This is a genomic window from Agrilactobacillus yilanensis, from assembly GCF_003946725.1.
Classification (GTDB): domain Bacteria; phylum Bacillota; class Bacilli; order Lactobacillales; family Lactobacillaceae; genus Agrilactobacillus; species Agrilactobacillus yilanensis.
In genome coordinates this window covers 57,672-115,342 of record NZ_RHOY01000004.1, presented here as the reverse complement: position 1 = coordinate 115,342, position 57,671 = coordinate 57,672, and the positions used below count along the sequence as shown (strand labels likewise).

Sequence of the window (57,671 nt, the reverse complement as noted above, 5' to 3'; positions counted from 1 at the left end):
ATCCGGGCTTTTCGTCGGGACACTTTTGAACAAGATCGTTTTGATCAAGCGAATACAAATTATACTAATAATGCTTTAAGAGTATTTTCCATTCTAGCAGTAATGTTCCCAATGATGACTTTAATTATGTCAGGTACCAACGTGGGTATTACATGGATGGGGGCTAATTTGATTGCGGATCAAGCCACACAAACGGGTAATATGATCGCGTTTATGACCTATGCGATGCAAATTTTGATGAGCTTCTTGATGCTATCAATGGTTTTTGTATTTGTACCAAGAGCCCAAGCAGCAGCAGTACGAATCAATGAAGTTTTGGCTTTAAAAACAAAGATTGTGGATCCTAAAAAACCAGAAGCTTTAGCGACTGAAACAACAAGTCTTAAACTGGACCATGTGAACTATCGCTATCGACAAGCTGAAAATTTAGCTTTAACAGATATTAATGTTTCAGTTAAAGGCGGTGAAACATTAGCCATCATTGGTGGGACGGGTTCTGGTAAAACCACATTAGTGAATCTTATTCCGAGATTTTATGATGTGGAAACTGGAGAAGTCAGCATCAACGGCGTCAATATTAAAGCCATTAACAAAGAAACTTTACGGGATCAAGTGGCACTAGTACCGCAAAAAGCGCTGTTATTCAAGGGTACTTTGCGTGAAAACATGAAGTATGGTAACGAAACAGCCACGGATGATGCGATTTGGCATGCGTTAGATATTGCGCAAGCGAGCGATTTCATTAAAGAAACTGGGAAAGGGTTAGATACCACCGTTGAACAAGGTGGTAACAACTTCTCCGGTGGTCAAAAGCAACGTTTGGCGATTGCTCGGGCATTAGTTAAAGAAGCGTCGATTTACGTCTTTGATGATTCTTTTTCAGCTTTGGACTTTAAAACCGATGCCAATTTACGCCAACAATTAAAAGATGATCCATTTATGAAAGATAAAGTAACCGTTATTGTCGGCCAACGGGTATCCACAGTTGCTTCTGCAGATGCTATTTTGGTTTTAGATAATGGTAAAATGGCTGGTTATGGCACACATGAAGCCTTAAAACAGAACAGTCCTGTTTATCAAGACATCGTGGCCTCACAAATTAGAGAGGGCGGTGCTGCAAATGCCTAAAGAAGCACCTAAAGCAAATCACGGCGGATTCGGCGGTGGCCGTGCAGGGTTATCCGGAAGCAAGCCGAATAATTTTTGGAAAACGACATTACGGTTGTTCAGTTATATGCGCCGTTACTATGTAGGTTTAGCAGTTGTCCTAGTTTTTGCAATTGCGTCACAAATTTTCCAAATTAGAACACCTAAAATTTTAGGGGAAGCAACAACCGAAATTTTTAAAGGGGTTATGACCGGAACTGCCCAGCAAAAAGCAGGTTTGACAGTAGATCGTTACCCCATTGATTTTGATAAGATCAAGCATATTATTTTAATTGTCATTTTGTTGTATGTCTTATCTGCCGTGCTTAGTTTTATTCAGCAATTTATTATGACCCGAATCTCACAACGGACCGTTTATTATTTGCGTAAAGATTTGAAGCAAAAAATGCGGCAGTTACCGATTAGTTATTATGATACCCATGAAAATGGGGATATTATGTCCCGGGCAATAAATGACATGGATAACATCGCCAACACCTTGCAGCAAAATATTACACAGCTGATTACGAGTACCGTCACTTTAATTGGTACGATTTGGATGATGCTTACAATTAGCTGGAAATTGACCTTATTAGCTTTGTTAATTGTACCGTTGAGCTTGGTCGTTGTTGGGGTAGTGGCCCCACGATCACAGAAATACTTTGCCGCTCAGCAAAAATCATTAGGTCTATTGAATAATAAAGTTGAAGAAACTTATGCCGGTCACATTGAAACAAAGAGTTTTAATCATGAACATAAAGATATCTCAGAATTTAAGGCTGAAAATGACCGCTTGTATACGGCTTCTTGGAAAGCTCAGATGGTTTCCGGTATTATCATGCCTTTAATGATGTTTGTGAACAACTTAGGCTATATTCTGATAGCTATTGTTGGTGGGACCGCCGTAACGAACGGTACGATTACCTTAGGGAATATCCAAGCCTTCTTACAATATACGCAACAGTTCTCCCAGCCGATTTCACAGCTGGCCAACTTGGCGAATACCATCCAAGCAACGATCGCCTCTGCAGAAAGAATTTTTGAAGTCTTAGACGAACCAGATATGCCGAAGACAAAAGTAGATATTCCAGATGTCACCGATGACCAACGTAAAATTGCCATGTCACATGTGCAATTTGGTTATGACGGACAAGACTTATTAATGGAAGATTATAATCTAGATGTTAATCCTGGTGAAATGGTGGCTATCGTTGGCCCAACCGGTGCTGGGAAAACAACCATTATTAATTTGTTAGAACGTTTTTATGATATTAAAGGCGGCTCAATCAAATTAGATGGGGTAGATACTAGAAATCTTCAGCGGGAAGAACTGCGGCAGCAATTTGCCATGGTTTTACAGGATACTTGGCTGTTTACAGGCTCAATTTATGATAATTTGAAGTACGGCCGTGAAGATGCAACCCATGATGAAATCATTGCAGCCGCTAAAGCTGCCCACGTGGATGAATTTGTTCGGCAGCTGCCAGACGGTTATGATACGATCCTAAACGAAGAAGCTTCCAATATCTCTCAAGGCCAGCGACAATTAATTACTATTGCCCGCGCTTTTGTAGCCGATCCTGAGATTTTGATCTTAGATGAAGCCACAAGTTCTGTGGATACACGGACAGAACTACAAATTCAACATGCCATGAGTAAGTTATTGAAGGGACGGACCAGCTTTGTAGTGGCCCATCGACTCTCTACAATACAAGACGCGGATAACATTATTGTGATGAATCACGGGAGCATTGTGGAAACCGGAACGCATCAGCAATTACTAGACAAAAAAGGCTTTTACGCAGATCTATATAATAGTCAGTTTACCGGCAGCTTAGCAATTTAAGTTTAATTGAAAACTTTAAGCATTAAAGAACTTTACAAATATTTGTTTGTAAGGTTCTTTTTTTGTGCATTAATACATTAATAATGCATAAATATTCTGGTATTAAGCATAAAATGTAGAATAAATACAGAAATGTGTGAAAAAAGGTTGATTTATTTTTAAAAGGCGTGTATTGTAATAAACATCGAAAATAAATATTCATTTATATGAATAAAGAGGCGAAACATATGAATATTGCATTGGTGGGTGTAACCGGTTATAGCGGTCAGTGCCTATATCAACTATTACAGCAACATCCCCACGTAGATCAAATAGATTTATATGGGCATGGGACTGACAATACCTACGACCTTAAAGAAAATTGGCCGTTATATATGAATATTAATACGAAAATAAAACCGTTTGATGTCGCTGAAATATTAGCGCAGGACCAACTTATTTTCTTTGCCACACCTTCTGGGGTAACGGCTAAATTAGCACTGCCATTCGTTGAAGCAGATTTTCCAGTGATTGACTTATCGGGAGATTATCGCTTAGCCACACCAACGCAATATGAAGCTTGGTATCACAAAGACAGCGCCCCGCAATGGGCTTTAGCCAAAGCAGATTATGGGTTAGCCGAATTTAATGACCCAACCACAGCCTATATCGCTAATCCAGGCTGTTACGCAACGGCTACTTTGCTAGGTTTAGCACCGCTAGTTCAACAAAATCTAATTGATTTAGACACAATTATTGTAGATGCCAAGTCCGGCGCCACTGGTTCTGGGAAACAAGCAAGTGCCGGTACACATTTTGTGCATGTAAATGAGAACTTGCAGCTGTATAAAATTAATCAGCACCAGCATATTCCAGAGATTGTCCGAACTTTAAAAAAATGGAATTCGGCCGTTACAACGATTCAATTCAATACAACCTTACTACCAATTGATCGCGGCATCTTAACGACAATTTATGCCACCCCAAAACAATCCATCACCACCCAGACATTATTGCAGGATTATCAGCAAACTTATCAAGACCGACCTTTTGTAAATGTTTATCCAAATGGTGTGCCGGCTTTGAAAGATGTGATTGGGACTAATAATTGTAATATTGGGGTCACTTATAACGAAGCAACAAATAAAATTATGATTGTAACGGTAATTGATAATTTGTTGAAAGGGGCTGCCGGACAGGCAATTCAAAACTTCAATAAATACTTTGATTTTCCAGAAACAACCGCCTTACCGCAGACGACATTGACTTTTTAGGAGGTCACGACTATGAAAGTAATTAATCAAACAGCAGCAGATTTTAAAATTATTGATTTCACCTGGCCAGCTGGTTTTTACGCTGATGGGATTCATGCAGGATTACGGAAACAAAAATTAGATATGGGTTGGTTGTATTCCAGTGTTCCCGCAACAGCAGCGGGGGTTTATACAACAAATCAATTCCAAGCAGCGCCCACGCAAGTTACGAAAAAAATGATCCAAACGCATCATCAATTACAAGCGCTTGTTTTAAATAGCGCAATTGCGAATTCGTGTACAGGCGCCTTAGGACTGAAAAATGCCCAGACGACTCAGCAATTAGCCGCAGATGTTTTAGAAATTGACCCAGAACTAGTTGGGGTTGCTTCAACGGGGTTGATTGGGGCTCAATTACCAATGCCTAAAATTGCAGCGGGTTTACAAAAATTACAGCTCACTAAAAACGATAAATTACCAGAAGCAATTTTAACTACTGATACAAAAGCAAAAACCATTAGTGTGGCCCTTAAATTAAACGGTCAAGTAGTGACGATCAGTGGTTTTTGTAAAGGTTCCGGGATGATTCATCCTAATATGTGCACGATGCTGGGCTTCATTACCACGGATGCCAATATTGAAGCTGAGGCATTACAGACGTTATTAAGTGAAGATACTGAATCTACTTTTAATCAGATCACCGTTGATGGCGATACGTCCACTAATGATATGGTGGTGGCTTTGGCCAATGGTTTAGCGGATAATACGATGATTGAAACCGACACAAAAGATTATCAAAAATTCGGCGCCGCTTTTCACTATATTATGGCTTATTTGGCCAAACACATTGCAGCGGATGGCGAAGGGGCTACAAAATTAATTGAAGTTAATGTCAATCACAGCGCCAGTACCGAAGAAGCACAGGCCGTTGCTAAAACAATCGTAGGTTCTAACTTAGTAAAATCAGCGATCTTTGGGCATGATCCAAACTGGGGCCGGATTATTGCAGCTATTGGGCAAACAAAGGCTGTTGTTGATGTGGCCCATGTCAGTGTTTGGCTCAATGGGCTGCCATTGATTGTGGATAGTGTTGCGGCGGATACTGAAGTGGCTGTTTTAGAAAAAGCAATGGACACCAATCAGATTCAGATTGATGTTGATTTGAATGCTGGACCGGCAAAAGGCCAAGCTTGGGGCTGCGATTTGACTTATAATTATGTCAAAATTAATGCAAGCTATCATACTTAAAATAAAAACGATTATTAATATTAATTAAAAAGGAGCGCTATCCATGTGTGAAACAATTGTAATCAAAATTGGCGGCAATGCTTTAGCTGAAATGAACGAAACTTTCTTTAAAATGTTACGTCAACTGCAACAACAGGCTGTGCAGATTGTGATTGTCCATGGTGGCGGTCCGATGATTTCTAAAGCCTGTACTGAAATGGGACTAAAAGTTATTAAAAAGTCAGGCATTCGGGTGACGGATCAAATGACGATGGCTGTGACACAGCAAGTGATTACAGAAACGATTCAGCCAAAGTTATTGCAAGTGCTAAAGCAGCAAGGCATTTCTGCCGTAGCAATGAATACTCAAGATAAGATGGTTCAAGGCGATTATTTGAACCAAAGTGACTATGGCTATGTGGGCTTGCCGGCACAATTACCTGCGCACACAAAAACTTATTTAGCCCAGGGTAACGTTGTAATTTTTGGCCCGTTATGCCAAACAGAAGATCAAACTTGGTTGAATGTTAATGCGGATACAATGGCTGCTTTTGTGGCAAAAGCATTAAAGGCGGATCGCCTGGTCTTAATGACTGATGTACCTGGCGTTTTGTATAACGGCCATGTAATGCCTAATGTTCACTACCAGCAAGTTCAGCGTTTAATTGCCAGCGGTATTTTAAAGCGGGGCATGGTGCCTAAAGTTGCGGCTGCTTACAAAGCCTTAGAAGCGGGTGTCAGCCAAGTGGAAATTTTAGGTGATTTGAGCAAGCACGGCACGTTAGTTTTACCATAAAAAGGAGTTTTTAAATGAAGTACACTTATCCGACGTATCAACGTTATCCCATTGAACCAGTGACGGGAACTGGTAGTTATTTAACTGATCGGGATCAGAAAACTTATTTAGATTTTACAAGTGGGATTGCGGTTTGCAATTTAGGGTATCAAAATGAATTATTGCAACAGCAAATGCATCAACAAGTGGATCAGCTTTGGCATATTTCTAATCTTTATGAAAATCAGTTACAAGATGAAGTGGCCCATTTATTAGTTCAAGAAACTGAAAAAATGGTGTTCTTCTGTAATTCCGGGACGGAGGCTAATGAGGCTGCGATCAAGTTAGCCAGACGGGTTACTGGTCGGACGCAAATTCTAGCTTGTACAAATAGTTTCCATGGGCGTACATATGGGGCGTTATCTGCGACAGATAATGCGGCGATTAAGACTGGTTTTGGGCCATTTGTGCCAGAAGTTGCTTTTATGCCTTATAACGAAGCTGCGGCTTTAGATCAAATTACCGATGCGGTTGCCGGAGTGTTATTAGAAGTTATCCAAGGTGAAGGTGGCGTTATTTTAGGGGATGCAGCCTGGTTGCAAGCCGTTCAAGCGAAATGTCACGAAACGGGTACCTTGTTAATCATTGATGAAGTACAGACTGGCATGGGGCGTACTGGGCAATTATTTGCTTATCAGCATTATCAATTGGCGCCCGATGTGGTGACGGTAGCTAAGGCGTTAGGCAACGGTTTGCCAATTGGCGCAGTGATTGGACGACAAGCTTATCAAACGGCTTTTGGACCAGGCAGTCACGGGTCTACATTCGGTGGGAATTTGTTAGCAATGACGGCGGCTAAAGCCGTTTTACAGCAAATAACACCGGAATTTTTAACAACAGTAGCAGCTAAAGGGCAACACTTTATAACGGCTTTAAGCCAACAGTTAGGACCATTACCTGCCGTTAAAGCAGTGCGGGGACTGGGCCTTATGGCAGGCATTGAGTTAGTTGATGCTGTTTCTGCCGGACAAATTGTAACGCAGCTGCAGAAAAAAGGCCTACTGACGCTAACAGCGAAACATAACACGCTACGTTTATTACCACCATTAATTACAAAAACAGCCGATTTAGAAAAAGGCATTGCACTGATCACAACGGTTTTACAGGAGGTTAACGATGAATCAATTTCAAGGTAAGAGTTTTTTAAAAGAATTAGATTTTACAGGGGCAGAGTTAGAATTTTTAATTGATTTTGCCCAACATTTGGATGACTTAAAAGCTAAAAATATTCCCCACGAATATTTAAAAGGGCAAAACATTGCCTTATTGTTTGAAAAAACTTCTACGCGGACACGTTCTGCATTCACCGTGGCGGCTAACGATTTAGGAGCGCATCCAGAATTTTTAGGCAAAAATGATATTCAGTTTGGCAATAAAGAATCCGTTGCAGATACAGCGATTGTATTAGGCTCAATGTTTGATGGCATTGAATTTAGAGGGTTTGCCCAAAGTACAGTGGAAACTTTAGCACAGTACAGCGGTGTTCCGGTTTGGAATGGGTTAACCGATGAATGGCATCCAACGCAAATGATTGCTGACTTCATGACGTTAAAGAAACATTTTGGCGTGTTAAAAGGGACAACATTGACTTATTTAGGGGATGCTAAAAATAACGTTGCCCATTCGTTATTGATCACTGGGGCAATGTTAGGCGTTAATATTCATATCGGCGCACCGGCAACACGGCAGCCAGAAGCCGCTGTATTAGAGAAAGCAACGGCAATTGCCCAAACAACAGGCAGTCAGATTTTGGTAACAGAAGATGCAAAATTAGCCGTAAAAGATGCAGATGCCCTTTATACAGATGTCTGGGTTTCGATGGGGGAAGACGTAGATTATGGGGAACGTATCAAATTATTATTGCCTTATCAAATTAACATGGGGCTATTAAAAGCAACGGGTAAGGCTGAAACGATTGTCATGCACTGCCTGCCAGCTTTTCACGATCACCAAACAACAATTGGCAAAGAAATTGGCGAGAAATATGGGCTGGATGCTTTAGAAATAACCGATGATGTTTTCCAATCACAGCAGTCTGTCGTTTTTGAAGAAGCACATAATCGAATGCCAGCAATCAAAGCAATTATGGCGGCAACAAGCGGACATTTGTTTTTTTAAAATCTAGACCAATTACAGTCCTTTGTTCCCTTGGTGGGTCTTTGTTATAATAGAACAAATCAAGAGAAGAAAGCGGGTTGGTTTTATGAAGAGTATCGCGGTGTATTGTGGTGCCGCTACAGGCAACAGTGAAATTTATCAACAAGCAGCTGAAAATTTAGGTGGCTGGTTAGCGCAGCATAAAATAGATTTGATTTATGGCGGCGGTCGTTTTGGCTTGATGGGCATTGTCGCTAAAGCCGCATTAACAAAAGGCGGCCGAGTACACGGTATTATTACTCAGGAACTAGCCGAACGTGGTGCCGCTTATAAAGACATTACACAATTAGATATTGTACCGAATATGTCTATTCGTAAAACAAAAATGCTAACTTTATCGGATGGCTGTATTGCCTTACCAGGCGGGCCCGGTACATTGGAAGAAATTGCTGAAGCCTTTTCTTGGGCACGCTTAGGGGATAATAGCAACCCTTGCGTTTTTTATAATGTAGACGGCTATTATGAACCGTTGAAAGCAATGTTTGATCAAATGACTGAAAAAGAGTTTTTGACAAAAGTTGACCGTGAAAAACTGTTATTTTCTGATGATCTAGCAGAAATTTTTGACTTTATGGCCCATTATTTACCACCAGAAATTAGACGTTATAACCAAAACGTCGGATAGAAACAGAGCGCGAGGAAGTACGGGTGTCTTTGAATATAACCTAGACCAGCGCTGTAAGTGGATTTTACTTACAAGCTGGGCGTAGTTATATTCAAAGACAGTACTTCCGAGCGCGTTTCAGCACACCAGTAAAAGTTCGATCGATATAAGCCCGAACTTGGCTTGTGAGTAAGGCGTAGTTACGTGCACTGTCAGTAACTTCCGAGCGCGTTTCAGCACACCCAAAACACAAAACTAAAAATGCAAAATAAGAGAGGTTGATCAAAAAATAATTTTGATCGGCCTCTCTATTCGTTTACAGCAACTGAAATAAGATAGGCCAATTTTCTTAATAAAAATTAAAAAAATAGCGTTAAACTATAGTTACACTAAAAAGCGTTATTTCAAAGGAGATTTGCCAAGATGGCATTTGAACAAACACAACAATTGATCCAGCAACTCGTTTCAAATCGAGTTGTGCCAGGCGTCAGTTATGGGTTAATCCAGGGGACTAATGTGTGGACCAATTATAGCGGAGATCAGCAATGGGTACCGATAGTTAAGCCATTGCAACCAGACCAATACTATGATTTAGCATCGTTAACCAAAGTGATGACGACCACAGTGATGATTTTAAAAATGATTGAAGCAAACCAGCTGACCTTAACAACACCAGTGCAGCAAATATTGCCTGACTTTCAAAATTCAGAAGTTCAAATCAGACATTTGTTGACGCATACATCTGGTATTACCGGCTACATCCCCCATCGCAATGAATTGGCAGCACCGGCTTTAAAAAAGGCGTTGCTCGGCTTACAAGTGGGCCCAGGGTTTGAAAAAGAGGTGAAGTATACGGACATCGGATTAATCTATTTAGGGTATATCATTGAAGCTTTTTATCCCGGACCGGTGCAACGAACATTAACCAGGGAAGTTTTACAACCGCTAGATTTAAATGAAAGTACGTTTCAACCTAAAAAGGCGTTATGTGTGCCAACAACCTATTTGAACGGTCAGCTTTGCCAAGGGGTTGTTCATGATCCAAAAGCGCAAATATTAGCAGAACATTGTGCCTCAGCTGGACTCTTTAGTACATTGCCAGATGTGTTAAAGTTTGCTAAGTTTATATTAGGCCAGTTTCAACCAGCAAACGCACCGATTACCCAAAAACAAATTGAAGCGTTATATCAAAATTATACGCAGTTAGTGGCTCAGCCCCGTTCGTTAGGCTGGGATTTGCGTCGTCAAAATCAAGACCATCACTTTATTTTGTATCATACAGGGTTCACCGGAACATTTATGTTGATTGATCGGCAGTGTCAAACGGCATTGGCTGTTTTAACAAATCGAATTCATCCTACTGGACAAAATGATGTTTTTTTAAGGGAACGCGAAAAAATTGTCCAAGCTTTTTGTGATGAATCAAAGGGAGAAAATTAAATATGGATGAAGTTTTATTTTTAAACCCAGTTTTTAAAGAAAAAATTTGGGGCGGACAAGAGCTCAAAAAGTTTGATTATGATCTACCGAAAGGTGACATTGGAGAATGCTGGGCTATCTCTGGCCACGCGCATGGCACAAATACTGTGGCTAATGGTACTTTTGTGGGTCAAACAGTGGCACAGTTGTGGGCAACACAACGGTCATTATTTGACGATATGCCAGGGGATCGTTTCCCATTGTTAACAAAAATTCTAGATGCTGAAGCCAGCCTCTCTGTGCAAGTTCATCCAGGGGATGCCTATGCTGCTGAACACGCCAATGACCTAGGCAAGACAGAATGTTGGTATATCATTGACGCCAAGCCCGGTGCCTATTTAATCTTTGGCCATCACGCTAAAACAAAAGCTGAATTTGAAACAATGGTTCAAAATGGCCAATGGGATGCATTATTAAGAAAACAGTCGGTTAAAAAGGGCGACTTTGTTTACGTTCCTAGTGGCACCGTTCACGCATTAAATGCCGGTATTATTGCTTTAGAGAGCCAGCAGAGTAGTGATACAACTTATCGTTTGTATGATTACGATCGGGTAGATGCAACTACGGGTAAAAAACGTGAGCTACATTTACAAGATGCCTATAATGTGACACAAATTCCATTTGCACCGGTGGCTGCTAATACGACAACCCAAAAAGCAGGGGCGTCCACCTTGATTACTTTAGTCAGTGAGCCAGTATCTGAATATTTTAACGTTTACCATTGGCTAATCAAAGATAAAGTTGACTTTAATAAACAATATCCGTTTACCTTAGTTTCTGTGCTAGATGGACAGGGCACCTTGACCATTGATCAGCAAACTTATCCATTGCATAAGGGACAGCATTTTATTTTGACAGCCTATGCAAAACATTGGACATTAGATGGTGATTTGGATTGTATCGCTTCGGTGCCAGGTAAAGCTTAATAAATAAAAAAAGATCGGTATGTCGTCAAATAAACGGCATATCGATCTTTTAGGATACTTATATAATTGTAATTACTTGCTTAATTTACTAGCAGCTGCTTCATCTAAGATGATCGTAACATCTTCCTTATTTTGAAGTACAGAAGCTGGCACATCAGTCGTAATTGGGCCTTCAATAGTTTCTTTGATGATATCAGCTTTGGCTTCACCAAAAGCTAATAAGATAATTTTTTTACTCTTCATGATTGAACCGATACCCATGGAGTAAGCAAATTTTGGTACATCAGATTCTTTTTCAAAGAAACGGGCATTGGCATCAATCGTTGATTGTGTTAAAGCAACTTTGCTTGTTTGACCTTCAAATGATGAACCAGGTTCGTTAAAACCAATGTGTCCATTTAAGCCAATCCCTAAAATCTGAACGTCAATTGGATTGTCTTCAATAACTTTATCGTAACGTTTTGTTTCAGCTTCAGCATCTGTTGCTAAGCCATCAGGGACGTAAGTTTTTGCAAAAGGTTTCTTGTTGAATAGATGTTCTTGCATGAAATAGCGGTAACTTTGGTCATTGTCAGGTGCTAAACCAACGTATTCATCTAAGTTAATAGAAGTCATTTTAGAAAAGTCTACATCACTATCGATCATAGTATTATATAAAGCGATTGGCGTACTACCTGTTGCTAATCCTAAAACTTCTGCACCATTGTCCATGGCAGATTTGATAAGTTCAAATGCTTTTTGACTACCTTCGATATTGTTTTTTGCTACGATAACTTTCATTAAAGTTACTCCTTTCAAGATCACCTTTTTGGTATAGTCCAATTATAATTTAATGAATGGTTCCTTGTCAAGGAAAGTAAAATTAGAAATTAATAAGAAAAATAAAAAGCGGCCGATGAATTTTTTAATTTCGTCGGCCGCTTAAATTTATGGCTGTATTGTATTTGATTGTGAGCCAAGATCGGGTTTATTTTGTAAGGCTAGGTTATGTGCTCGAGGCTTTCCCGCGCTAGTTCGCGCTCTGATTCTAAAACGCGTTCCAAGCTACTGACAATTTACATAACTACGCCTTACTCACAAGCCAAGTTCGGGCTTATGTCGTAAGTCTAGGTTATGCGCATTGTCAAAACCGTAGCTTGTCACGCTCTGATTAAACGCGCTCCCAAAGACTGATTTTTGCGCTTAGCTACGTCTAACTTGTAAGCGAGACCCGCTCACGGCGTTAGCCTAGGCTATGCTCAAAATCAACCCGTCTTTGGTCACGCTCTGATTCCAAAACGCGCTCACCAACATTGATTTCTACATATAACTACGCCTTGTTGTCAGTCGCAGGCGACTACCTGCCAAGTCTAGGTTATACTGCGAAATCAACCCGTGTTGGTTCGCGCTCTGATTTAAAATCCGGTTTTTATCAGTTTTTCATTAGCCATGATTTTGCGTAACTGGAGCATGGCGGTGTAGGTGGCTAAGATATAAACTTGTTTTGTAGGCATTTTTTTGATTTCAGGTAGGACGTCTGACATGCCTTGAACGTGGGTGAGGTCGGTTTCTGGGACATTAGCAACTTTTAATCGGAAGTCAATATCATCAGATCGTTCTCCGCCGGCAAGGTAGGCTTTGATTTTTGCTTTAGGTAGATTTTCAAAGTCACCATCCCAAATCCAACTGGTATCAATACCATCTGCGTAATTGGCATTAAGCAAGACACCTAAAGAGAAGTCGTTTTGTTCTGTGTGCAGCAAGTCCAGGACTTGGTTTAGGCCCACGGGATTTTTGACTAGAATTAAGGTGACTGCTTTATCACCAACTTGAATGGCTTCTTGGCGGCCAAAGACTTGTTCATTTTGAGTGAACGCTTTGGCGATTTCGGCAGGTTGAATATCATAGAATCGGCCGACAGTATAAGCGGTTAAGGCGTTATAAATATTATAAGTACCACCAATATTCAAACTGAATGTTTGATTGTCAATTGTAAAACTAGAACTAACCGGTGTTTGGCGATTAATTTGCCGAATTTTTTGAGTTAACTCAGGCCGTTTGAAGCCGCAATTTGGACAGAAATAGTTGCCTAAATTTGCATAGGTCAATTCATGATAGTGTAAAATGTGATTACATTTTGGACATAAAACACCATCCGTATTAACACTGGCTTTAAAATCTCGATGGCCGTCAGTTGTTTCAAAACCATAATAAATTTTAGGATTAGGGATATCTTTGGAAGCAAAAATAGCAGCGTCCCCATTCATAATGACGGTGGCTTCTGGTGCAAGTTTGATGCCGGCCAAAATTTTATCATAGGTCGTATAGATTTCACCGTAACGATCCATTTGATCCCGAAAAATATTAGTTAGAACAAAGGCTTTAGGGGTGATATAACGACAAACCGGTGCAACGTTGGCTTCATCAACTTCTAAAATGGCTAGCTTTTTGTTGTGGCGATGATGATGATGGGCTAAAAAGGCGGTGACAATACCTTGTGTCATATTGGAACCCGTGGGATTTGTCAAAATTTCATCGTATTTTTGGCTCAAGACTTTAACAATCAATGCTGTAGTTAAAGTTTTACCATTTGTGCCAGTAACAATGATGACTTCATAGCCTTTTGACAAGCTTTTTAAAATATCTGGATCGATTCTTTCAGCAGTTTTACCTGGAAAAGAACTACCACCTTTTAAAACATTATGCAAAAACCAATAACTTGATTTACCAGTGACTGTGGCTAAAGCAGACTTTATACTCATAATAGCCGCCTTTCTATTTCGAAAACATTTTTAACTTATCTAATAATAGCAAAAAGATTTGTGATTGAGTAGCAAATTTCGTAATTCATAATGAATTTTAAAAACTAAGCGAGTATACTTAAGGGTTGTGAGTATTTACGAAGGGAATGCATTCTAGTGGCCCAATTATTTTTTCGTTACGGCGCAATGAATAGTGGTAAAACGATCGAAATTTTGAAGGTAGCACATAATTATGAAGAGCAAGGCAAAGCGGTCATTATTATGACAAGCGGTGTAGATACCCGAAATGGTGTGGGCATGGTTGCTAGTCGAATTGGACTAGAAAGAGAAGCGATTGCGGTTTATGATGAAACCAATATTTATAATTTGGTCAAAAAGTTGAACGCTAATGCTGCTTGTGTTTTAATCGATGAGGCACAATTTTTGAAGAAACATCATATTTTGGAAGCTTCCCAAATTGTGGACACTCTAAAAATACCAGTTATGGCTTTTGGGTTAAAAAATGATTTTAAAAATGAATTGTTTGAAGGCTCGAAGTATTTATTGCTGTATGCTGATAAAATAGAAGAAATGAAAACGATTTGCTGGTTTTGTAAAAAGAAGGCTGTCATGAATCTTCGTGTTCAAAATGGGCAGCCTGTCTACCAAGGTCAGCAATTACAAATTGGCGGAAATGAGTCTTATTATCCGGTGTGTCGGCGTCATTATTTTCATCCTAAATTATAAAACTTAAGGAGTTGTCGTATGGACAAGATATTTGAACAATTAGACGGTTTATTAGGCCGTTACAGTGAATTGCAAGAATTAATGTCAGACCCTGAAGTCATTAATGATACAAAACGTTATATGGCCCTTTCTAAAGAAGAAGGCAGTGTGCGTGAAGTCGTTTCTGAATATAAACGCTATAAAGCGGTGGAATCTGATATTAAAGAAAGCGAAGAAGTTTTAAGAGAGTCCCATGATGCGGAACTAGAAGAATTAGCAAAAGAAGATTTGCGGGAATTACAGGCTGAAAAAGCAACTTTAGAAGAACAGATTAAGATTTTAATGCTGCCTAAAGATCCTAATGATGACAAAAATATCATTATGGAAATCCGTGGCGCTGCCGGTGGTGACGAAGCGAGTTTGTTTGCCGGTGATTTATTGGGCATGTATCAAAAATATGCTGAACGACAAAATTGGCATTTTGAAATTATCGATGAGAATCGGACTGAAGTTGGCGGCTTCAAAGAAGTTTCAATTTTAATTACAGGGAGTAGCGTTTTCTCAAAATTAAAATATGAAAACGGCGCCCATCGAGTTCAGCGGGTACCACAAACAGAATCTCAAGGTCGTGTACACACATCAACAGCAACGGTTGCAGTGATGCCTGAGTATGATGAAGTAGATGTGGATATTGATCCAAAAGATATTCGGGTGGATGTTTATCGTTCATCTGGTGCCGGGGGTCAGCATATCAATAAAACCTCTTCAGCGGTGCGGATGACGCATTTACCAACAGGGATTGTTGTTGCCATGCAAGATCAACGGTCACAACAACAAAATCGGGAAAAAGCCATGCAGATTTTGCGGTCCCGGGTTTATGATTATTATGAAAGTGAAAATCAAAGTGAATATGATGCTAGCCGGAAATCAGCAGTAGGTTCTGGCGATCGTTCTGAACGGATTCGGACGTATAATTACCCACAAAACCGGGTGACTGACCACCGAATCGGATTAACTTTAAATAAATTAGATCGAATTATGGGCGGCGATTTAGGCGAAGTAATTGATGCCTTGATTGTTTATGATCAAGCACAAAAGATGGAGCAAATTCAAAATGGCGAATCTGACCTATTTTAAGGGTCTTCAAGCAGCCAAAGCACAGTTTGAAGCGGCTGGCAAGAATTTTGAAGATTTAATGTATGTCTTTTTGACACGGCAGCATTGGACTCAGACGGATTATTTAGTGAACCAACAGCAGGTGATGCCATCGACGGTACAAACACAGTTGAAGGCAGATAGTCAACAACTTTTGGCGGATGTGCCACCGCAATATATTGTGCATGAAGCTTGGTTTTATAATCGAGCCTTTTATGTTGATGAAAATGTTTTAATTCCGCAGTTTGATACGGAAACATTAGTGGCTTGGGTATTGGCAGATTACCCAGCTGATCAGCCGTTGAACGTTTTAGATATTGGTACAGGTAGTGGTATTTTAGCCATTACTTTAAAATTGGCACGGCCAAATTGGCAAATAACCGCAACTGATATTTCAGAAGCCGCTTTAAAAGTGGCTGCAAAGAATGCAAAAAAATTAGATGCAGCATTGACCTTTAAACAAGGCGATTTGTGGGCAGCTGTGGCCGATCAGAAATTTGATCTAATCCTCTCCAACCCACCTTATATCAGTCGTTCAGAAATTGGTGTGATGGACAAAAGTGTGTGGCGCTATGAACCGGAGATTGCCCTATTTGCTGCTGAAAATGGCTTGGCGTTTTATCAGCGGTTTGCTGAAGCGGTATCGGCGCATTTGACAGCTTCTGGACAGTTTTATTTAGAATTTGGTTATCAGCAAAAACAAGCCTTGGCAAAACTTTTTCAAGAGGGTTTGCCACAGGTTTCTTTGGCGTTTAAACAAGATTTAGCCGCACAAGATCGAATTTTACGTGGCAAATTGAGTTAGGAAGTAGGTATAAAAGTGACAAAACGTTTGAATACAACAGAAATCGCTGAAGCAGCAGCTTTTATTAAACAAGGCCAACTGGTGGCTTTTCCCACAGAAACCGTTTACGGTTTAGGGGCAGATGCCACCAATCCTACAGCTGTTAAACAAGTCTATCAGGCTAAAGGGCGGCCTAGTGATAATCCTTTAATTGTCCATGTGTGCTCTTTTGAACAAGTGCAGCAATATGCCATTTTACCCAGCGCAGCGGTTTCAGAATTAGTTGCTAAATTTTGGCCAGGGCCATTAACAATTATTTTACCGATTCGAAATGGTGCTTTGGATCCTTGTGTTACGGGTGGCTTAAAGACGGCGGCTTTTAGAATGCCAGATAATGCGGCGACGTTGGCTCTGATTAAAGCGGCCGGTGTGCCGATTGTAGGGCCCTCTGCCAACACTTCCGGCAAACCTAGCCCGACAACAGCCGACCACGTGCTACACGACCTAGGCGGCAAAATTGCGGCAGTTTTGGACGATGGGCCGACAACAGTTGGTGTTGAATCAACGGTGATTGATCTTTCAGTAGTTCCCGCCGTCATTTTAAGACCAGGTGCGGTAACACGCCAAGCGTTATTGACGGTTTTGCCTGAAGTTTTGGATAATCAGCATCATGTGGCTAAAGATGAAATTCCTAAGGCGCCGGGAATGAAATATCGCCACTATGCACCAGAGGCAGCGGTGATTATTGTAAAGCAGGCGGCCGATTTTCCAAAAGCCATTAAGTGGGCACTAGCACAAGACGTTGCGGTAGGCTTATTAGCTACGGACACTGTTTTAACGGCGCAAAGTGAGATTCGTTTTAAGTCGCAGTTTAGCTTAGGCAATTCGGTAACTACAGCCAGCCGGCATTTATTTGATGGGCTACGTTATTTTGATTTACAGCCTGAAATAAAGATTATTTTAGCAGAAGGCTTTGAAGCCACGGGGCTAGGTACAGCGTATATGAATCGCCTGGAAAAAGCAGCTGGGGCTCATTATTTTGAGCGTGAAAATCAAGAAAATTAATTTTGGAAACAAACCAGTTTTATAAAAAATACCCGTCATGGCTTATTAAGTAAGCCAGTGTTATGGGGAAGGTCAGCAGTGAAAACTGGTGGCTATTTTTTTGCAAAAATCACGTTATTTTTATATTGAGTAATGATTCACAATTGTTTTTTATCCAGTCGTACAGTCTAGCCAAGCAAAAATCGAGCGATCATTAATATATCAGTTTTAAAATGTAATTGTAAAGAATTATTAAAATTTATAGGAGATTGAAAAAATGTTATTTATTATTGCGCTTACATGTTATTATATAGGGGCAACAAATATAATTGTTATTGGAGGAAGGACTTATGATTAATTGGCTTCGTAATAGTAAGATTGCAATGTGGCTGCTAACGGTGATGCGGCTTTATCTAGGTTATCAGTGGACAATAGATGGCTTTGGTAAAGTAACAAAAGGGTTTGATGCCCAGGGCTTCATCATGAATGCGATTAACAATCCAGTTTTAACCCCTGAAAAAGCAACAGCATATCCCCATTATGTCGGTTTCTTGAAATCATTTGCACAACCTAATATTGCCTTTTTTAATTTCGCGGTATCATGGGGTGAATTATTAGTTGGTTTAGGCCTATTGTTTGGCACGTTAACAACTTTAGCAGCCTTTTTCGGGATGGTTATGAACTTTGCTTACTTATTCGCAGGCACAATTTCGGTTAATCCGCTATTTATTATTTTAGAAATATTCTTTTTGATGGCTGGCTTAAATGCTGGTAAGATTGGATTAGATCGCTGGGTTATTCCGTTCTTCAGAAAGAGATTACCTTTTTTGAAGGGTGACCCTAATCCAGATGTTTCATTAAAATAGTAAGATACCGGAGGCTTTTTTGTGGCTTTGACAAATAAGACACCTAGTACAAAGGTGCAGCATGTTTTTGATAATATTGCCGATCATTACGATTCGATGAACAATGTCATCAGTTTGGGATTGCACAATCATTGGCGGCAACAGGTGGATGCAAATTTGGCCCTTCAAAAAGGGGATCAAGTGTTGGATCTTTGCTGTGGGACGGGTGTTTGGACTTTTATACTTGCGGATTTAGTAGGCCCTACAGGTAATGTTGTTGGCTTGGATTTCAGTACGGGTATGTTAGAAGTTGCTGAACACAAACAAGCTCAAGAAAATATTAAAAATATTCAATTTCTACAAGGTGATGCGCAAGAATTGCCTTTTGCAGCGAATACTTTTGATAAAGTCACCATCGGTTTTGGATTACGTAATGTGCCGGATGCCAGTCGGGTACTGGAAGAAATGTATCGGGTTGTTAAACCTGGCGGCCATGTGGTTTGTTTGGAAACCTCGCAGCCACAGCAGCCAGTTATTCGGCTAGGTTGGGAACTTTATTTTGGGAAATTATTGCCTTTAGTAGGCGGCTTAATTCATCGTTATGATGAATATAATTATTTACAAAGTTCCACCCACAAATTTGTTTCACCAGAAATTTTAGAAGCTTTATTTATCCAAGCTGGTTTTAAAGCAGTACATTATGATACTTTTGTTGCAGGTGCTGCAGCTGCCCATTATGGTCAAAAAAGTTAATCATCCGTAAGATAATGCCCTGGACGTCAATTTTGATTTTCAGGGTATTTTTTGTGCACGCGTTCCAGAAGCCAAAAATCATAAAAAACGAACTGTCGGTAGGTTAGACTTTCCTATTTTATGTTTTCTGTGTATAATTTTCATATTAACTACTATTAGGAGGCGCTTTATTTGAATAATTTCGAACAACAAGACCCAGAATTATTTGCTGCGATTCATAACGAAGAGGACCGTCAAAATAAAACAATTGAATTAATTGCTTCAGAAAATATTGTTTCTAAGGCTGTCCGTGCTGCACAAGGTAGTGTTTTAACGAATAAGTATGCTGAAGGGTATCCAGGTCATCGTTATTATGGTGGCTGCGAATTTGTAGATGTGGCTGAAACGTTGGCAATTGACCGGGCTAAAACACTTTTTGGTGCAGAATACGCTAATGTACAGCCCCATTCTGGTTCTTCAGCAAATATGGCGGCTTACCGAGCTTTCTTAAATGATGGTGATCGGGTCATGGGTTGGGGGCTTCAAGATGGGGGCCATTTAACCCACGGTGCGAAAGTTAGTTTTAGTGGTCAGGAATATAATTTTCAAGAATATGGTTTAAATCCAGAAACAGAACGCTTAGATTATGATCAAATTTTAGAACAAGCTAAAGTATTCAAACCTAAAATGATTGTTACGGGGGCTTCTGCTTATAGTCGGGAAATCGACTTCAAGAAGTTCCGTGAAATTTGTGATGAAGTTGGCGCTTACTTAATGGTAGACATGGCCCATATTGCTGGGTTGGTCGCTGCTGGCGTACATCAAAGCCCAGTGCCTTATGCAGATGTTGTTACAACAACAACGCATAAAACATTAAGAGGTCCTAGAGGTGGCTTAATTTTAGCTAAAGCAGAATATGGTAAAGCGATCAATTCTGCTATTTTCCCAGGAATCCAAGGCGGCCCATTGGAGCATGTTATTGCAGCTAAAGCGGTCTGCTTGAAAGAAGCAATGCAACCAGAATTCACAGAGTATGCAAAACAAATTGTTAAAAATGCCCAAGCCATGGCTGAAGTATTTGCCCAAAGTGATGATGTTCGCTTGATTTCTGGCGGTACAGATAACCATGTGATGCTATTAGATGTTACAAAACTCGGGATGTACGGCCGAGATGTTCAAGATTTATTGGATACGGTACACATCACGCTAAACAAAAATACAATTCCAAATGAACAAAACGGGCCATTTAAGACCAGCGGGATTCGGGTAGGTACCCCAGCTATTACAACCCGCGGCTTTAAAGAAGCAGAGGCAAAAGAAGTTGCCCAATTAATTTTAGAAACTTGTCGGCATAAAGATGATGCCCAAGCTCTTGAAAAGATTGAAGCAAGCGTCGCTGCATTAACTTCTAAATTTCCAATTACAGATTAATTCGTAATTGCCTATTGGTTTTTTCATGTCTATACGCTAGAATAGTATGAGATTAAAACGAAGGTGGCTCTTAAATTGGGAAAATTTACAGTACTAAATCATCCATTGATTCAACACAAATTAACGATTATTCGTAACAAAGAAACAGGTACGCGCGTCTTCCGGGAAGTTGCTAACGAAATTGCAGAATTGATGGTCTATGAAATTACTCGTGATTTACCATTGAAAGATGTAGAAGTTCAAACGCCAATGGCAACCGTAACTGAAAAGACATTAGCTGGTAAAAAATTGGCAGTCATTCCAATTTTACGTGCAGGTTTAGGCATGGTAGACGGCGTTTTGGAATTGATTCCGGCAGCCAAAGTTGGACATGTTGGTATGTATCGTGATGAAAAAACGCTAAAACCTCACGAATATTTTGTTAAAATGCCTGCCGATATTGATCAACGGGATTTATTCATTGTTGATCCAATGTTAGCAACGGGTGGTTCTGCGATCATGGCCATTGATGCTTTGAAGAAGCGGGGCGCATCATCTATGCGGTTAGTAGTACTTGTAGCTGCGCCAGAAGGTGTTAAGGCAGTCCAAGAAAAACATCCAGATGTGGATATTTATGCAGCTGCTTTAGACGAAAGATTAAACGAAAATGGCTACATCATCCCTGGTTTAGGCGATGCTGGTGACCGACTTTTCGGGACTAAATAAGCGATAAGTTAGAAAAAAGGTTGACACAAGACCAATGTTTTGTGTTGGCCTTTTTGCGTGATTAAATTGGGAAAAGCGTCGTTAATTTTCAGCAAACCAAATATATAAATATTAGTAATCAATCTTTATAATGATAAAGCACTAAGAAAATAATTAAATGTGATATAAAAGGCTACCTTACTAGCATCATATCAATGGTTTAACATTTTATATTTATGAATATTGTTAATATTTTAGTCGTGGGGCTTTGTCTTTTATGCTATTTGGTGGTATTATTTCACTTGTATTTTGACACAACTCAGTTCGTCAAAATGCTTATAAGAGTTTTGCTGAATTGTGTTGATCGCCTCTGCCAGACAAGGGATCTACATAAGGCGTACATTAATGATGAAGGGAGGAAGGAAAATTTGGATGAGAAGTTGCCAATTGTGAACTTCGGGGGCTTAAGCTTCAATTTAGCCAATGATATTTCTGGCTTACTTGCATGCTTAATAGTTATTGGTCTTGTGCTTTATCTTTCAAGAAAACCATCTTTGCGGCCGGGTAAACGGCAAAATGTATTAGAATGGCTGATTGACTTTGTCCATGGTATTGTCAAACAATCAATGCCTGGTGAAGAAGGTCGGAAATTTTATGGCTTTGCATTTGTTTTATTTATGTTTATCTTTATGGCCAACCAGTTAGGATTAATCCTGGAAATCAATGTTGGAGATTATAATTTTGTTAAATCACCAACGAGTGATCCAGTGGTTACAATGACTTTAGCCGCATTAGTTCTATTAATGTCCCATTATTTCGGTATAAAAAAATGGGGCTTTGGGACGTACTTGAAGAACTATACAAGACCTATTGCCCTCTTAACGCCGATTAACATTTTAGAGGAATTTACGAATTTCTTGACACTGTCTTTGCGGTTGTACGGTAATATTTATGCCGGTGAAATCTTATTGAAGCTAATTGCTCAATTTATGGGTAGTTTCGGTGTTGTTAGTTTCATTCCTGGCGCATTACTAGAAATGGTCTGGCAAGCATTTTCCGTCTTTATCGGAAGCATCCAGGCATATGTATTTGTAACATTATCTATGGTTTACATGTCCAAAAAGCTCGAACAAGAGTAACTTGTTAAATTATCTAGGAGGTATTTTTTTATGAAAACAATCGGTGCTGGTATTGCTGCAGGGCTAGCTGCCTTAGCTGCATCTTATGGTAACGGGCACGTTATTGCTAAGACAATTGAAAGTATGGCTCGCCAACCAGAACTATCTGGTCAATTGCGTGGGACAATGTTCATCGGTGTAGGTTTAATCGAAGCCGTGCCAATTATTGCCATCGTCATCTCATTCTTGATTCTTTTCTTATAATCGAGTTATGCAATTTAAATTCGTTTAGAGAGGAAGTGCAATAGAGATGGACAAACTTGTTTTTGGTGCTGCACTTCAAACGGGTGACATGTTAATTTATTTGATTTTATTCGTAATCATGTTTGCGATCGTAATTAAATTTGCTTATGCACCTGTGGCCAAAATAATGGCAAAACGGGAAGATAAGATCAATGGCGATCTAGATTATGCTGAAGACACTCGGAAAAAAGCAGACGATTTAGCCGCAAAACGCAATAGTGAATTGAAAAATACACGTGCTGAAGCAACACAAATCGTTCAAAATGCGCAAAAGAGTGGCGAAACACAGCGCGATCAAATTGTTTCACAAGCCCAAAGTGAAGCTCAACAACTGAAGTCAAATGCGCAAAAAGATGCTGAACAAGCACGCGTCGATGCTTTAGCTAGTGCAAGAGATGATGTTGCACAATTATCGATTCAAATAGCTTCTAAATTAATTAGTAAAGAATTAAATGCTGATGATCAAAAAGCATTGATCGATTCTTACATTGAAGGGTTAGGCGATACCAATGGCTCTAGATAAATACACTATTGGTAGACGTTATGGTAAAGCATTATTTGAGTTGGCTGAAGAAAACGATACCTTAGAAAGCACTTTTGAAGAACTAATGGCTTTACGCCATGTGTTTGAAGATAATGCAGAATTAGGTGATATCTTAACGGATACCCGTTTAAATTTAACCGAAAAAAAACCTATTATTGATGGCTTGAAAGCAAATTTCAGCCCATCTATTCAGGCTTTTTTACAGATGGTGTTTGAATACAAACGAATGAGTGACATTTTATTCATCGTTGACCACTTTGAAGCATTATATGATGAAAAGAAAAAAATCATTTTGGCAGAAGTAACCACAGCCATTGCATTAACGGATGCCCAGCAAGAAAAGTTAAGCCAACAAATCGCTAAGCGTTTTGAGGCTAATGAAGTCAAAATTGACAGTGTTGTGGATCCAGCAATTATTGGCGGGGTTATTGTCAAAACTGCGGATAAAGTAGTCGATGGTAGTTTACGGACAAAATTAGCAAATATTGAATCCTTACTACTGAATAAATGATCAAAAATGAGAGGTGAATTGAATGAGCATCAAAGCTGAAGAAATTAGTGCTTTGATTAAACAACAACTTGAACATTATGATGATCAGCTTGTCGTTGACGAAGTCGGTACTGTGACATATGTTGGTGATGGTATTGCCCGTGCTCATGGATTGAACAACGTTATGGCTAACGAATTGTTATCATTTTCTAACGGTTCTTATGGCGTTGCCCAAAACTTAGAGACAAACGATGTTGGTATTATCATTTTTGGTCGATTTGATGACATTCGTGAAGGCGACACTGTTAAACGAACAGGTCGTATCCTCGAAGTTCCAGTTGGCGAAGATATGATTGGTCGGGTTGTGAATCCTTTAGGTCAACCAATTGATGGTTTAGGTGAAATCAAAACAACAAAGACAAGACCAATTGAATTTAAAGCGCCTGGCGTTATGCAACGTCAGTCTGTAAATGAACCCTTACAAACAGGGTTGAAGGCCATTGATGCCTTAGTTCCAATCGGCCGTGGCCAACGTGAGTTAGTCATCGGTGACCGTAAAACAGGTAAGACCTCTGTAGCGATTGATACAATTATTAATCAAAAAGGTCAAAATATGATCTGTATTTATGTTGCCATTGGTCAAAAGGAATCAACGGTTAAAAACCAAATTGAAACTTTACGTAAATATGGTGCCATGGATTACACAATTGTTGTAACCGCTGGCCCTTCTGAACCTGCCCCATTATTGTATATTGCCCCTTATTCAGGCAGTGCCATGGGTGAAGAGTTCATGTATAACGGCAAGCACGTTTTGATTGTTTTTGATGATTTGTCAAAACAAGCTGCGGCTTATCGTGAAATTTCCTTGCTGTTGAGAAGACCACCAGGCCGTGAAGCTTATCCTGGGGATGTTTTCTACTTGCATTCACGTCTGCTAGAACGTTCTGCGAAGTTAAGTGATGCATTGGGCGGTGGCTCAATGACCGCTTTACCGTTTATTGAAACACAAGCCGATGATTTATCTGCTTATATTCCAACAAACGTTATCTCTATCACCGACGGACAAATCTTCTTGAAGAGTGATTTGTTCTATTCAGGGACACGGCCAGCAATTGATGCCGGTGCTTCTGTTTCTCGGGTTGGTGGTTCTGCGCAGATCAAGGCGATGAAGAAAGTTGCCGGGACTTTACGTGTGGATTTGGCGTCTTATCGTGAATTGGAATCATTTGCCCAATTTGGTTCTGATTTAGATGCGGCAACACAAGCCAAATTAAACCGTGGTCGTCGGACAGTAGAAGTTTTGAAACAACCAATTCATAAACCATTACCTGTTGAAAAACAAGTATTGATTTTGTACGCTTTAACTCATGGTTATATTGATGCGATTCCAGTTGATCAAATTGGCCGTTATCAAGATGAATTATTTGCTTTCTTTGATTCTAATCACAAGGATATCTTGGATGGTATTCACGAAACTGGGAATTTACCAGATGAAAAAGAATTCAATCAAGCAATTGAATCATTTATGGCTGGTTTTGACACTGGTGAGGCGTCTGTTGTTGGTGACGATGCAGACGATGACCAAAGTCAAGCAAACTAATTGATCATGAACGTTAAGGTGGTGCGACAAGTTGGCTGAATCTTTAATTGATATTAAACGTCGAATTAGTTCGACAAAGAGTACACAACAAATCACAAAAGCCATGCAAATGGTTTCAGCCTCAAAATTGTCTCAAGTAACACAGCGCGCAAAAAACTATCAAGTTTATACGCAAAAGGTTCGTGATATTGTTGTACATCTTGCGGCTTCCCAAGTTTTAAATGGTGTTTCGATTAGTAACGATGATGGTTCTAGTAATTTAAGACACATCTCAACCAGTAGTTTATTAATTCAACGGCCAATCAAGAAAACGGCTTATTTGGTTATTACCAGTGATCGTGGCCTTGTAGGCAGTTATAATAGCACAATTTTAAAGAATATCATGTCGATCATTTCTAAGAAAGATCCTAGTGAATACTCTTTAATTGCCATTGGTGGGATGGGTGCTGACTTTTTCAAAGCAAGAAACTTAAATGTCTCTTATGAGTATCGGGGTGTCAGTGATATTCCGACATTTGATGAAGTCCGTGAAATTGTTACAACCGTTGTTTCTATGTATGATGCCAGTGTTTTTGATGAATTGTTTGTTTGTTACAATCATTTTGTTAACTCATTGAGTTCCGCATTCCGTGTAGAAAAAATGTTACCGATCGTTGATTTAGATACTTCTGAAGTCAATGAAAAAATTGATTATATTTCTGATTCAACGCCGGAAGAAGCGTTAGATGTTATTTTGCCGCAGTATGCTGAAAGCTTAATTTATGGTGCGATCATTGATGCCAAAACGGCAGAACATGCCAGCTCCACAACGGCAATGAGCAGTGCTTCGGATAACGCAGATGATTTGATTAGCAAATTATCAATCAGATATAATCGGGCCCGTCAGGCTAAAATTACAACTGAAATCACCGAAATTGTCGGTGGTGCAGCAGCATTAGAATAAATTTAGAAGGGAGAGTGGATATATGAGTCGTCAAGGAGAAATTGTCCAAGTTATTGGACCTGTTGTTGACGTGCAATTTCCATTAGATGGAAGTTTGCCTGAAATCAACAATGCCTTGAGAGTAAAGAGTAATACGGGCAATACGGTTGTCTTAGAAGTTGCTCTTGAATTAGGTGATGGTGTTTTAAGAACAATTGCCATGGACTCCACAGACGGTCTTCAACGGGGCACTATCGTTGAAAATACGGGTAGTTCCATCTCCGTACCAGTTGGTGAAGAAACTTTAGGACGGGTGTTTAACGTCTTAGGTGAACCAATTGATGGCGGGGAAGACTTCCCAGAAGATTTCCGTCGGGACAATATTCATAAAGAAGCACCTAAGTTTGAAGATTTAAACCCAAGTTCTGAAGTGCTTGAAACTGGGATTAAGGTCATCGATTTATTAGAACCCTACCTTCGTGGTGGGAAAGTCGGACTATTCGGTGGTGCCGGTGTCGGCAAAACCGTTTTAATCCAAGAATTAATCCACAATATCGCCCAAGAACACGGTGGTATTTCTGTATTTACCGGTGTCGGCGAACGTACCCGTGAAGGTAATGATTTATACTTTGAAATGAAAGAATCAGGTGTCTTGGAAAAGACAGCCATGGTCTTTGGTCAAATGAATGAACCCCCTGGTGCCCGGATGCGGGTAGCTTTGACTGGTTTGACAATTGCGGAATATTTCCGTGATGTTCAAGGGCAAGACGTTTTGTTATTTATTGATAACATCTTCCGTTTCACCCAAGCCGGTTCAGAAGTATCTGCCTTGTTGGGACGTATGCCATCAGCCGTTGGTTACCAGCCAACATTGGCTACTGAAATGGGTCAATTGCAAGAACGGATTACTTCAACTAAGAAGGGGTCTGTTACTTCAATTCAAGCCGTTTATGTACCTGCCGATGACTATACGGATCCGGCACCTGCAACGACTTTCGCCCATTTGGATGCAACGACTAACTTGGAACGTAGCTTAACGGAACAAGGGATCTATCCAGCCGTTGATCCATTGGAATCTTCTTCTAGTGCCCTTGACCCAGAAATCGTTGGGGAAGAACACTATGCTGTTGCCACAGGGGTTCAGCACGTGCTACAACGTTATCATGAATTGCAAGATATCATCTCTATTTTAGGGATGGATGAATTATCTGACGATGAAAAGATGATTGTTGCCCGGGCACGGAAGATTCAATTCTTCTTATCACAAAACTTTAGTGTTGCCGAACAATTTACCGGGGTACCTGGTTCTTATGTACCAGTTGCTGAAACGGTTAGAGGCTTTAGAGAAATCTTGGATGGTAAGTATGATGACTTACCAGAAGATGCTTTCCGTGGCGTCGGTGCCATTGAAGAAGTTGTCGAAAAGGCCAAAAAAATGGGCTTTGGGAATTCTCAAGAATCTGATGAAGATGCTTCTGATGCACCTAAAGCTGCTAATGCCTAAGGGGGTTAGCGAATATGGCCGATAACGAAAAAGAACAAATTTTGACGGTTAGCATTGTAACCCCAGATGGCGTTGTTTATCAGCATCATGCACGGATGTTGGTTGTTAAAGCGTTGGACGGGGATTTGGGGATCATGGCTAATCATGAACCTATTATTGCGCCGGTTAAAATTTCAGAAGTCCGGGTTTATCGTTTAGACGAAAACCATCTAGACACAGTTGCTGTGAATGGTGGCTTTTTAGAAGTCAGCGATAATCATGCATCAATTGTTGCGGATTCAGCTGAACGGGCACGCGATATTGATTTGCGTCGGGCTCAAAAAGCCAAAGCACGGGCTGAAAAGAAAATCGAAACTGCTAAAACACAACATGACAGCGATGAGATGCTTAGAGCACAAGTTGCTTTAAGACGTGCAGTGAATCGGATTTCCGTTTCAAATCATCAAAGTAATAATTAGTTTTCAGTGCGATTTAGAGATTGGGATAAGACTTGAGTCTTATGGCCAATCTCTTTTTTTATGTTATATTAAAAGTAGTGAATAAAAAAGGAGTAAAGAAGTTTGAAAATTGTAGGCTTACAAGCGGTTTATACAGCGTTCAGCCATATATTTTTCATTGTGCTGACCTTTTGGGCCATCCGTTCATTGCGTTTTGACGCTTTAATTAAACGGGATCATGTGCCGCAAGCACAACTAATTTTAGTTTTTCTAGCGATTGCCATTGGTTACAATGTCAGTTCTTTTTTCTTGAGCTTAGTAGAGCAAGCTCATAATTTTATTTATTTACTCCATTAATTCTGTTCATTGTAAAGTGCATAGGAGTATAATAAATAATTAAGGCGTAAATTGCCTTATTTTAAGATAGTTTGTTATATGATATAATCAATCAACGTAATTAACGAGAGGGGAACAGACATGGCAAAAGGTATCGGCATTGATTTAGGAACGGCTAATGTTTTGATCAATGTTCAGGGCAAAGGTATCGTATTAAATGAGCCATCTGTAGTGGCCATTAATATGTCTGACGGGAAGGTTTTAGCCGTCGGTTCTGATGCGTATAAAATGGTTGGGCGTACACCTGGTAATATTCGGGCAATTCGGCCTTTAAAAGATGGTGTTATCGCTGACTTTGACATAACCGAAGAAATGCTTTCTTATTTCATCAATAAATTAAATGTAAAAAGCGCATTATCTAAATTAGATATTTTAATCTGCGCACCAACAAACACAACATCCATTGAACAAAAAGCAATTATTGAGGCTGCAGAAGCTTCAGGCGGCAAAAATGTTTATCTTGAATTTGAACCAAAAGTTGCCGCTGTCGGCGCTGGCTTAGATATTTTTAAACCACAAGGTAATATGGTGATTGATATTGGCGGCGGGACTAGCGACATTGCAATTTTGTCCATGGGCGAAGTGGTTACCAGCCAATCCTTGCGTTTAGCAGGAGATAAGATGGATCAAAATGTGTCCGCTTATGTGAAACAAAAACATGGCTTGTTAATCGGGGACCATACGGCTGAAATGATCAAAAAAGAAATTGGCTATGCTTTTGAACCAGATCCAGAAGCAAAACTAGCCGTTCGTGGCCGGGATATGGCTACTGGCTTGCCTAAAGAAGTAGAAGTCACGGCAATTGAAGTTGAAGAGGCTTTGCATGATACTTTAGCCACTATTATTGAAGCTGCTAAGAGTGTCTTGGAACAAACACCACCAGAATTATCAGCAGATATTATTGATCATGGTATTATGATCACCGGCGGGGGCGCTTTATTACGCGGGATCGATCGCTTATTCGCAGAGCATTTACAAGTACCCGTATTATTGGCCGATCAACCATTGGATTCTGTTGCTTTAGGCACTGGTATTTTATTGCAGCATTTATCCGATACTAAAAAAACACGTTAAGAGGTATATGAAGCATGGCTCAAGATCAAGTCCATACCGATCATGTTAAAAAACATCATGATGTTGAACCGGTCAGTTACCCACGGTGGATTTTAAAACGGATTTTATTACTCATTTTAGTGGCCATAATCATGATGATTATTGGTACGATGGTGGGCTATAAATTAGGTGGCGGTAATCCATTTAAGGTGTTTTTACCTAGCACATGGCAGCATATTTTTGACTTCTTCCACTAGAATTGGAGGAGTTTCATGAAACAAATTATGATTTATTTGGTCCGTTTTTATCAGCGTTTTATTTCGCCGTTATTCCCGCCAAGCTGTCGTTATTATCCAACGTGTTCTAATTACATGTTATCTGCTTTAAAAAAACATGGCTTTATTAAGGGATTCATCATGGGTATTGCACGAATTATCCGCTGCAACCCCTTTATTAGAGGCGGCGTTGATCCGGTACCAGATAAATTTACGTTACGACGCAATCCTCATCCTGAGGACTATGTAGACGAAATCATTGCAAAGAAGTTTTATAACCATAATTAAGGAGTTTTTATGCGCAAAAAAGAACAAAATATTGCGGTTAAAGTCAATAATGTAACAATCAATGAAAAAGCAGGCTATGAATTGTTGATCAACGACAAAAAAGTTGGCGTTATCATTGAAGAAGAACCACAGCGTTTTGAAACACAAATGCTAGGGGATACCGCAACAAAACATTTTAAACAGTTAGACGATGCAATCAATGATTTATTGATGATGTATAACTTACATCAAAGATAAAAGTACCTAAGGGGTTTTTCGAAATATGAATGAAACAAATGACGGGTCTTCAAGAATTGACTATGGCATTATTTTAACAATTATGTTGTTATCATTAGTGGGCTTGTTATCTTTATATGTGGCGATCAGTCACGATTCATCAGCGGGAAGTCCAACCCGAGCAGTGATTGTTCAGACGCTTTGGTATGCAATTGGTGCCATTGCGGTTATCATCATCATGCAGTTTGATGCCGAACAGCTTTGGCGGATTGCGCCTTATGTTTACGGCTTAGGGCTCTTCTTATTAGTGGCCGTCTTGTTTTTATATAGTCGATCGTATTACCTTCAAACTGGGGCAAAAAGCTGGTTTGCACTGGGCTCTTTGACTTTTCAGCCTTCTGAAGTGATGAAGCCGGCATTTATTTTGATGCTGGCGCGAACGGTAAACCTGCATAACAGCCGCTATAATCAACATACACCAAAGTTTGATTGGCTTTTAATCGGCAAAATGGTCCTTGTTTTAGTACCAGTCGCTGTTTTATTAAAATTACAAAATGACTTTGGGACGATGCTTGTATTCTTCGCCATCTTTGGCGGGGTCTTATTAGTTTCAGGGGTTACTTGGAAAATTCTAACACCTTTAATTTCCGGTGTCGTTTTAATTGGTGGGACAGCAATTACGTTTGTCGGCACGGACTGGGGTCGTAGTTTACTGATGAAAATTGGGTTTCGGAGTTATCAGTTTGACCGAATTGATAGCTGGCTCAATCCTTCACAAAATACAACTGACAAAGGTTACCAACTGTGGCAGAGTATGAAAGCCATTGGTTCTGGGCAGCTGACTGGTAAAGGTTTTAATCAGTCTGATGTGTATGTTCCAGTTCGAGAATCAGATATGATTTTTTCAGTCATTGGCGAAAACTTTGGTTTCATTGGCGGCTGTGCATTAGTCCTGCTCTACTTTTTACTGATTTATCAAATGATTCGCGTAATTGTTGATACAAAAAATGAATTTTATGCCTATATTTCCACTGGGGTCATTATGATGATTTTATTCCATGTTTTTGAAAACATCGGGATGAGTATTGGCCTATTACCATTGACAGGTATACCATTGCCTTTTGTCTCCCAAGGGGGATCGTCTTTACTGGGCAATATGATTGGTATTGGATTGATTATGTCGATGCGATATCATTATAAGAGTTATATGTTTAGTACAAATGAGAATTTCAGATAGGTGTGATAGATAATGGCAGCACAACAATCAGAATATTTTTGGCAAGAAACATTAGATACCGGCGTCGTTCGGCTAGGCTTAACACCTCAGGCACAAGATGAATTGGGCCGTGTTAAGTTTGTAGATTTACCGAGTCAAGCGGGCACCTTAACAAAAGGGGATACTTTATTAGCCGTTGAAGCTGAAAAAGCTGTTTTAGATTTACCAGCACCAATTAGTGGTGAAATCAAAAAAGTGCATACAGCAATCACGGATGAGCCTGAATTAATGAACAGTACCAATCGCAAGGACAACTGGATTGCAGAGATTATTGTGACAAAATCCTAAAACAAAACTTGACAGTTGGACAAAGATTGATTATGATTTCAATAATTACAAATTAAATTTTTGCGAAGAACAGATGAGTAAGTTAACCGTTTTTGCTAAGAGAGTTTTCATTTTGGCTGAGAGAAAACCTAAAACGATAGCTGAATATGGTCTGTGAGCGTTCAATTGGTGAGTTTTGACGAACCAATTGCGGTAGTGCCGTTACCCAGAACTCAATGGAGTTACGAAGGCTGGTTTTGTGAAGAACCGGCAAAACAAGGTGGTACCGCGTCTGAGACGTCCTTTTTTAAGGGCGTTTTTTATTTTACATTTTTTTAGAGGAAGTGAGCTTTTGATTGAATTTAAAGATGTCAGCAAAATTTATCATACCCGCCAAAATACGATTACAGCCGTTGACAAGGTTTCGTTAAAAATTGGCAATGGTGAAATCTTTGGGATTGTTGGTTATTCCGGCGCTGGCAAAAGTACCTTAGTTCGAATGATTAATAGTTTAGAGCCCCCTACATCGGGCCAGGTTTTAATTGATGATGTGGACATGACCCAGCTGCGGGGCAAAGCATTGCGTCAGACCCGTCAAGAGATCGGTATGATTTTCCAGCATTTTAATTTATTATGGTCCCGGACAGTTCGGCAAAATATTGAGTTACCTTTGGAATTAAAAGGTGTGAGCAAAGTGCAGCGCGCCCAAAAAGCGGCGGAATTAATCGATTTAGTCGGATTAGATGGTCGTGAGGATGCTTATCCCTCAGAATTATCTGGTGGTCAGAAACAACGGGTGGGCGTGGCCCGGGCGTTAGCCAATGATCCTAAAATTTTGCTTTGTGATGAAGCAACCAGCGCCTTAGATCCAGCAACGACTGAGGAAGTTTTAGAATTACTTTTGAAGATTAATCGAAAGTTAAATATTACCATGGTGGTCATTACCCATGAGATGCATGTGGTTCGAAAGATCTGTCAAAATATGGCAGTGATGGATTCCGGCCGTATTGTGGAACAAGGTTCTGTGTTAGATATTTTCAGATATCCACAAGCTGCTTTAACAAAAGAATTTGTTCAAGAAGAAGTTAATCCGGAAACTGAAGATACAGAGGTTATTTTGGATGAATTACTGGCTAAAGTGCCAGATGGTCTGATTCTGAAGTTAACTTTCCATGGGGAACAGGCAAAGCTGCCGATTATCTCTGAAATGCTTAAAAAGATGCCTGAAGTTCAGTTAAATATTATTGAAGGTAATATTCATCAAACTCAAGGCGGCCCGTTAGGTAACTTATATTTGCAGTTACGGGGCAATTCAGAACTGTTAGAACAGGCAGTAGCCTATTTGAAACAAATGCGTGTGGATATGGAGGTGATTCGAAGTGGCAGATCCAAATAGCTTAGCGTCATATTTTGATTTCTCACAAGTCGATTGGCAGGCTTTGTGGACAGCAACGGGAGAAACCGTTTGGATGACTTTATTTTCAGTAGTATTTGTCTTTATATTCGGTATTATTTTAGGCTTATTACTTTATGAAACAACTGGGAAACACAGTGCTGGCGCTTTTATTTTAAATAAAATAACCGCCATTTTAGTTAATGTTTTCCGGTCAATCCCATTTATTATTTTAATCGTACTGTTAATTCCGATTACGAAGCAAATTACCGGTACAATTATTGGCCCTAGAGCAGCAATGCCATCATTGATCATCTCAGCAGCACCGTTTTATGCACGGATGGTTGAAATCGGCTTTCATGAAGTCGATGCAGGTGTGATTGAAGCCGCCGAAGCGATGGGGGCTAGCAAGCTGCAAGTGATGTGGAAAGTCTTGTTGCCGGAAAGTTTACCAGCAATTATTTCAGGTATTACAGTAACCGGGATTTCATTAATTGGTTACACTGCTATGGCGGGTGTGATTGGTGCTGGTGGGTTAGGTAACTTAGCCTATCAAGATGGGTTCCAGGCCAACCAAAATGCCGTTACCCTGACCTCTACCGTTGTTATTTTGATTATTGTCTTTATTTTCCAAGCCATTGGGGATTTCACAGTTCGTAAAATTGATAAGCGTTCGGTCGCTTAATAATTAATATATTTATTGGAGGAATTAGATCATGAAGAATTTGAAAAGAACTTTAGCATTAACTTTCACAGCCGTTGGGGCGGCTTTACTTGTTTTTGCCGGTGGACAAACCGCTACAGCAAAAGCAGCTACAACAATTACGGTGGGGGCATCTCCTGTCCCTCATGCTGAAATTTTGAAACATGTTCAACCGCAATTGAAAAAAGAAGGCGTCAATTTAAAAATCAAGAAATTTACGGATTATGTAATGCCTAATAAAGCTTTATTATCCAAAGATATTGATGCCAACTATTTCCAACACATTCCGTTTTTAGAAGATTACAACAAGAAAAATAAAACAGATATTGTTAATGCCGGTGCAATTCACATCGAACCAATTGGCATTTATTCCAATGAAGTTAAGAAACTTTCAAAAGTGAAAAAAGGTTCTAAAGTTTTGGTCAGCAACAACAAACCTGACTGGGGTCGGGTTTTGACGATCTTAAAAGATGCAAAATTAATCACTTTGAAAAAAGGGGTTAAGGCCACAGATGCAACTTTCAAAGATATTGCTAAGAACCCTAAGAAATTAAAGTTTGAATATGATTTTGAACCAAAATTGATGCCTGAACTATTGGATAAAGATGAAGGTACTTTAGTAGCAATTAATGCCAACTATGCCGTTGGTGCTAAATTGGATCCAACTAAAGATGCCATTGCTTTAGAAAAGAGCTCTTCACCTTATGGGAATATTATTGCCGTACGTAAAGGTGATGAAAAGAAACCTGCAATTAAGAAATTAGTAAAGGCTTTGAAATCTAAAAGTACACAACAATGGATTGAAAAGAAATATAAAGGTGCCATTTTACCAGTTAAAGACTAATTTATAAAAAATAAAAATCCCTGAGGCAGCGATGACTCAAGGATTTTTTTGTGATCTAGGCTGATAGTAAAGGCCTTTAGAAATAAAAATTGTAATGGCTTTCAAAAAAATATTTAGATAAACTATATTTTTATCAATAATCATTTTAAAATGATTGAAAACGGTTCTCATTTAGCTTAGAATAAGACTATTGAGTATTTTATTTCACCTATGGAGGTTCAAGTATATGTCTACATTAGAAGTTAAAGATCTTCACGTCGGTATCGACACACAAGAGGAAGGGTACCAGGAAATTCTTAAGGGCGTTAATTTAACCATGTCTACTGGTGAGATTCATGCCATTATGGGCCCTAACGGAACAGGGAAATCAACGTTATCCGAAACAATTATGGGTAACCCAACATATAAAGTAACACAAGGGGATATTTTATTAGATGGCAAGAGCATCTTAGAGATGCCAGTTGATGAACGGGCACGTGCTGGGCTATTTTTAGCAATGCAATATCCTGCTGAAATTGCCGGAGTCACGAATGCTGAATTTATGCGCGCAGCGATCAATGCTCGCCGTGCAGAAGATGATCAAATTTCAGTGATGAATTTCCTAAAACGGTTAGATAAAAACATGAAAATTTTGGATATGGATGAAGAAATGGCTGAACGTTACTTAAACCATGGTTTTTCCGGTGGTGAAAAGAAACGTAATGAAATTTTACAATTGATGATGATCCATCCATCTTTTGCCATTTTGGATGAAATTGACTCTGGTTTAGATATTGATGCCTTGCAAGTTGTTTCTAAAGGTGTTAATTCTCTACGTGGTGCTGATTTTGGTTCATTAATCATTACCCACTATCAACGGTTATTAAACTACATCGTGCCAGATTTTGTGCATATTATTATGGATGGCCGCGTTGTTAAGACTGGTGGCCCAGACTTAGCTAAAAAACTTGAAGATGAAGGTTACGCTGGATTACGCGATGAGTTAGGCATCGATGTTAGTTTGACGGACGATAACAAAAAGGAGGATTAAGGCATGAAATTAGCACAAACTTTGCCGGTCAGCCCGGATAAGGTTCAAAGCTTTTCTAAAGCGCATGAAGAACCTGCTTGGATGACGGATTTAAGAACGACTGCCTTAAACCAATTTGATGATTTAGAATTTCCTAAATTTGAACGGATGAATTATCGAAATTGGCCATTGACCAATACACAAGAATTTGCGGATACGGTTTCAAAGGCTGATCTTTTAGATAAAGTCACAATTGCTGAAGAAAAAGCAGCAGGCGTTATCGTGCAAGTTGGTACAACGACAACTAAAGTTGAATTAGACGAGGATTTAGCTGCCAAAGGTGTTATCTTAACAGATATTTTTACCGCACAACAAAAATATTCAGAATTATTAAAAGAATATTATATGCAAGTGGCTGTTAAGGCAGATAGCAGTAAGTTAACCGCTTTTCACGCAGCATTAATGAACAACGGCGCTTTCTTGTATGTCCCTAAAGGGGTTGTCATCAAAGAACCGATTCAAGCCTTTTATTACCAAGACAGTACTCAAGTTCAAGACTTTGTTCACCATCTGTTATTGTTAGCAGATGAAGGCAGCGAAGTGACTTATCTAGAGAACTTTGGTACTATTGGCGATACTGAAAATATTGCGAATATTATGGCTGAAGTTGTGGCTAAAGATAACAGTTACGTTCATTTCTCGGCTGTTGACCAATTAGGACCTAATACAACCACTTATTTAAGCCGTCAAGGTCATTTAATGCAAGATGCCCGGATTGACTGGGCAATTGGCGCTATGAGCAATGGGAATATCATCAGTGATTTTAACTCTGCTTTACGAGGTGAAGGCGCTCATGCTGAAGCTAACGTCGTCGCCATTTCTACAGGTAAGCAAGTACAAGGTGTTGAAACTAGAGTCACAAACTTTGGCCGTCGGACAATTGGTAATATTTTACAGCACGGGGTTATTTTACAAAAAGCAACATTGACATTTAACGGTGTCGGCCAAATTGTTAAAGGTGCGCGTGGTTCTGATTCTCAACAAGAAAACCGAGTGTTGATGCTTTCTAACAAATCAATTGGTGATGCCAATCCGATTTTATTAATTGATGAAAATGATGTTCGTGCAGGGCATGCGGCTTCTGTTGGACGTGTAGATGAACAGCAAATGTATTACTTAATGAGTCGTGGGATTGATAAGAAAACGGCCGAACGCCTAGTTATTCGTGGCTTCTTAGGCTCTGTCTTAGCTGAAATTCCAGCCAAAGCTGCCAGAGCACAACTCACAGAAACGATTGAGAGGAAGTTACAAGATGGCCAAACAACTGAAGACGATTAAAAGTGATTTTCCGATTTTAGATCAAAAAGTTAATGATGAACCATTAGTTTATTTGGATAATGCGGCAACGACTCAAAAGCCAAAAGCTGTCGTTGAAGCTTTAGATCATTACTATTATACAGATAACTCTAATGTGCATCGTGGGGTGCATACTTTAGCTGAACGGGCAACAGAACAATTTGAAGCTGCTCGGCAAAAGATTGCAGATTTTATCAATGCGCCAGCTAAAAAGAATATTCTCTTCACAAGAGGTACAACCCAAGGTTTGAATTGGATTGCTGCCAGTTATGGTGAAGCTAACGTTCATGAAGGCGACGAGATTGTCATTTCTTACATGGAACATCATAGTAATTTGGTACCTTGGCAACAGTTAGCATTAGAGAAAAAAGCTGTTTTGAAGTATATCAAGATGAATGATGATGGTACTTTAGACATGGCAGATGCTAAACAACAAATTACAGATAAAACAAAAATTGTTTCCATCGCCCATGTGTCTAATGTATTAGGGGTCGTTAATCCGATTAAAGAATTGGCTGCAATCGCCCATGAACATGGGGCAATTATGGTCGGTGACGGCGCTCAATCCACACCGCATATGGCTGTGGATGTGCAAGACTTAGATGTTGATTTTTATGCTTTTTCTGGGCATAAAATGTTAGGTCCTACGGGGATCGGCGTACTTTATGGTAAGACTGAAATCTTAGAAGCTATGGCACCAATCGAATTTGGTGGCGAAATGATCGACTTTGTTGATTTATATCAGAGCTCTTGGAAAGAATTGCCTTGGAAATTCGAAGCGGGGACACCAGATATTTCTGGTGCCATCGGTTTAGGGGCTGCGGTAGACTATTTGAATGAAATCGGCATGGATAATATTCAACAGCATGAACAAGATATTGTAAATTATGTGTTGCCTAAGCTGTTAGCGATTGAGGACTTAGAAGTTTATGGTCCAGCAGATCCAAGTAAGCATACTGGTGTGATTGCGTTTAACTTAAAGGGGCTACATCCCCATGACTTAGCAACTGCCTTAGATATGGAAGGTGTTGCTGTCAGAGCTGGACACCATTGCGCACAGCCGCTTATGAAGTATCTAGCAGTACCAGCCACTGCTCGGGCAAGCTTTTATCTATATAATGATCTACAGGATGCAGATCGCTTAGTAGATGCGATTTTGGCTGCAAAGGAGTTCTTTAAACATGGGTCTATCTAGATTAGATAATTTATATCGTCAAGTGATTTTAGATCACTCAGAACACCCCCACCATCATGGAACATTAGATGGGGCAACGAGTGATATTGAGTTACGCAATCCTACTTGTGGGGATGTGTTGCAATTACAACTGGAATTAGAAGACGATAAAATTAAAGATATTGCCTTTTCTGGAGAGGGTTGTACAATCTCTCAAGCTTCTGCTAGTATGATGACAGACGCCGTTTTAGGTAAAACAGTAGCACAGGCTGATAACATGGTAGAAGTATTTTCTGAATTAATTGTTGGTGATAAAGAAGTAAATACCGACATTTTAGAAGATGCAGCAGTCTTAGAAGGCGTTAAACAATTTCCAGCTCGAATCAAGTGTGCCATGCTTGCTTGGAAAGCTTTGCATAAGGCCTTGGCTTCCGATGACCATACAGCTGAAATTGGCGAATTACATTCGCACGATTCCAAGGAGGGTGATTAGATGGCAGATACTAAAAATACAAAAAATAACGAAGAAATGCTTTCTTCGGTACCAACATTAGAAGAAGATTATGATTACGGTTTTAGTGATGATGTGAAACCAACATTTTCAACAGGCCGTGGCTTGACTGAAGATATTGTACGGCAAATTTCTGCGCATAAAAAAGAACCAAAATGGATGTTAGATTTCCGTTTGAAGTCTTATGAACTTTATAAGAAACTACCAATGCCAGAATTTGGCCCAGATTTATCTGATTTGGATTTAAAGAACATGTTGTATTTCCAAACCGCAACGGATAAGAAATACCGTGATTGGGACGATGTACCTGAAGAAATCAAAGATACTTTTGAAAAACTAGGCGTCCCTGAAGCTGAACGTAAATATTTGGCAGGTTCTTCAGCACAATATGAATCTGAAGTGGTTTACCATAATATGAAAGATGAATTCCAAAAATTAGGGATTATCTTTACCGACATGGATACAGCTTTAAAAGAATACCCAGATTTGGTAAAACAATATTGGGCTAAATTAGTTCCACCTTCAGATAATAAATTTGCAGCTTTGAATTCAGCTGTTTGGTCTGGCGGGACATTTATCTATGTACCAAAGGGCGTTAAAACGGATACACCAATGCAGTCTTATTTCCGAATCAATGCCGAAAATTCTGGTCAGTTTGAAAGAACTATGATCATTGTTGATGAAGGCGGCAGTGTCAATTACGTTGAAGGCTGTACAGCACCAAATTATTCTTCTGATAGTTTGCATGCAGCAGTTGTTGAAGTAAACGTCTTAAAAGACGCTTATTGCCGTTATACAACCATTCAGAACTGGTCTAAAAACGTTTATAGTTTGGAAACTAAACGGGCCCAAGCTTTAGAAAACGGGACAATGGAATGGGTTGATGGTAACTTAGGTTCTAAGATTACTATGAAATATCCAAGTGTTTATTTGAATGGTCGCGGTGCTCACGGCACAATGTTGTCCATCGCCGTTGCCGGTGAAGGCGTTGACCAAGATGCCGGAGCTAGAATGATTCATAATGCCCCTGAAACATCTTCTTCAATTGTTTCTAAGTCAATTGCTAAAGATGGCGGTGCTGTGGATTACCGGGGGACTGTCCGGTTTGGTCGTAAGAGTGATGGCTCTTTTGCCCATGTTGAATGTGATACCATCATCATGGATGAAAAGTCTAGTTCAGATACAATTCCTTATAACCAAATCAAAAATGGTAATGTTTCAATGGAACACGAAGCGAAAGTTTCTAAGATTTCAGAAGAACAATTGTACTATTTGATGACTCGGGGAATTTCTGAAGAAAAAGCTACCGAAATGATTATCATGGGCTTCGTAGAACCATTTACAAAAGAATTACCTATGGAATATGCGGTTGAATTGAATCGTTTGATTAGTTATGAAATGGAAGGCAGTGTAGGCTAACGCCAATTTAAGTGCTAGAAATGTTGATTTATCAATGTTTCTGGTACTTCTTTTTTTCGAAAAAGTAAACTAACTACAACGGCGATTAAAACAAATATTTCTCTTTCTCAATGAACTGTGCGAATTGATCTGCACCGCGTTCTTCACGTTCAGGATAGAAGTAGTTATAGACCTGATGTTCTCTATACTACTTGTAAGCAATTAAAATTATTTGGAAGTTTGTCAAATGGTGTTGAAGGATAATTTTTATCCTTTGAAGGTCTCCCCGACCGCGGGAGGCCTTTTTGTTATTTAATTATTCAAGGCACTTTAGTTATGTTTAACTCAACTGAATACTAACAAATTTCTATGTTAGTGGTTCGCATATTGCGCTACGGTTTGCCTTAATATTTTTGTGAAATTTTTCATCTTCCTAGATGGATTTTTAGCAAATATAATGCCGTATGGCGATCTATAATTCCAATCAACAGTCATCATTCGATGGGTTGGTGCTAGATTTTCAAATGACTCACGTGTCAAAACTAAGGTATCCGCATAGTCATTAAATGTGTTAGGTGAATAGTAACGCTCAGTGTTAATAATGTTTATTGCTGGGTGAGACGTACTCAAATCTTGGCACATTTTTCTAACGACACTTGCTTCTAATGGTGGCATCACCAACGTTTTGCCGTCTAAATCATCCAATGATATCAAATCTTTTTGTGCTAAACGATTCCCTAAAGGTACCGCAACTTTAAAGCATTCATAACCTAATACATAGATACTATAATGTTCCAGCCATTGATCAGCATCACAAGGCCCAACAATACAATCAATTTTTGTGCCAATATCCGTTGATGGACTCTTCATCGTCACATCCTGGTCATTAAAACTCACAATTCGCAAATTGTAGTTTTTAAGTTCATCACTAGCTTGACGCCAAATAGCAATTAAAGGATCAGCAGGACGCATAAAGGACGCACCCAAATTAATGACGACCTTTTCTTGTTCACCAACTGCCTTAGCCTCATTGATAGCGTCATTTGCGGTAGCTTTAATTTTGTAGGTCTTCTGGTATAGAAAGTCACCAGCTTTAGTTAACTTGACACCTCGGTTAGTCCGAATAAATAGCTTTAACTCAAGACTATCTTCTAAGTTATTCATCTGTTTCATCACTGAAACTGGAGAAATGAATAGTTTCTGGGCGGCTTTAGCAAAGCTACCGCTCTGAACGACTTGTAAAAATGTTAAATAAGTTTGTGACAGCACTATTGATAACTCCTCTCATCTCAGCATTAACTCTGAGTTAATGCTACTCTACTACTTTAGTCTCTTCCGAACAACCTAAATATCGTTAAACTATTAATTACAGTTAGTTATTTAGGAGGAAATAAAAATGTTCTTATTTGCAATTCCCGTACTCATGGGTTTAACAGTAGCCACACAAACTGCCGTTAACTCACGCCTAGGAAAATATACCAAGACGCCGTTCATGGCCTCGGCAATTTCATTTTCAGTTGGTGCTTTATTTTTATTGATTCTGATGGTGGCAACCAAAACACCAATTCTTATTCCGCTAACCACTTTTGCCCATAATCCGTGGTGGTTATGGATTGTTGGGTTTACCGGTGCTTTTGGATTAACCGTCAATATCTTACTCTTTCCAAGACTTGGAAGTGTTCAAACCGCTGTTTTACCTATTTTTGGGCAAATTTTAGCTGGAACATTGGTTGATCAGTTTGGCTTATTCTACTCACCAATTTCTCAAATCACGCCACTAAAATTACTAGGGCTAGTTTTAGTACTACTTGGTATGTTAGCGGCAGTCGCGCTGGGAAACAAAAACAAACTTACAACGACGACTAATCGAAATGGCAGTCAAATTTTCTGGCAATTACTAGGAATCTTTGCTGGTCTGGTCATTGGCTTTCAAACTGCTATTAACGGGCGGCTCGGAACGGTGCTACATTCCCCAATTAAAGCGACCTTCGTTGCTTTTCTGATTGGTGCAATTACACTTAGCCTTATCACGATGTTCCTTGGAACACCAGTTAAAGAAAGATTTCATTCGATTGGTCATGGCCTTAGCAAAGGTGAATGGTGGATTTTACTCGGTGGGATCTGTGGCAGTTTATATATCTTTTTCAGTGCTTGGTTGGTTCCACTTATTGGTACCGGGCAAGTCATTGTCATTGCCTTGTTTGGTCAATTGCTATTCAGCGCTGTTATTGATCAACTGGGTATGTTCCATGCAGTAAAGCGTAGCATGAGTCTCATTAAAGTTATCGGTTTAATTGTAATGCTCGCTGGTGTCGTTATTATTCGTTTTATGGCGTAATCAAAGTTATCTAGAGGAGAGACAAAGCTTATGAAAATTATTGTTATTGGTGCTTATGGTAAATCTGGTCGTGAATTGGTGGCCACTGCAGAAAAGAATGGTCATGACGTTCTGGCCGTTGCCCATCGAAAGCACGCTGATATTAAGTTCAAACATGAATTAATTAAGAGCGGACTTGATTTAACTGCTGCTGATATTGCTGGTTATGACGTTATTATTGATGCAATCAGTGCTTGGACACCAGACACCTTCCCCATTCATACAGATACGGCAATGCATATTGCGCACTTGATTAAAGGAACCACTACACGATATATCAAAATTGGCGGTGCCGGCACAATGTATATCAATGATGAGCATACCAAAATGCTACGTGATTGGTCAGATTATCCAGAAGCTAATTTACCGTTAGCCGAGGTATTGATTACTAATTTGGACCGTATTCGTTCATATTCTGATATGGCATGGACTTATGTGACTCCTGCATTTAATTACGACCCAGATGGTAAGTACACTGGGCAATACCAAATTGCCGGCGAGGATATGAATTTAAATACTTTGCTAAAGTCGTATATCAGTTATAAGGATATGGCAAAAGCAATTATCGATTTAGTTGAACAACAACGTTATATTCGACAAAGAATTATCGTTTTAAACTAGGAGGTTTAGCATTATGGACAAAATTCTAATTACCGGTTCTTCAACTGGATTAGGTGCATTAGCAGCTAAGGCACTTCTGAATCAGCATCATGACGTTGTTTTACATGCCCGCAATCAGGATCGAGCAAAAGCCGCAATGGCCCAAAATCCAACAGCAACCGGTGTCGTTATTGGTGATCTGTCCAATTTAGCTGATATTCAATCAATTGCACAACAAGCAAACCAAATGGGCCCCTTCGATGCCGTTATTCATAATGCTGGTGTCGATAGTCCTGATTCTCAGTTAACCAGTGCCGTTAACATCATGGCGCCTTATATGTTAACTGCACTTATCAAACGACCAAAACGACTTATTTATGTTTCATCTGGCATGCACCGGGGTGCGGCCTTAGATATTGACCACTTAGAATCAACAGTTGATTATTCTGGTTCAAAGCTTGCGTTACTATTACTCATGAAAGCTGTGGCAAACAAGTGGCCTGATACACTAGTTAACGCCGTTGATCCTGGGTGGGTCCCGACTCGCATGGGCGGTTCAGCAGCCAATGATGACCTAGAACAAGGCTATCAATCACAGGTCTGGTTGGCAGCCAGTAATGATACTCAGGCACGTAAATCAGGCAATTATTATTATCACGGCTGCCTATCTCGTTATGACGAACGTGTAGATAATCAGCTCATGCAGCAACAACTCATGCACAAATTAGCAACATTAGCCACTGTTGAACTTTAGTATGGGAAGCCGCGATTTATGAATCATGAAACAGCTGAATGGTTTGTCCATTGGGAGAGATAATATTAAAAGGAGTTCCAAAAGTTATCATGTCAATTAAAAATAAGGTCATTATCATCATGGGTGCTTCTAGTGGTATCGGCGCTGCCACGACTAACTTATTAGCCGAAAAAGGGGCAAAATTAATTATCGCCGCTCGCCGACTTGAACGACTAGAAGCATTAAAATTGTCAAGCCCTGATGCTGAAATTTCAGTGAAGCAAGCAGACGTTACTGACTTTGAACAAGTACAGGCAGTTATTGACTTCGCTAAACAAAAATATGGCAAAATTGACGTTCTTTACAACAACGCTGGTATTATGCCGACTGCACCTTTATCAGAAGGTCGTCGTGATGAATGGCAAAGAATGCTAAATATTAATATCATGGGTGTACTGAACGGAATTGCTGCGACATTACCTATTATGAAGCAACAACAATCCGGTCATATCATTGTTACCGATTCAGTTGCTGGTCATCATGTATTACCCGGTGCTGCAGTCTATTCTGGTACAAAATTCGCAATAAGAGCCATCATGGATGGTTTACGCCAAGAAGAAGCCGAGAATAACATCAAGACCACAATGATTTCCCCAGGTAGCACTGGAACCGAGCTATTTAATACGATTAATAATCAAACTGAAAAGAAAAACGCGGAAGACTTTTTCAAAGAAATTGATGGGCTTCAACCTGAGCAGATTGCTACTGCCGTCGCTTACGCCGTTGATACTTCGGATAACATGTCTGTTAGTGACATTCTAATACGGCCAACTAAACAATCTATCTAAAATGCAAGAAAGCGGAAATAGAGATGCGTTACACCTTGAAATGCTTCACTCGTCTATATTAATTTGTTCGTTACAAATGCTCACTGTCATGATAATCATAACTAAGTTGACCATGGTCAATTCGTTGAAATAAAATTTTTTCTATTCATAAAGATTTAAATTTTAAGAAAATCAAGTCTCGATTGTCAAAGATGACAATTCAGACTTGATTTTTTTAACTGGCATATTATCAAAATATTACGGTAATTTTGTGCTTTATTACCGCATGCCTAGTAATGTCGCATTTCAGACAATCAAAAATAAAGCACAAAAAATCAAGTTTTATAGGATTACTTTTCTCATAATCCATACTATAATTTCAGCGACAACTTAGTAAGATGAGTTAATCCAATTTTGTATAAAAAATGACTAAATGTATATTATAAAATTCGAATAAATATTATTTACAATATTACTTACTATTAGTTGACAAGAGAGTCTCTATTTTCAGATGAGTATTTGAAAGGGAAGTTCATTCCGTTTTATTCCGATAAATTTCAAAGGGAAAAAGAACACTTTGGGTTAGGTCTATATATGTCAGATTTGATGATTAGAAAAATGAATGGTTTAATCTCCATAAAAAATGAAAATCACCATGCAACCGTAATTATCACACTAAAAAAATAAGAAAGGTGAATGAATGGTGAAAAAGTAATTAGCACATTGTTGGCCTTTGCCACGGGGACATTTTAGAAATTTATAAAAATAAGCAAAAACATATAAATATTATTGTTAAAAGTTTAAAAAATAGTTAATTAAATTTAGTTTATTGATATTATTGCCAATCGATGTTAAAATTAATTTAACTTAATAGAGGTAACATTTGGGGTGCTAAGTGCTGAGAAAATACCCATTGATCTGATCCAGATAATACTGGCGTAGAGAAATGTACACTATCGCTATATCATATATTGAATTAGCTCGCCATCTAAGGATGACGGGCTATTTTTTTCCACAAATTAAATCTATTAAAATTTGATAGTTTAGGAGGTAAACTGCCAAGCATAGCACCTAGATTTAAAATTATAAAAATCTATAGGATGAGGTGTTTATTTTGATAGAAAAACAAGCAGCGATTAGATTACGAAAATTGATTGTACTGGCGTTAATGGTGGCCCTAGATGTAGTGCTGTCACCATTATTTCGAATTGAAGGTATGGCGCCCATGTCTAGTGTGATGAATGTGATTGGGGTTGTACTGATGGGCCCGTTATATGGCACGATGATGGCACTGACTTGTGGTATTTTAAGAATGCTGATTTTAGGCATACCACCATTAGCTTTAACCGGTGCGGTATTTGGCGCATTTTTAGCAGGACTAGGCTATCGTTATGGACATCGGGTTTACTGGGCAGTTTTAGGTGAAATTATCGGAACGGGTTTAATTGGGTCTTTATTATCGTATCCCGTGATGGTTTGGTTCACAGGTACAACAAACGGGATGTATTGGTTTTTATACACCCCTAGATTTTTTGGCGGTTCAATTTCTGGATCATTAATTGGTTTTATTCTATTAAAGAAATTAATGAAAGTTTCAATATTCAGCGAAATTCAAAACTGGTTTAAGAGGGGTGCAGTTAGTCATGATGTCTCCAATATTTAAGCAATATCAAACGCTGCTTCAAACGGATTTATTTGAATATGCGCCATTAGTTCACTGTATCACCAATGAAATTACGATTGAGAGTGTGGCTAATGCTTTATTGTATACGAATGCAAAGCCAATAATGGCAGACGATCCACGGGAATTTGAAGAGATTTTTCAACAAACGGATGCTTTATTTTTGAATTTAGGCAACTTATCCGCCGATCGAGACCAATGTCTGAGTATTGCTAATCGTTTGGCGCAACAAACGCAAAAGCCGGTCGTTTTAGATTTGGTCGGACTGGCTGCCTCTAAATTACGACGGACATTGGCCCAAGACTTGATTGAGACCTATGGTGTTGTGGTAAAAGGTAATTTATCAGAAATGCGAACCTTGTGTGGCTTGACGAGTAATGGCCGGGGTGTCGACGGTGGGGCATCGGATCAAACTGAAGCAGCGCTGACGGAATTGACCAAGGGTTTGCAAGATTTAGCCCGTAAAAGACCGGAGATTTGTTTCTTAGGTACCGGCCCAACGGATGTTGTGGTGACCCATGATACAAGTTTATGGTTGAAAAACGGTGTGCCAGAAATGGATCAATTTACAGGGACCGGAGACATTGTAGGTGGTTTAATCACCAGTTTTTTAGGCCGGGGATTAACACCATTAACCGCGGTAATTGTAGCTGTGAGCTATTTTAATATTTGCGGTGAAACCGCGGTTGCACAAGGTCGTCAACCTTTAGGACTAGCAGATTTTCGTCAGCAAATATTAAATAATTTATCTCTGTTAAAACAAGAACAGTGGTATGAGAAAATAAAAGGTGCGTTTAAATGAATACGGCCGATTTGCAATTATATTTAGTGACCAATCGATATGATTATCCAGAAACTGATTTTTTACACCGGATTGAAACAGCCTGCAAAAACGGCGTCACCATGGTTCAGTTGCGGGAAAAGACGGCTAGCACAAGGCAGATATATGATTTGGGGCTTGCGGTTAAGGCGATTACGGACCATTATCAGATACCGTTAATCATTGATGATCGTTTGGATATTTGTCTAGCTATTGGCGCTGCTGGCGTCCACATTGGAGCTGAAGATTTACCCGTTTCGTTGGTGCGGCAACTGCTTGGCCCTGAAAAAATAATTGGCGTTTCGGTTAAAAATTTAGAACGCGCTAAGCTGGCACAAGATCAAGGGGCGGACTATTTAGGTGTAGGCGCCATTTTCCCGACACAAACAAAGGCTAATGCGCCGATAACTTCAGTGGCAACATTAAAAACAATTACCGAAAATATCAAAATACCAGTGGTGGCAATTGGTGGTATCAATCCAGAAAATATTTCTCTATTAAAAAAGACCGATATTGCCGGTGTTGCTGTTGTAAGTGCAATTATGCAAGCTTCAGAAATTGACAAAACAGTGAACGCCTTAAAAACGGCAGTGAAGCTAATTATTTGAAAATGGTTGGGTGAAAAACTAAACAGTACGCAATTGACGCATGTTTAAATCGGTTTATCTAATGATTGTAAGGCACTTCAGACCTTGAGGTGCCTTATTTTTTTCGTTTAAAACGATGCACTCGATAAAAGGAATAGGGTATACTTAAACATAAGTGACTGTGAGTAAATCAGTCAGATGACAAATTAGAATTTGGGGAGGCATTATGCTATGAAGCGCCATTGTAAACGTTGGGTAGCCGTTCTTTTATTGCCCATAATTGCAATTAGTTTTAGTTTTTTCAAAACAACGGATCCGGTACAAGGGGTTAAAATACCTGATTTGCCAGTGAATTTAGTACCGGTTGTTCCGGAGATTCAAAAAGACCAGGCTGCCGGTTATTTTTCGGTGAATATGACCGCTGGGCAGACAGTCCCGATGAATTTGAAATTAGAAAATACGTCTAAAAAAACCATCTCTGTACGTATTAAACCGGTGGTGGCCACAACGAATGCCGAAGGGACAATTAGTTATTTACCGACGGATAGACCTAAAGATAATTCATTAATTTTGGATTTTACAAAGTTAGGGGCAAAAGCTCAAACGGTTACATTAGCACCAGAAGAGGTTAAAGAAGTCGCTCAATCCATCACGATTCCAGCGGATAGTACGTTTAATGGGACAGTTCTAGGTAGTTTTTATGTCTGGTCACCAAAAATTGATAACCAAAAACGGCAAAAAGCGGCCAAGAAAAAAGGGGTCTCGGTTTATAATGTCTATGGCATGTATATTGGTGCGGTAATTAATGTGGGTGCCGCTACATCTGTCAATGTAGATTTTAAGCTAAATCAAGTAAAACCCGGTGTTAACGGTGGGAAACCCGCTGTTTTAGCTAATTTACAAAACTTTAAGGCCCAATCATTGCCTAATAAAGCATTGACGGTTAATGCAAAAGTCTATGCAAAAGGTAGCAACAAAGTTATAAAAGATATGGGTGTTAAAAAGATGAGCTTTGCACCGAATTCTAATGTGGATTTGCCGATTAGTTGGGGCTCAGATGAGATTCAAGCTGGGGATTATACTTTGAAATTAACCGCTAAAACGGCTTTGAAAACTTGGCATTTCAAGAAGAACTTCACTGTCAGCGGTAAACAAGCGCAGTCTGTAAACCAAGTTTTACCTAAGAAAAATTCCTACTTGTGGTTATGGATCTTATTAGCGATTGTGATTATCATTGCTGGGATTGTATTGATGTCTTATCTGTATCGTCGTGGTGTGCACAAGGGGCAAGCTCAAAGTTCAAAAACGCCACACCAAAGACGACGCAAACGGTAAAGGATGGTCTTGATAAATGGATAGTATGGCTAAAATCAATAAATTTCGGGATGATCGAAATTGGCGTCAGTTCCACAATGAAAAAGATTTGGCAATCTCAATCTCACTGGAAGCTTCAGAGTTATTAGAAATATTTCAATGGCAAAAGCCAGAAGCCGTCAAAGATAGTCAGCGGCAGGCGATGAAAGAGGAATTAGCGGATGTGTTGATTTATAGTTACATGTTCGCTGATAATATGGGCTTTGATATCGACGAGATCATTGCTGAAAAATTGATAAAAAATGAAATCAAGTATCCAAACCCTAAAAAATAAGATAGCTATTTTAAAAGGTGCTAAATCAAAAAATAATTTTTGATTTAGCACCTTTTTGCAGGTTTGTTTAAAGTGGCCTTGCGTGTTGGTAACGCATTTGAATGTGGGGCGTTGAATTAAAGATGAATTTTTCTCCGTGAATCGTGAAGCCGTGTTTTTCATAATAACCGGTAACTTGAATTTGGGCTTCAATAATGACAAGGGTGTCCGGCCAATATTGTTGACAGCAGGCCATAATTTGATCTAGTAAAGTATTGCCTAAGCCAGTTCCCCGTTGTTCTTCAGCAACAACAACTCGACCAAAAGTCACATGATCCTCTTCTTTAAAGACTCGAGCATAAGCTGTAATAGCACCGGTTTGATCGTCTTGGTAGTAAATATGAAAAGCTTTTAGATCATTGGCATCTAGTTCAGGATAAATTCGATTTTGCGCCACGACAAAAGTATCAACGCGTAATTTAAGAACTTTGAATAGTTCTAGACTGGACATAGTTTCAATTTTTTTAACAGACCACATAATAAATGAACCTCTTTTACGATTTTTAGGTATAATATAGTTGAACATACAACTATAAAGGACGGACTTATGGATAATACACAATTATTTCGCCTTATCGGCACAATTTCTAGGCAGGCAACTTCTGAAGTGAATCGTAGTGCCAGTGTTTACGGTTTAGACAACAACTTATTTCTTTATTTGATCCGGATTGTGGAACAGGATGGTATTTCACAAGTGGCTTTAGCAAATCAAATCAAAGTGGATAAAACCACTTTGAGCCGGGCTTTGACAAAACTAACAACGGCTCAATTAATTGTGAAACGGACAAATCCTAAAAATAAAAAATTTAAGCAGCTCTACGCAACTGCGAAGGGACAAACTTATTATAATAAGGTGTACCAAATGGAGCAAGATTATATTGAAGCTGTTTTAAAACCACTACAACCCAACGAAAAAGCGATGTTGGGTCAATTACTGACAAAAATTAGTCCATCAGAATAACCTGAATTTATTTTAGCACTTATAGTTGTATTTGCAACTATAAATAAAAAATAATTGAGGCCGATTCAAGAAAAATCTGAATCGGCCTCTTTTTTGTTTATGGGTGACTGCCTGTTAAGTCTAGGTTAATATTCGAGGCTTTCCCGCTCTAGTTCGCGCTCTGGTTAAACGCGCTCACTAACACTGATTTTTGCGCTTAGCTACGTCTAACTTGTAAGCGAAAACCGCTCACGGCGTTAGCCTAGGCTATGCTCAAAATCAACCCGTGTTAGTTTGCGCTCTGTTGTTTGTTAATGGTTTTTGCTTTTTCAAAATAAGCGGAGTAATGGTAGCTGTGGATGGCCCAATAGTAAAAGCCGAGGCTGCCGATGATGATAATGATGAAGTCATAGGGGTAATGGATCCAGTTCAGGCCGTTAAAGGGTTTGCTACCAATTAAGGAGATGATGGATAAGAAGATGAGGTAGACAAAGAGCCAGGCGCTGCTTTTTAGATCTTGTCTAAATGTTTGCCAGCCAAGGCGGGCTTCAAAAAACAAGTAAAATGGCAGGCCTAATAAAATTACTAAAATGACTTCGATGGTGGTTGGCCATTTGCCCCAATAAGTGGCTAAAGAGGCTAATGTGAAGGCTAATGGTGCCATGAGTTTTAGATGTTTTAGTGCGATGGGGCGGTTAAAATCAGGGGCCATTTTTCGTAAGGCAACAACGGTTGTGGGGCCGGTTAGATAGGCTATTAAGGTGGCGGTGGAGATAACGGTTGCTAAAGTAGCCCAAGATCGAAAAATGGAGACCATCAACATGCTTAAAAGCGCGTTCACCAACATGGCCCGTCTTGGGGTGCCGTAGTGAGGATTCATTTTACCAACAAACCGGGGAATGTGATTATTTTCCACCATGGCGTAAAGCGCACGGCTAGTAGAAGCGACAAAAGAAACGCCGGTACCAAATGGGGAGATGGAGGCGTCAATGTAGAGTAGAATTGATAGCCAGTTTAGGCCTAATAAAATTGCTAGGTCTGCAAAAGGAGAATTGAAGTTCAAACCATGCCAACCGTGACTGGCTAATAAATTGGGGCTAATGGCGGTAATGTAAGTACTTTGTAAAATGATATAAATAAACGCACTAATGCCTAAAGAAATGGCAATACCTCGGCCGATATTTTTTTCTGGATGTTCAATTTCTTGTCCCATGTTAATGACGGTTTGGAAAGCATCAAAAGAAAAGATAATACCAGAAACAGAGGTGGCCGCAAAAACAGGTGCGGTGCCATAAGGGAAAAATTGTGCGGCGGTTGTGCCGTAATTTGTAGGATGAAAACTGGCCCACAACAGTAAAATGATCGTTAGTAGTGGGACTGCGATTTTAAAAATGGAGATTAAACTTGTAAAATGGGTCAGCAGCGCTACGGACCAGTAGTTCAGTAATGTAAAAATCAAAATAAATAAGAAAACGATTATTAAGCCGGTATTGGTGATGGTCCCATTTTTTAAGAATTGATGGGTGAAATTGGCCCAATGCCATGGCCAAGAACTCATGTATTGTACGGCAGCGACGGCTTCAATCGGGATGATTGTAATTAAAGAAATCCAGTTGGCCCAGGCTGCGACAAAACCTAATAGGGGGCCATGGGTATATTGCGCAAATTTACTCATCCCGCCGGATTCTGGAAACATTGTCCCTAGTTCTACATAGTTATAAGCAATGGTTCCAATAATGAGGGCCCCAATAATCCAAGAAATGATAGCGCCGGGGCCGGCAATACGTGCAGCTTCCCATGAACCAAACAGCCAGCCAGAACCGATTAAAGAACCTAATCCCAGCATGACAAGGTGAAATAAATTAATTTTAGGTGCTGTCTTTTTTTCCATAAAAACCTCCAATAATCAACTTATTTAATTTACCACTATTTCTGGGGAAATTACAGCAAATAATAAGAGAAAATTCATAATTCTCTCATTTTAATATTAGACAAAAAAATAGTACACGCTTGGGGGACGTGTACTAAATGGGAGGAAGAAAATGAAAAATTTTTATATTCTATTTAGGGTTATCAAGTAAGACGTTAATTTTTGGGAGGAAGTAATGCTTTACTTGATGTTTATAGAATACCGATTATTTGTGACTGAATTGTGAACAAAATGTTATAAAACAACTCTATTTATAAGACGAATTTAATCTAGGCCATAAACCACAGCATCAATGTTTTCAGCGGTAAATAGATCATGGATTTGAGTGATTGCTTCAGAAGTGAGTAAAGGTGTTTTTTCCAAGGCATAGGCTCGGTTTAAGTCATGATATTTTTGACTGCCATATTGATGAAAAGGCAGCAGATGTACTTTTTTAACCCCACACTGATGCAAGTAGTCGATAATTTGGTGTAAGTTATCCATCTGTGCCGTATAACCGGGAATTAGCGGAATTCTTGGAATAACGGTGGTTTCACTTGCCTGCAGGGCAGCTTCAAAGCTGGCTTTTACAAAGGCAACATTATCACCAATGACTTGTTTAGCTAGGGGTTGGGCCATGATTTTCAGATCAAATAAAACTTCATCGGTATAAGGCAAAACTTTGTTGATGGCCGTTATCGGTAACGCCCCGGTGGTTTCGATGGCGGTAGGAATACCTAAGCTTTTAACGGCGCGTAACAAAGCGGCTGAGAAGTCGGCTTGGACAAGGCATTCACCGCCGGATAAAGTGATGCCGCCGCCAGAAGTTTGATAAAAGATTTCATCCTTTTCAATTTCTGCCAGTACGGCATCCAAGGTATACCATTGCCCCACAGTTTTGGCTTGGCCGTTTTTGTACCAAGTTACCGGTTTAACGGCGCCTTGAGATTCAGGATTACTGCACCAAAGGCAATGCAGCGGACAGCCTTGTAAAAAGACGACGGTGCGTATACCGCTGCCATCATGGACGGCATAGCGCTGGATGTTAAAAATTAAACCGCGTTCCATCGGTACCTACCTCCTTACAGACGATGTTCTGCCCGGGCAATAATATCGTCTTGAATTTGTTTATTTAAATCGACAAAAAAGGCACTGTAGCCAGCCACTCGGACAACTAATCCGGCGTAGTTTTCGGGATGTTTTTGGGCGTCTAATAAAGTTGCTTTAGATTGGATGTTAAACTGGACGTGGCGGATTTTGAGTTGCGTAAAAGCAAGTAAGAAGTCCGCAAATTTGCGAATGCCTGCGTCGCCTTTTAAAGTATCCGGTGAGAATTTTAAGTTTAGTAAGCTGCCGTTGACAGCTAAGGTGTTGTCAATTTTACTGACGGATTTTAAAACGGCAGTAGGGCCTAAGTGATCACGACCAACCATTGGGGATAGACCGCCGTCAGCCAGCTGGTCATGCGCTTTGCGGCCGTCTGGTGTGGCGCCAACGTCATGACCTAAAGGAATATGGGCTGAAACGGTATAAGCACCGGCGTTAAAAGCGCCACCACGAATGTTCTTGTACTTATCTAGCTCTAAGGCAAAATGCCGAAAAATTTTGGCACACTCCAAATCCAGTTCGGCGTTGTCATTACCATATTTATCAAAATCATGGATCAAGTGTTGCCGTAAAGCTTCACCGTCACTGCCGGCAAAATTATGATCGAGTTGTTGAACTAGCGCTTTAAAGGTCATTTCATGATTTACAAAAACTAACTGATTCACGGCATACAAGGCGTCTGCCAAATTAGGTTCACCAATGCCTTGGATGCCAGAAAAATTATAGCGGGCGCCACCAGCCGTAACATCTTGGCCATTGGCGAGACAATCTGAAATCAAAGTGGATAAAAAAGGTGTTGGTGCAAATGTACGGTGGCCTAAATCCACAATATCAGAACCTTTTGTGACAATGGCCACATAATGATCAATGTTAGCTAAAAGTGTCTGCCGCAGCAAGTCATAGGTCACTTCCGGGACGTCTTTTAGTGCAGCCAAGGTTAATTCAAAGATCCGTAATAAGTTGAACAACGCAATATCATGCAACCCGTAAGTTTTCCCAGGGATGGTTGTTTCAACACAGCCCACGACGGCATAATCCCGGGCATCATCTAAAGTAACGCCTTTACTTAAAAAGCCGGGGACACAGACTTCATCGTTGAATAGCATCGGGATGCCGGTGCCTAAACGGATAGTTTCACATGTTTTATTTAAAAAACGCCGGGGGATTTGGGCATTAATCCGCACTGATAAATTGGGCTGAGGTAATTGAATTGCTTCATATAGATCTAGCATTTCATAAGAAAGGGGATTGACGGCATATTGGCCATATTTATCGTATCCCCCTAAAGCGACTGTGTAGCCAGTGGGGAAGCCCGCAAAACATTTAGCGCTTTCAGCACTGCGCAGTAAAACAACATCATTGGTTTTTAAATAAAAATCACCTAAGATTTCGCGAATAAATTCATCAGAAGTACCTTGCGCTTTAGACGTTTGATAAAAAGGATATAAGTATTGATCCATGCGGCCTAATGATAAAGAAGAAGCATTGGATTCATATTGTGCCGCAATACTCACCAACCATAATAATTGTAAAGCTTCATAAAAAGTGGTCGGTTTAGCTGTCCGTAAACGGCGGCACATGGCGGCCATTTCGGTCAACTCAATTTGGCGATAGCTGGGGGTAGTTTCGGCCTGGGCTAAGCGTGCGGCTAAATCAGCATAGCGGTCAAAGTGACGGGTAACTGCTTCAAAAACAATTTTGGCAGCTTTAAAAAAATCATTCATTGGTTGCTGGGCTATTTTTTCGGTTAACTGCTGCTTAAAGTAGCCTAAACCGTGTTGGAGGATCTGTTCGAAATCCATAATAATATGGCCTTGACCTTTATCTGTTTGATTTAATTTAATGACTAAATCTTTTTGAGCTTGTTGAACATCCGGCGTAATTTGGGCATTGATAAAATCTTTCATGGAATGTCCTGACCAATAAGGCAGTAGGACCTCTTGATAATAAATTTTATCTTCAGGGGTGAATTCAAATTGATCTTGTGGCCGGTGGTCAATAGTATCTATTTCGGACATGATCCAGTAAGGATCCATTTCAGGGGATAAAATACCGCTGCGGGGCCGGATGGTACGGTTACCAACAAGCCGTTCATCTGGCCGGATACTGATGGCAACGTGATCTAAAATAGCTGCCGTCGCCTTGGCCCGCCGAATAATGGTTGGTTCACCGATGGTTTGCTGGTAACTTTGAGTGTAAAGTTTAGCCCGTTCTAGTGAAATTTGACGTTTCTGACGGAATAGATTAGCCTTCATCGTTTCTAAGTGGGTGTTCGTGCGGGTGGTTTCAAAAGCTGGCCGATCATTGGTTGTGGTAGAAGTAGTCATTACTAAAACGTCCTTTCCTATATCGTTACGCTTAGTATAGCGAAAAAAGGCTTTAATTCAATATTTTTGTTGGATATAATTTTAAATAGCACAAAAGTGCCAAGTTTTATACTAAAAAAATTGGTATTGGCGTATAATAAAGTTATAAAATTAAAGGGGTTGTCCCAATGAAGGCTGATGAAATTCAAAGACGTCGAGAAGCGATTTTAGCGATGTTGCAACAGCAAAAAAAGGTTAAAGTAAGCGCATTAGTGAAAATGTTTGGCGTTTCCGATGAAACGATCCGAAAAGATTTAAGAATTTTAGAAAATCAGGGCTTATTAGTTAAAAAATTTGGACAGGCAATCTTAACAGAAACTAAGCCGTTGGCACCGGTATCTCAACGAACAACGAAACTGCTTCAAGAAAAACAGCGTATTGCGGCAGCGGCGATTGCGCTATTGCCAAAAACTAAAGCGGCGATCGCTTTAGATCAGGGCAGTACGGTTGCGGCCTTGGCCCAAGCTTTAAATGAATTTGATCAATATACGATCATGACCAGTTCTTTGCTGGCTTTAATTGCGCTGCAAAATACCCGTAACGAGCTGTACACGCCAGGCGGGCATTACAATTTAGCGGATATGTCTTTTCAGAGTAGTCGGGATCCAGAAGTTTATGGCCAAATCCATTTAGATTTTTGTTTCTTAGGCTCTAGTGGTGTTTCCGGACGCGAAGGCTTTTGTTCGTCTAGTTTTGAAGATTCTAAAATGAAAAAATTATTATTAAAGAATAGTGTGACCAAAGTTTTATTGATTGATGAATCTAAGTTTAGTCAGTCATCATTAGTGCAGGTGGGCACTTGGGCAGATGTGGACTATGTCGTTACGAACTTAAAAATAACGGCGCCGGAAGTTAAGGCAATTAAAGCACAGACGCGGTTAATTTTAGTTTAGCGCATAAAAATAGCACACGCTTGGGGGACGTGTGCCAAATTGGGAGGAAGAAAATGAAAAATTTATATTTTATTTTAGGGTTATCAAGTAAAAGATTAAATTTGGGAGGAAGTAATGCTTTACTTGATAAGTACATCTTAACCGCCAATTGTGATAAAATTATGCCTAAAATTGGACAAAAAATTATTTTCAGCCATTTTTTGGAGGTCAACTATGAATGAAAATAAACGTAAGTTATTGGCGAAGGTGGCTTATTTGTACTACATAGAAGATAATACGCAAGCAGAGATTGCCAAAACTTTAAATATCTACCGCACCACCATCAGCCGCATGTTAAAACAAGCTCGAGCAATGGGCATTGTTAAAGTACAAATTGAGGGCTTTGATACAAAAGTTTTTGATTTGGAACAGCAATTGAAGCGGCGTTTTGGCTTGGACAATGCGGTGGTCGTACCGAATTATGAAAATGAAAATCACGAAACAAAAGAAAAACG

General features: G+C 39.7%; 61 protein-coding genes, 1 riboswitch and 1 other annotated feature (2 of these 63 cut by a window edge). Of the genes, 54 read left to right on the top strand and 7 right to left on the bottom strand.

All coding sequences use genetic code 11. The features are described from left to right. The 10 genes from EKM93_RS04785 to manA all read left to right on the top strand — a co-directional run. On the top strand, window positions 1–1,128 hold the 3' portion of the coding sequence (locus EKM93_RS04785) for an ABC transporter ATP-binding protein (protein ID WP_125713612.1). Its footprint begins 609 nt before the window's first position; only the last 1,128 of its 1,737 coding nucleotides appear in the window; its start codon lies beyond the left edge, outside the window; it ends in the stop codon at window positions 1,126–1,128. Beyond that, the gene (locus tag EKM93_RS04780; protein ID WP_125713611.1) at window positions 1,121–2,992 is read left to right on the top strand and encodes an ABC transporter ATP-binding protein; all 1,872 of its coding nucleotides are present in this window, start codon (window positions 1,121–1,123) and stop codon (window positions 2,990–2,992) included. The genes EKM93_RS04785 and EKM93_RS04780 overlap by 8 nt, the downstream gene beginning before the upstream one ends. A 227-nt stretch (window positions 2,993–3,219) precedes the next feature. After that, complete coding sequence (argC, locus tag EKM93_RS04775; RefSeq protein WP_125713609.1) at window positions 3,220–4,245, top strand: N-acetyl-gamma-glutamyl-phosphate reductase; 1,026 nt, start codon at window positions 3,220–3,222, stop codon at window positions 4,243–4,245. Window positions 4,246–4,257: 12 nt separating this feature from the next. Next, window positions 4,258–5,472, top strand: coding sequence for a bifunctional glutamate N-acetyltransferase/amino-acid acetyltransferase ArgJ (argJ, locus tag EKM93_RS04770; RefSeq protein ID WP_125713607.1), 1,215 nt, complete (start codon window positions 4,258–4,260; stop codon window positions 5,470–5,472). Window positions 5,473–5,515: 43 nt separating this feature from the next. Next, entirely contained in the window at window positions 5,516–6,247 is a 732-nt protein-coding gene (gene argB / locus EKM93_RS04765) for an acetylglutamate kinase (RefSeq protein ID WP_125713605.1), read from the top strand. A gap of 14 nt (window positions 6,248–6,261) precedes the next feature. After that, entirely contained in the window at window positions 6,262–7,422 is a 1,161-nt protein-coding gene (locus EKM93_RS04760) for an acetylornithine transaminase (protein ID WP_125713603.1), read from the top strand. Beyond that, window positions 7,403–8,404, top strand: a complete 1,002-nt coding sequence (gene argF, locus EKM93_RS04755; RefSeq protein WP_125713601.1) for an ornithine carbamoyltransferase — start codon at window positions 7,403–7,405, stop codon at window positions 8,402–8,404. Before EKM93_RS04760 ends, argF begins: the two co-directional genes overlap by 20 nt. Before the next feature lie 85 nt (window positions 8,405–8,489). Continuing rightward, window positions 8,490–9,068 carry an LOG family protein gene (locus tag EKM93_RS04750; RefSeq protein WP_125713599.1) on the top strand — a complete coding sequence of 193 codons (579 nt, stop codon included), beginning with the start codon at window positions 8,490–8,492 and terminating at the stop codon, window positions 9,066–9,068. Window positions 9,069–9,470: 402 nt separating this feature from the next. After that, window positions 9,471–10,487, top strand: coding sequence for a serine hydrolase domain-containing protein (locus EKM93_RS04745; RefSeq protein ID WP_125713597.1), 1,017 nt, complete (start codon window positions 9,471–9,473; stop codon window positions 10,485–10,487). Between the two features lie 2 nt (window positions 10,488–10,489). Further along, complete coding sequence (manA, locus tag EKM93_RS04740) at window positions 10,490–11,452, top strand: mannose-6-phosphate isomerase, class I (protein ID WP_125713594.1); 963 nt, start codon at window positions 10,490–10,492, stop codon at window positions 11,450–11,452. A gap of 72 nt (window positions 11,453–11,524) precedes the next feature. Here the strand turns inward: manA and EKM93_RS04735 are convergent, their stop codons facing one another. Both EKM93_RS04735 and EKM93_RS04730 read right to left on the bottom strand, forming a co-directional pair. Next, the gene (locus tag EKM93_RS04735) at window positions 11,525–12,232 is read right to left on the bottom strand and encodes a glucosamine-6-phosphate deaminase (RefSeq protein ID WP_125713592.1); all 708 of its coding nucleotides are present in this window, start codon (window positions 12,230–12,232) and stop codon (window positions 11,525–11,527) included. A 614-nt stretch (window positions 12,233–12,846) separates the two neighbouring features. Continuing rightward, window positions 12,847–14,193 (bottom strand): Mur ligase family protein, encoded by a 1,347-nt coding sequence (locus EKM93_RS04730; RefSeq protein ID WP_125713589.1) that lies wholly within the window; start codon window positions 14,191–14,193, stop codon window positions 12,847–12,849. A gap of 156 nt (window positions 14,194–14,349) precedes the next feature. Between EKM93_RS04730 and EKM93_RS04725 the strand changes: the two genes are divergently transcribed. From EKM93_RS04725 to sufB, 31 genes are all read left to right on the top strand, one after another. Further along, window positions 14,350–14,919: a thymidine kinase gene (locus tag EKM93_RS04725; protein WP_125713587.1), complete on the top strand. Its 570-nt coding sequence runs from the start codon at window positions 14,350–14,352 to the stop codon at window positions 14,917–14,919. Between the two features lie 18 nt (window positions 14,920–14,937). Continuing rightward, on the top strand, window positions 14,938–16,035 hold the full coding sequence (prfA, locus tag EKM93_RS04720; protein ID WP_125713585.1) for a peptide chain release factor 1: 1,098 nt from the start codon (window positions 14,938–14,940) through the stop codon (window positions 16,033–16,035). Further along, entirely contained in the window at window positions 16,013–16,858 is an 846-nt protein-coding gene (gene prmC / locus EKM93_RS04715; RefSeq protein WP_125713583.1) for a peptide chain release factor N(5)-glutamine methyltransferase, read from the top strand. Before prfA ends, prmC begins: the two co-directional genes overlap by 23 nt. Window positions 16,859–16,873: 15 nt before the next feature. Beyond that, on the top strand, window positions 16,874–17,902 hold the full coding sequence (locus EKM93_RS04710) for an L-threonylcarbamoyladenylate synthase (RefSeq protein WP_125713581.1): 1,029 nt from the start codon (window positions 16,874–16,876) through the stop codon (window positions 17,900–17,902). Window positions 17,903–18,231: 329 nt separating this feature from the next. After that, window positions 18,232–18,747, top strand: coding sequence for a DoxX family membrane protein (locus tag EKM93_RS04705; RefSeq protein WP_125713579.1), 516 nt, complete (start codon window positions 18,232–18,234; stop codon window positions 18,745–18,747). A 21-nt stretch (window positions 18,748–18,768) separates the two neighbouring features. Then, window positions 18,769–19,479 (top strand): demethylmenaquinone methyltransferase, encoded by a 711-nt coding sequence (locus EKM93_RS04700; RefSeq protein WP_125713577.1) that lies wholly within the window; start codon window positions 18,769–18,771, stop codon window positions 19,477–19,479. 171 nt (window positions 19,480–19,650) lie between these two features. Next, a complete protein-coding gene (gene glyA, locus EKM93_RS04695) occupies window positions 19,651–20,889 on the top strand; it encodes a serine hydroxymethyltransferase (protein WP_125713575.1) in 1,239 nt (412 codons plus the stop codon). Window positions 20,890–20,964: 75 nt separating this feature from the next. After that, window positions 20,965–21,594 carry a uracil phosphoribosyltransferase gene (gene upp, locus EKM93_RS04690; RefSeq protein ID WP_125713573.1) on the top strand — a complete coding sequence of 210 codons (630 nt, stop codon included), beginning with the start codon at window positions 20,965–20,967 and terminating at the stop codon, window positions 21,592–21,594. A 407-nt stretch (window positions 21,595–22,001) separates the two neighbouring features. Then, window positions 22,002–22,712, top strand: coding sequence for a F0F1 ATP synthase subunit A (atpB, locus tag EKM93_RS04685; RefSeq protein ID WP_125713571.1), 711 nt, complete (start codon window positions 22,002–22,004; stop codon window positions 22,710–22,712). A 30-nt stretch (window positions 22,713–22,742) separates the two neighbouring features. After that, window positions 22,743–22,955 (top strand): F0F1 ATP synthase subunit C, encoded by a 213-nt coding sequence (gene atpE / locus EKM93_RS04680; protein WP_125713568.1) that lies wholly within the window; start codon window positions 22,743–22,745, stop codon window positions 22,953–22,955. 46 nt (window positions 22,956–23,001) lie between these two features. Beyond that, window positions 23,002–23,517 (top strand): F0F1 ATP synthase subunit B, encoded by a 516-nt coding sequence (gene atpF, locus EKM93_RS04675; RefSeq protein ID WP_125713566.1) that lies wholly within the window; start codon window positions 23,002–23,004, stop codon window positions 23,515–23,517. Continuing rightward, entirely contained in the window at window positions 23,504–24,049 is a 546-nt protein-coding gene (gene atpH / locus EKM93_RS04670) for an ATP synthase F1 subunit delta (protein WP_125713564.1), read from the top strand. The genes atpF and atpH overlap by 14 nt, the downstream gene beginning before the upstream one ends. Before the next feature lie 22 nt (window positions 24,050–24,071). Next, window positions 24,072–25,628 (top strand): F0F1 ATP synthase subunit alpha, encoded by a 1,557-nt coding sequence (atpA, locus tag EKM93_RS04665; protein WP_125713562.1) that lies wholly within the window; start codon window positions 24,072–24,074, stop codon window positions 25,626–25,628. Between the two features lie 31 nt (window positions 25,629–25,659). Beyond that, on the top strand, window positions 25,660–26,571 hold the full coding sequence (locus EKM93_RS04660; RefSeq protein WP_125713560.1) for a F0F1 ATP synthase subunit gamma: 912 nt from the start codon (window positions 25,660–25,662) through the stop codon (window positions 26,569–26,571). 22 nt (window positions 26,572–26,593) lie between these two features. Next, window positions 26,594–28,054: a F0F1 ATP synthase subunit beta gene (atpD, locus tag EKM93_RS04655; RefSeq protein ID WP_125713558.1), complete on the top strand. Its 1,461-nt coding sequence runs from the start codon at window positions 26,594–26,596 to the stop codon at window positions 28,052–28,054. Window positions 28,055–28,068: 14 nt separating this feature from the next. Then, window positions 28,069–28,512: a F0F1 ATP synthase subunit epsilon gene (locus EKM93_RS04650; RefSeq protein WP_125713556.1), complete on the top strand. Its 444-nt coding sequence runs from the start codon at window positions 28,069–28,071 to the stop codon at window positions 28,510–28,512. Window positions 28,513–28,614: 102 nt separating this feature from the next. Continuing rightward, a complete protein-coding gene (locus EKM93_RS04645; RefSeq protein ID WP_125713554.1) occupies window positions 28,615–28,848 on the top strand; it encodes a DUF1146 family protein in 234 nt (77 codons plus the stop codon). Window positions 28,849–28,968: 120 nt separating this feature from the next. Then, window positions 28,969–29,961: a rod shape-determining protein gene (gene mreB, locus EKM93_RS04640; RefSeq protein WP_125713552.1), complete on the top strand. Its 993-nt coding sequence runs from the start codon at window positions 28,969–28,971 to the stop codon at window positions 29,959–29,961. A 14-nt stretch (window positions 29,962–29,975) separates the two neighbouring features. Then, on the top strand, window positions 29,976–30,197 hold the full coding sequence (locus EKM93_RS04635) for a DNA-directed RNA polymerase subunit beta (RefSeq protein ID WP_125713550.1): 222 nt from the start codon (window positions 29,976–29,978) through the stop codon (window positions 30,195–30,197). 15 nt (window positions 30,198–30,212) lie between these two features. Then, window positions 30,213–30,503: a membrane protein insertion efficiency factor YidD gene (yidD, locus tag EKM93_RS04630; RefSeq protein WP_125713548.1), complete on the top strand. Its 291-nt coding sequence runs from the start codon at window positions 30,213–30,215 to the stop codon at window positions 30,501–30,503. A 9-nt stretch (window positions 30,504–30,512) separates the two neighbouring features. Beyond that, window positions 30,513–30,740 (top strand): DUF2969 family protein, encoded by a 228-nt coding sequence (locus EKM93_RS04625; RefSeq protein WP_125713546.1) that lies wholly within the window; start codon window positions 30,513–30,515, stop codon window positions 30,738–30,740. Window positions 30,741–30,765: 25 nt separating this feature from the next. After that, window positions 30,766–31,956, top strand: coding sequence for an FtsW/RodA/SpoVE family cell cycle protein (locus tag EKM93_RS04620; RefSeq protein ID WP_125713544.1), 1,191 nt, complete (start codon window positions 30,766–30,768; stop codon window positions 31,954–31,956). Window positions 31,957–31,968: 12 nt separating this feature from the next. Further along, the gene (locus EKM93_RS04615; protein ID WP_125713542.1) at window positions 31,969–32,283 is read left to right on the top strand and encodes a glycine cleavage system protein H; all 315 of its coding nucleotides are present in this window, start codon (window positions 31,969–31,971) and stop codon (window positions 32,281–32,283) included. A 56-nt stretch (window positions 32,284–32,339) separates the two neighbouring features. Next, window positions 32,340–32,570: a binding site (T-box leader), on the top strand. A gap of 44 nt (window positions 32,571–32,614) precedes the next feature. Continuing rightward, entirely contained in the window at window positions 32,615–33,658 is a 1,044-nt protein-coding gene (locus EKM93_RS04610; protein WP_125713540.1) for a methionine ABC transporter ATP-binding protein, read from the top strand. Beyond that, window positions 33,642–34,340: a methionine ABC transporter permease gene (locus EKM93_RS04605; RefSeq protein ID WP_225423628.1), complete on the top strand. Its 699-nt coding sequence runs from the start codon at window positions 33,642–33,644 to the stop codon at window positions 34,338–34,340. Before EKM93_RS04610 ends, EKM93_RS04605 begins: the two co-directional genes overlap by 17 nt. A gap of 40 nt (window positions 34,341–34,380) precedes the next feature. Then, on the top strand, window positions 34,381–35,202 hold the full coding sequence (locus tag EKM93_RS04600) for a MetQ/NlpA family ABC transporter substrate-binding protein (RefSeq protein ID WP_376923073.1): 822 nt from the start codon (window positions 34,381–34,383) through the stop codon (window positions 35,200–35,202). Between the two features lie 226 nt (window positions 35,203–35,428). Then, window positions 35,429–36,232, top strand: coding sequence for a Fe-S cluster assembly ATPase SufC (sufC, locus tag EKM93_RS04595; protein WP_125713536.1), 804 nt, complete (start codon window positions 35,429–35,431; stop codon window positions 36,230–36,232). A 3-nt stretch (window positions 36,233–36,235) separates the two neighbouring features. Beyond that, window positions 36,236–37,549 (top strand): Fe-S cluster assembly protein SufD, encoded by a 1,314-nt coding sequence (gene sufD / locus EKM93_RS04590; protein WP_125713534.1) that lies wholly within the window; start codon window positions 36,236–36,238, stop codon window positions 37,547–37,549. Continuing rightward, a complete protein-coding gene (locus EKM93_RS04585; RefSeq protein ID WP_125713532.1) occupies window positions 37,524–38,762 on the top strand; it encodes a cysteine desulfurase in 1,239 nt (412 codons plus the stop codon). The genes sufD and EKM93_RS04585 overlap by 26 nt, the downstream gene beginning before the upstream one ends. Next, window positions 38,749–39,234 carry a Fe-S cluster assembly sulfur transfer protein SufU gene (sufU, locus tag EKM93_RS04580; RefSeq protein WP_125713530.1) on the top strand — a complete coding sequence of 162 codons (486 nt, stop codon included), beginning with the start codon at window positions 38,749–38,751 and terminating at the stop codon, window positions 39,232–39,234. Before EKM93_RS04585 ends, sufU begins: the two co-directional genes overlap by 14 nt. Beyond that, window positions 39,235–40,671, top strand: coding sequence for a Fe-S cluster assembly protein SufB (sufB, locus tag EKM93_RS04575; protein WP_125713528.1), 1,437 nt, complete (start codon window positions 39,235–39,237; stop codon window positions 40,669–40,671). Between the two features lie 351 nt (window positions 40,672–41,022). Here sufB and EKM93_RS04570 read toward each other — a convergent pair whose 3' ends face one another. Further along, window positions 41,023–41,919, bottom strand: coding sequence for a LysR family transcriptional regulator (locus EKM93_RS04570; protein WP_164506989.1), 897 nt, complete (start codon window positions 41,917–41,919; stop codon window positions 41,023–41,025). Window positions 41,920–42,046: 127 nt separating this feature from the next. Here EKM93_RS04570 and EKM93_RS04565 point away from each other — a divergent pair, with 127 nt between their 5' ends. From EKM93_RS04565 to EKM93_RS04520, 9 genes are all read left to right on the top strand, one after another. Then, window positions 42,047–42,988 carry a DMT family transporter gene (locus EKM93_RS04565; protein ID WP_125713524.1) on the top strand — a complete coding sequence of 314 codons (942 nt, stop codon included), beginning with the start codon at window positions 42,047–42,049 and terminating at the stop codon, window positions 42,986–42,988. 30 nt (window positions 42,989–43,018) lie between these two features. Next, window positions 43,019–43,648, top strand: coding sequence for an NAD(P)-dependent oxidoreductase (locus EKM93_RS04560; protein WP_125713522.1), 630 nt, complete (start codon window positions 43,019–43,021; stop codon window positions 43,646–43,648). Window positions 43,649–43,661: 13 nt separating this feature from the next. Further along, window positions 43,662–44,381 carry an SDR family NAD(P)-dependent oxidoreductase gene (locus EKM93_RS04555; protein ID WP_125713520.1) on the top strand — a complete coding sequence of 240 codons (720 nt, stop codon included), beginning with the start codon at window positions 43,662–43,664 and terminating at the stop codon, window positions 44,379–44,381. Window positions 44,382–44,467: 86 nt separating this feature from the next. Next, the gene (locus tag EKM93_RS04550; protein WP_376923074.1) at window positions 44,468–45,208 is read left to right on the top strand and encodes an SDR family oxidoreductase; all 741 of its coding nucleotides are present in this window, start codon (window positions 44,468–44,470) and stop codon (window positions 45,206–45,208) included. 853 nt (window positions 45,209–46,061) lie between these two features. Then, window positions 46,062–46,149, top strand: a riboswitch (TPP riboswitch). Window positions 46,150–46,304: 155 nt separating this feature from the next. Next, the gene (gene thiW, locus EKM93_RS04540) at window positions 46,305–46,850 is read left to right on the top strand and encodes an energy coupling factor transporter S component ThiW (RefSeq protein ID WP_263853567.1); all 546 of its coding nucleotides are present in this window, start codon (window positions 46,305–46,307) and stop codon (window positions 46,848–46,850) included. After that, window positions 46,831–47,670 (top strand): hydroxyethylthiazole kinase, encoded by an 840-nt coding sequence (locus tag EKM93_RS04535; protein WP_225423626.1) that lies wholly within the window; start codon window positions 46,831–46,833, stop codon window positions 47,668–47,670. The genes thiW and EKM93_RS04535 overlap by 20 nt, the downstream gene beginning before the upstream one ends. Next, the gene (gene thiE / locus EKM93_RS04530; protein ID WP_125713516.1) at window positions 47,667–48,296 is read left to right on the top strand and encodes a thiamine phosphate synthase; all 630 of its coding nucleotides are present in this window, start codon (window positions 47,667–47,669) and stop codon (window positions 48,294–48,296) included. The genes EKM93_RS04535 and thiE overlap by 4 nt, the downstream gene beginning before the upstream one ends. 210 nt (window positions 48,297–48,506) lie before the next feature. Beyond that, entirely contained in the window at window positions 48,507–49,610 is a 1,104-nt protein-coding gene (locus EKM93_RS04525; protein WP_125713514.1) for a DUF916 and DUF3324 domain-containing protein, read from the top strand. A gap of 16 nt (window positions 49,611–49,626) precedes the next feature. Further along, window positions 49,627–49,923 (top strand): nucleotide pyrophosphohydrolase, encoded by a 297-nt coding sequence (locus EKM93_RS04520; protein ID WP_125713512.1) that lies wholly within the window; start codon window positions 49,627–49,629, stop codon window positions 49,921–49,923. A 67-nt stretch (window positions 49,924–49,990) separates the two neighbouring features. Here EKM93_RS04520 and EKM93_RS04515 read toward each other — a convergent pair whose 3' ends face one another. Beyond that, a complete protein-coding gene (locus EKM93_RS04515; RefSeq protein WP_125713510.1) occupies window positions 49,991–50,440 on the bottom strand; it encodes a GNAT family N-acetyltransferase in 450 nt (149 codons plus the stop codon). A gap of 69 nt (window positions 50,441–50,509) precedes the next feature. Here EKM93_RS04515 and EKM93_RS04510 point away from each other — a divergent pair, with 69 nt between their 5' ends. Then, window positions 50,510–50,923 carry a MarR family winged helix-turn-helix transcriptional regulator gene (locus tag EKM93_RS04510; RefSeq protein WP_125713508.1) on the top strand — a complete coding sequence of 138 codons (414 nt, stop codon included), beginning with the start codon at window positions 50,510–50,512 and terminating at the stop codon, window positions 50,921–50,923. Window positions 50,924–51,191: 268 nt separating this feature from the next. Here the strand turns inward: EKM93_RS04510 and EKM93_RS04505 are convergent, their stop codons facing one another. From EKM93_RS04505 to EKM93_RS04495, 3 genes are all read right to left on the bottom strand, one after another. Continuing rightward, on the bottom strand, window positions 51,192–52,793 hold the full coding sequence (locus tag EKM93_RS04505; RefSeq protein WP_125713506.1) for an APC family permease: 1,602 nt from the start codon (window positions 52,791–52,793) through the stop codon (window positions 51,192–51,194). A 303-nt stretch (window positions 52,794–53,096) separates the two neighbouring features. Continuing rightward, window positions 53,097–53,879, bottom strand: coding sequence for a radical SAM protein (locus EKM93_RS04500; RefSeq protein ID WP_125713504.1), 783 nt, complete (start codon window positions 53,877–53,879; stop codon window positions 53,097–53,099). 14 nt (window positions 53,880–53,893) lie between these two features. Then, window positions 53,894–56,245 carry a formate C-acetyltransferase gene (locus EKM93_RS04495; RefSeq protein WP_125713502.1) on the bottom strand — a complete coding sequence of 784 codons (2,352 nt, stop codon included), beginning with the start codon at window positions 56,243–56,245 and terminating at the stop codon, window positions 53,894–53,896. 167 nt (window positions 56,246–56,412) lie between these two features. Between EKM93_RS04495 and EKM93_RS04490 the strand changes: the two genes are divergently transcribed. The 3 genes in view from EKM93_RS04490 to EKM93_RS04485 are tightly spaced (at most 53 nt apart) and all read left to right on the top strand, a layout consistent with a single transcriptional unit that may run on beyond the window. Continuing rightward, on the top strand, window positions 56,413–57,177 hold the full coding sequence (locus EKM93_RS04490) for a DeoR/GlpR family DNA-binding transcription regulator (protein ID WP_125713501.1): 765 nt from the start codon (window positions 56,413–56,415) through the stop codon (window positions 57,175–57,177). A 53-nt stretch (window positions 57,178–57,230) separates the two neighbouring features. Further along, entirely contained in the window at window positions 57,231–57,398 is a 168-nt protein-coding gene (locus EKM93_RS13485) for a hypothetical protein (protein ID WP_164506988.1), read from the top strand. After that, window positions 57,391–57,671: the start of a sugar-binding transcriptional regulator gene (locus EKM93_RS04485; RefSeq protein ID WP_125713499.1), read on the top strand. The gene runs 667 nt beyond the window's last position; 281 of the gene's 948 nt are visible here — the first part of the coding sequence; its start codon is at window positions 57,391–57,393; the stop codon falls past the right edge of the window. Before EKM93_RS13485 ends, EKM93_RS04485 begins: the two co-directional genes overlap by 8 nt.

Excerpts from the sequence above, each read along its gene's own strand:
- EKM93_RS04780 (WP_125713611.1), top strand. The coding sequence starts at position 1,121 with ATGCCTAAAGAAGCACCTAAAGCAAATCACGGCGGATTCGGCGGTGGC.
- argC (WP_125713609.1), top strand. The coding sequence starts at position 3,220 with ATGAATATTGCATTGGTGGGTGTAACCGGTTATAGCGGTCAGTGCCTA.
- argJ (WP_125713607.1), top strand. The coding sequence starts at position 4,258 with ATGAAAGTAATTAATCAAACAGCAGCAGATTTTAAAATTATTGATTTC.
- argB (WP_125713605.1), top strand. The coding sequence starts at position 5,516 with ATGTGTGAAACAATTGTAATCAAAATTGGCGGCAATGCTTTAGCTGAA.
- EKM93_RS04760 (WP_125713603.1), top strand. The coding sequence starts at position 6,262 with ATGAAGTACACTTATCCGACGTATCAACGTTATCCCATTGAACCAGTG.
- argF (WP_125713601.1), top strand. The coding sequence starts at position 7,403 with ATGAATCAATTTCAAGGTAAGAGTTTTTTAAAAGAATTAGATTTTACA.
- EKM93_RS04750 (WP_125713599.1), top strand. The coding sequence starts at position 8,490 with ATGAAGAGTATCGCGGTGTATTGTGGTGCCGCTACAGGCAACAGTGAA.
- EKM93_RS04745 (WP_125713597.1), top strand. The coding sequence starts at position 9,471 with ATGGCATTTGAACAAACACAACAATTGATCCAGCAACTCGTTTCAAAT.
- manA (WP_125713594.1), top strand. The coding sequence starts at position 10,490 with ATGGATGAAGTTTTATTTTTAAACCCAGTTTTTAAAGAAAAAATTTGG.
- EKM93_RS04735 (WP_125713592.1), bottom strand. The coding sequence starts at position 12,232 with ATGAAAGTTATCGTAGCAAAAAACAATATCGAAGGTAGTCAAAAAGCA.
- EKM93_RS04730 (WP_125713589.1), bottom strand. The coding sequence starts at position 14,193 with ATGAGTATAAAGTCTGCTTTAGCCACAGTCACTGGTAAATCAAGTTAT.
- prfA (WP_125713585.1), top strand. The coding sequence starts at position 14,938 with ATGGACAAGATATTTGAACAATTAGACGGTTTATTAGGCCGTTACAGT.
- prmC (WP_125713583.1), top strand. The coding sequence starts at position 16,013 with ATGGCGAATCTGACCTATTTTAAGGGTCTTCAAGCAGCCAAAGCACAG.
- EKM93_RS04705 (WP_125713579.1), top strand. The coding sequence starts at position 18,232 with ATGATTAATTGGCTTCGTAATAGTAAGATTGCAATGTGGCTGCTAACG.
- atpE (WP_125713568.1), top strand. The coding sequence starts at position 22,743 with ATGAAAACAATCGGTGCTGGTATTGCTGCAGGGCTAGCTGCCTTAGCT.
- atpF (WP_125713566.1), top strand. The coding sequence starts at position 23,002 with ATGGACAAACTTGTTTTTGGTGCTGCACTTCAAACGGGTGACATGTTA.
- atpH (WP_125713564.1), top strand. The coding sequence starts at position 23,504 with ATGGCTCTAGATAAATACACTATTGGTAGACGTTATGGTAAAGCATTA.
- atpA (WP_125713562.1), top strand. The coding sequence starts at position 24,072 with ATGAGCATCAAAGCTGAAGAAATTAGTGCTTTGATTAAACAACAACTT.
- atpD (WP_125713558.1), top strand. The coding sequence starts at position 26,594 with ATGAGTCGTCAAGGAGAAATTGTCCAAGTTATTGGACCTGTTGTTGAC.
- EKM93_RS04650 (WP_125713556.1), top strand. The coding sequence starts at position 28,069 with ATGGCCGATAACGAAAAAGAACAAATTTTGACGGTTAGCATTGTAACC.
- mreB (WP_125713552.1), top strand. The coding sequence starts at position 28,969 with ATGGCAAAAGGTATCGGCATTGATTTAGGAACGGCTAATGTTTTGATC.
- EKM93_RS04635 (WP_125713550.1), top strand. The coding sequence starts at position 29,976 with ATGGCTCAAGATCAAGTCCATACCGATCATGTTAAAAAACATCATGAT.
- yidD (WP_125713548.1), top strand. The coding sequence starts at position 30,213 with ATGAAACAAATTATGATTTATTTGGTCCGTTTTTATCAGCGTTTTATT.
- EKM93_RS04625 (WP_125713546.1), top strand. The coding sequence starts at position 30,513 with ATGCGCAAAAAAGAACAAAATATTGCGGTTAAAGTCAATAATGTAACA.
- EKM93_RS04620 (WP_125713544.1), top strand. The coding sequence starts at position 30,766 with ATGAATGAAACAAATGACGGGTCTTCAAGAATTGACTATGGCATTATT.
- EKM93_RS04615 (WP_125713542.1), top strand. The coding sequence starts at position 31,969 with ATGGCAGCACAACAATCAGAATATTTTTGGCAAGAAACATTAGATACC.
- sufC (WP_125713536.1), top strand. The coding sequence starts at position 35,429 with ATGTCTACATTAGAAGTTAAAGATCTTCACGTCGGTATCGACACACAA.
- sufD (WP_125713534.1), top strand. The coding sequence starts at position 36,236 with ATGAAATTAGCACAAACTTTGCCGGTCAGCCCGGATAAGGTTCAAAGC.
- EKM93_RS04585 (WP_125713532.1), top strand. The coding sequence starts at position 37,524 with ATGGCCAAACAACTGAAGACGATTAAAAGTGATTTTCCGATTTTAGAT.
- sufU (WP_125713530.1), top strand. The coding sequence starts at position 38,749 with ATGGGTCTATCTAGATTAGATAATTTATATCGTCAAGTGATTTTAGAT.
- sufB (WP_125713528.1), top strand. The coding sequence starts at position 39,235 with ATGGCAGATACTAAAAATACAAAAAATAACGAAGAAATGCTTTCTTCG.
- EKM93_RS04565 (WP_125713524.1), top strand. The coding sequence starts at position 42,047 with ATGTTCTTATTTGCAATTCCCGTACTCATGGGTTTAACAGTAGCCACA.
- EKM93_RS04560 (WP_125713522.1), top strand. The coding sequence starts at position 43,019 with ATGAAAATTATTGTTATTGGTGCTTATGGTAAATCTGGTCGTGAATTG.
- EKM93_RS04555 (WP_125713520.1), top strand. The coding sequence starts at position 43,662 with ATGGACAAAATTCTAATTACCGGTTCTTCAACTGGATTAGGTGCATTA.
- EKM93_RS04535 (WP_225423626.1), top strand. The coding sequence starts at position 46,831 with ATGATGTCTCCAATATTTAAGCAATATCAAACGCTGCTTCAAACGGAT.
- thiE (WP_125713516.1), top strand. The coding sequence starts at position 47,667 with ATGAATACGGCCGATTTGCAATTATATTTAGTGACCAATCGATATGAT.
- EKM93_RS04525 (WP_125713514.1), top strand. The coding sequence starts at position 48,507 with ATGAAGCGCCATTGTAAACGTTGGGTAGCCGTTCTTTTATTGCCCATA.
- EKM93_RS04520 (WP_125713512.1), top strand. The coding sequence starts at position 49,627 with ATGGATAGTATGGCTAAAATCAATAAATTTCGGGATGATCGAAATTGG.
- EKM93_RS04515 (WP_125713510.1), bottom strand. The coding sequence starts at position 50,440 with ATGTGGTCTGTTAAAAAAATTGAAACTATGTCCAGTCTAGAACTATTC.
- EKM93_RS04510 (WP_125713508.1), top strand. The coding sequence starts at position 50,510 with ATGGATAATACACAATTATTTCGCCTTATCGGCACAATTTCTAGGCAG.
- EKM93_RS04505 (WP_125713506.1), bottom strand. The coding sequence starts at position 52,793 with ATGGAAAAAAAGACAGCACCTAAAATTAATTTATTTCACCTTGTCATG.
- EKM93_RS04500 (WP_125713504.1), bottom strand. The coding sequence starts at position 53,879 with ATGGAACGCGGTTTAATTTTTAACATCCAGCGCTATGCCGTCCATGAT.
- EKM93_RS04495 (WP_125713502.1), bottom strand. The coding sequence starts at position 56,245 with ATGACTACTTCTACCACAACCAATGATCGGCCAGCTTTTGAAACCACC.
- EKM93_RS04490 (WP_125713501.1), top strand. The coding sequence starts at position 56,413 with ATGAAGGCTGATGAAATTCAAAGACGTCGAGAAGCGATTTTAGCGATG.
- EKM93_RS13485 (WP_164506988.1), top strand. The coding sequence starts at position 57,231 with ATGAAAAATTTATATTTTATTTTAGGGTTATCAAGTAAAAGATTAAAT.